44 protein-coding genes, 1 tRNA gene and 1 pseudogene are annotated in these 44,835 nt (G+C 28.6%); 20 read left to right on the top strand and 26 right to left on the bottom strand.

From position 1 onward, the window contains the following. Positions 1-128: 128 nt before the first annotated feature. The 3 genes from CAMP5053_RS05860 to CAMP5053_RS05850 form a co-directional block, all read right to left on the bottom strand. Complete coding sequence (locus CAMP5053_RS05860) at positions 129-704, bottom strand: lytic transglycosylase domain-containing protein (protein ID WP_214100510.1); 576 nt, start codon at positions 702-704, stop codon at positions 129-131. A 68-nt stretch (positions 705-772) separates the two neighbouring features. After that, on the bottom strand, positions 773-2,344 hold the full coding sequence (gene recJ / locus CAMP5053_RS05855; RefSeq protein ID WP_214100509.1) for a single-stranded-DNA-specific exonuclease RecJ: 1,572 nt from the start codon (positions 2,342-2,344) through the stop codon (positions 773-775). Further along, complete coding sequence (locus CAMP5053_RS05850; RefSeq protein WP_087699096.1) at positions 2,334-3,971, bottom strand: CTP synthase; 1,638 nt, start codon at positions 3,969-3,971, stop codon at positions 2,334-2,336. Before CAMP5053_RS05850 ends, recJ begins: the two co-directional genes overlap by 11 nt. 99 nt (positions 3,972-4,070) lie before the next feature. Here CAMP5053_RS05850 and thyX point away from each other — a divergent pair, with 99 nt between their 5' ends. Next, positions 4,071-4,703 (top strand): FAD-dependent thymidylate synthase, encoded by a 633-nt coding sequence (thyX, locus tag CAMP5053_RS05845; RefSeq protein WP_087699097.1) that lies wholly within the window; start codon positions 4,071-4,073, stop codon positions 4,701-4,703. Between the two features lie 14 nt (positions 4,704-4,717). On the opposite strand, the gene CAMP5053_RS05840 is transcribed toward thyX, so the two are convergent. The 13 genes from CAMP5053_RS05840 to dnaA form a co-directional block, all read right to left on the bottom strand. Then, positions 4,718-4,927 (bottom strand): alkylphosphonate utilization protein, encoded by a 210-nt coding sequence (locus CAMP5053_RS05840; RefSeq protein ID WP_039617052.1) that lies wholly within the window; start codon positions 4,925-4,927, stop codon positions 4,718-4,720. Between the two features lie 9 nt (positions 4,928-4,936). Next, the gene (locus tag CAMP5053_RS05835; RefSeq protein WP_214100508.1) at positions 4,937-5,578 is read right to left on the bottom strand and encodes an outer membrane beta-barrel protein; all 642 of its coding nucleotides are present in this window, start codon (positions 5,576-5,578) and stop codon (positions 4,937-4,939) included. A gap of 52 nt (positions 5,579-5,630) precedes the next feature. Continuing rightward, positions 5,631-6,017: a preQ(1) synthase gene (queF, locus tag CAMP5053_RS05830; RefSeq protein WP_214136369.1), complete on the bottom strand. Its 387-nt coding sequence runs from the start codon at positions 6,015-6,017 to the stop codon at positions 5,631-5,633. Between the two features lie 46 nt (positions 6,018-6,063). Next, positions 6,064-6,816, bottom strand: a complete 753-nt coding sequence (locus CAMP5053_RS05825) for an urease accessory protein UreD (protein ID WP_337217472.1) — start codon at positions 6,814-6,816, stop codon at positions 6,064-6,066. 1 nt (position 6,817) lies between these two features. After that, positions 6,818-7,417 carry an urease accessory protein UreG gene (ureG, locus tag CAMP5053_RS05820; protein WP_214100506.1) on the bottom strand — a complete coding sequence of 200 codons (600 nt, stop codon included), beginning with the start codon at positions 7,415-7,417 and terminating at the stop codon, positions 6,818-6,820. Positions 7,418-7,427: 10 nt separating this feature from the next. Then, a complete protein-coding gene (locus tag CAMP5053_RS05815) occupies positions 7,428-8,096 on the bottom strand; it encodes an urease accessory protein UreF (protein WP_337217471.1) in 669 nt (222 codons plus the stop codon). 2 nt (positions 8,097-8,098) lie between these two features. Then, entirely contained in the window at positions 8,099-8,566 is a 468-nt protein-coding gene (locus tag CAMP5053_RS05810; RefSeq protein WP_052243344.1) for an urease accessory protein UreE, read from the bottom strand. Beyond that, positions 8,566-10,263, bottom strand: coding sequence for an urease subunit alpha (gene ureC / locus CAMP5053_RS05805; RefSeq protein WP_337217470.1), 1,698 nt, complete (start codon positions 10,261-10,263; stop codon positions 8,566-8,568). The genes CAMP5053_RS05810 and ureC overlap by 1 nt, the downstream gene beginning before the upstream one ends. Beyond that, complete coding sequence (ureB, locus tag CAMP5053_RS05800) at positions 10,260-10,931, bottom strand: urease subunit beta (RefSeq protein ID WP_337217469.1); 672 nt, start codon at positions 10,929-10,931, stop codon at positions 10,260-10,262. The genes ureC and ureB overlap by 4 nt, the downstream gene beginning before the upstream one ends. A gap of 47 nt (positions 10,932-10,978) precedes the next feature. Further along, positions 10,979-11,506 (bottom strand): zeta toxin family protein, encoded by a 528-nt coding sequence (locus CAMP5053_RS05795; protein WP_337217468.1) that lies wholly within the window; start codon positions 11,504-11,506, stop codon positions 10,979-10,981. A 7-nt stretch (positions 11,507-11,513) separates the two neighbouring features. Continuing rightward, complete coding sequence (gyrB, locus tag CAMP5053_RS05790) at positions 11,514-13,832, bottom strand: DNA topoisomerase (ATP-hydrolyzing) subunit B (protein WP_337217467.1); 2,319 nt, start codon at positions 13,830-13,832, stop codon at positions 11,514-11,516. Between the two features lie 9 nt (positions 13,833-13,841). Continuing rightward, complete coding sequence (gene dnaN, locus CAMP5053_RS05785; RefSeq protein ID WP_039617031.1) at positions 13,842-14,909, bottom strand: DNA polymerase III subunit beta; 1,068 nt, start codon at positions 14,907-14,909, stop codon at positions 13,842-13,844. Positions 14,910-15,041: 132 nt separating this feature from the next. Continuing rightward, a complete protein-coding gene (gene dnaA, locus CAMP5053_RS05780) occupies positions 15,042-16,370 on the bottom strand; it encodes a chromosomal replication initiator protein DnaA (protein ID WP_214125671.1) in 1,329 nt (442 codons plus the stop codon). A gap of 122 nt (positions 16,371-16,492) precedes the next feature. On the opposite strand from dnaA, the gene ruvC reads away from it, so the two are divergent. Continuing rightward, positions 16,493-16,969: a crossover junction endodeoxyribonuclease RuvC gene (gene ruvC / locus CAMP5053_RS05775; RefSeq protein ID WP_039627288.1), complete on the top strand. Its 477-nt coding sequence runs from the start codon at positions 16,493-16,495 to the stop codon at positions 16,967-16,969. A 2-nt stretch (positions 16,970-16,971) separates the two neighbouring features. Here the strand turns inward: ruvC and CAMP5053_RS05770 are convergent, their stop codons facing one another. Further along, positions 16,972-17,604, bottom strand: a complete 633-nt coding sequence (locus CAMP5053_RS05770) for a hypothetical protein (protein WP_039619509.1) — start codon at positions 17,602-17,604, stop codon at positions 16,972-16,974. Between the two features lie 119 nt (positions 17,605-17,723). Between CAMP5053_RS05770 and CAMP5053_RS05765 the strand changes: the two genes are divergently transcribed. The 5 genes and pseudogenes from CAMP5053_RS05765 to CAMP5053_RS05745 all read left to right on the top strand — a co-directional run bounded on the left by CAMP5053_RS05765 (position 17,724) and on the right by CAMP5053_RS05745 (position 23,376). After that, entirely contained in the window at positions 17,724-18,344 is a 621-nt protein-coding gene (locus tag CAMP5053_RS05765; protein WP_337217466.1) for a DUF305 domain-containing protein, read from the top strand. A 435-nt stretch (positions 18,345-18,779) separates the two neighbouring features. Continuing rightward, on the top strand, positions 18,780-20,042 hold the full coding sequence (locus tag CAMP5053_RS05760; RefSeq protein ID WP_263724152.1) for a DNA cytosine methyltransferase: 1,263 nt from the start codon (positions 18,780-18,782) through the stop codon (positions 20,040-20,042). Further along, a pseudogene (locus tag CAMP5053_RS05755) lies at positions 20,029-20,797 on the top strand (hypothetical protein). The gene CAMP5053_RS05760 and the pseudogene CAMP5053_RS05755 overlap by 14 nt, the downstream one beginning before the upstream one ends. Further along, on the top strand, positions 20,769-22,178 hold the full coding sequence (locus CAMP5053_RS05750) for an McrB family protein (RefSeq protein WP_337217465.1): 1,410 nt from the start codon (positions 20,769-20,771) through the stop codon (positions 22,176-22,178). Before CAMP5053_RS05755 ends, CAMP5053_RS05750 begins: the two are co-directional and overlap by 29 nt. Then, positions 22,171-23,376: an LlaJI family restriction endonuclease gene (locus tag CAMP5053_RS05745; protein WP_337217464.1), complete on the top strand. Its 1,206-nt coding sequence runs from the start codon at positions 22,171-22,173 to the stop codon at positions 23,374-23,376. Before CAMP5053_RS05750 ends, CAMP5053_RS05745 begins: the two co-directional genes overlap by 8 nt. Positions 23,377-23,566: 190 nt before the next feature. Here CAMP5053_RS05745 and CAMP5053_RS05740 read toward each other — a convergent pair. The 3 genes from CAMP5053_RS05740 to CAMP5053_RS05730 form a co-directional block, all read right to left on the bottom strand. After that, a tRNA-Val gene (locus CAMP5053_RS05740) sits at positions 23,567-23,642 on the bottom strand. 48 nt (positions 23,643-23,690) lie between these two features. Further along, positions 23,691-24,881, bottom strand: a complete 1,191-nt coding sequence (locus CAMP5053_RS05735) for a replication-associated recombination protein A (protein ID WP_337217463.1) — start codon at positions 24,879-24,881, stop codon at positions 23,691-23,693. Further along, on the bottom strand, positions 24,878-26,053 hold the full coding sequence (locus CAMP5053_RS05730; protein ID WP_337217462.1) for a DUF945 family protein: 1,176 nt from the start codon (positions 26,051-26,053) through the stop codon (positions 24,878-24,880). The genes CAMP5053_RS05735 and CAMP5053_RS05730 overlap by 4 nt, the downstream gene beginning before the upstream one ends. Positions 26,054-26,184: 131 nt before the next feature. On the opposite strand from CAMP5053_RS05730, the gene glmM reads away from it, so the two are divergent. The 3 genes from glmM to hemJ are packed head-to-tail and all read left to right on the top strand — an operon-like array spanning position 26,185 to position 28,413. Further along, positions 26,185-27,522, top strand: coding sequence for a phosphoglucosamine mutase (gene glmM / locus CAMP5053_RS05725; protein WP_039629248.1), 1,338 nt, complete (start codon positions 26,185-26,187; stop codon positions 27,520-27,522). After that, positions 27,515-27,970: a signal peptidase II gene (gene lspA / locus CAMP5053_RS05720; protein WP_214100498.1), complete on the top strand. Its 456-nt coding sequence runs from the start codon at positions 27,515-27,517 to the stop codon at positions 27,968-27,970. Before glmM ends, lspA begins: the two co-directional genes overlap by 8 nt. Continuing rightward, on the top strand, positions 27,964-28,413 hold the full coding sequence (hemJ, locus tag CAMP5053_RS05715) for a protoporphyrinogen oxidase HemJ (RefSeq protein ID WP_039619499.1): 450 nt from the start codon (positions 27,964-27,966) through the stop codon (positions 28,411-28,413). The genes lspA and hemJ overlap by 7 nt, the downstream gene beginning before the upstream one ends. 25 nt (positions 28,414-28,438) lie before the next feature. Here the strand turns inward: hemJ and CAMP5053_RS05710 are convergent, their stop codons facing one another. Beyond that, positions 28,439-29,776 carry a coproporphyrinogen III oxidase family protein gene (locus tag CAMP5053_RS05710; protein ID WP_337217461.1) on the bottom strand — a complete coding sequence of 446 codons (1,338 nt, stop codon included), beginning with the start codon at positions 29,774-29,776 and terminating at the stop codon, positions 28,439-28,441. Positions 29,777-29,850: 74 nt separating this feature from the next. Between CAMP5053_RS05710 and CAMP5053_RS05705 the strand changes: the two genes are divergently transcribed. Then, positions 29,851-30,042, top strand: a complete 192-nt coding sequence (locus CAMP5053_RS05705; protein ID WP_039619495.1) for a mini-MOMP protein — start codon at positions 29,851-29,853, stop codon at positions 30,040-30,042. An 18-nt stretch (positions 30,043-30,060) separates the two neighbouring features. Here CAMP5053_RS05705 and CAMP5053_RS05700 read toward each other — a convergent pair whose 3' ends face one another. The 5 genes from CAMP5053_RS05700 to ccoG all read right to left on the bottom strand — a co-directional run bounded on the left by CAMP5053_RS05700 (position 30,061) and on the right by ccoG (position 37,802). Then, the gene (locus CAMP5053_RS05700) at positions 30,061-31,503 is read right to left on the bottom strand and encodes an efflux transporter outer membrane subunit (RefSeq protein WP_087699113.1); all 1,443 of its coding nucleotides are present in this window, start codon (positions 31,501-31,503) and stop codon (positions 30,061-30,063) included. Continuing rightward, entirely contained in the window at positions 31,496-34,618 is a 3,123-nt protein-coding gene (locus CAMP5053_RS05695; protein ID WP_087699114.1) for an efflux RND transporter permease subunit, read from the bottom strand. Before CAMP5053_RS05695 ends, CAMP5053_RS05700 begins: the two co-directional genes overlap by 8 nt. Beyond that, complete coding sequence (locus CAMP5053_RS05690) at positions 34,618-35,715, bottom strand: efflux RND transporter periplasmic adaptor subunit (RefSeq protein WP_087699116.1); 1,098 nt, start codon at positions 35,713-35,715, stop codon at positions 34,618-34,620. Before CAMP5053_RS05690 ends, CAMP5053_RS05695 begins: the two co-directional genes overlap by 1 nt. 88 nt (positions 35,716-35,803) lie before the next feature. Then, entirely contained in the window at positions 35,804-36,427 is a 624-nt protein-coding gene (locus CAMP5053_RS05685; RefSeq protein ID WP_337217460.1) for a TetR/AcrR family transcriptional regulator, read from the bottom strand. Position 36,428: 1 nt separating this feature from the next. Then, complete coding sequence (gene ccoG, locus CAMP5053_RS05680; protein WP_337217459.1) at positions 36,429-37,802, bottom strand: cytochrome c oxidase accessory protein CcoG; 1,374 nt, start codon at positions 37,800-37,802, stop codon at positions 36,429-36,431. A gap of 185 nt (positions 37,803-37,987) precedes the next feature. On the opposite strand from ccoG, the gene rpsU reads away from it, so the two are divergent. The 9 genes from rpsU to CAMP5053_RS05635 all read left to right on the top strand — a co-directional run bounded on the left by rpsU (position 37,988) and on the right by CAMP5053_RS05635 (position 44,813). After that, entirely contained in the window at positions 37,988-38,200 is a 213-nt protein-coding gene (gene rpsU, locus CAMP5053_RS05675; protein ID WP_002780697.1) for a 30S ribosomal protein S21, read from the top strand. A 43-nt stretch (positions 38,201-38,243) separates the two neighbouring features. Beyond that, positions 38,244-38,849, top strand: a complete 606-nt coding sequence (locus CAMP5053_RS05670; protein ID WP_337217458.1) for a LysE family transporter — start codon at positions 38,244-38,246, stop codon at positions 38,847-38,849. A 72-nt stretch (positions 38,850-38,921) separates the two neighbouring features. After that, complete coding sequence (locus CAMP5053_RS05665; protein WP_039619476.1) at positions 38,922-39,539, top strand: UPF0323 family lipoprotein; 618 nt, start codon at positions 38,922-38,924, stop codon at positions 39,537-39,539. Between the two features lie 9 nt (positions 39,540-39,548). Further along, positions 39,549-40,721, top strand: a complete 1,173-nt coding sequence (locus CAMP5053_RS05660) for a glutathionylspermidine synthase family protein (protein ID WP_337217457.1) — start codon at positions 39,549-39,551, stop codon at positions 40,719-40,721. Then, positions 40,721-41,653, top strand: a complete 933-nt coding sequence (locus CAMP5053_RS05655; protein ID WP_337217456.1) for a D-2-hydroxyacid dehydrogenase — start codon at positions 40,721-40,723, stop codon at positions 41,651-41,653. The genes CAMP5053_RS05660 and CAMP5053_RS05655 overlap by 1 nt, the downstream gene beginning before the upstream one ends. Beyond that, positions 41,643-42,134: a YajQ family cyclic di-GMP-binding protein gene (locus CAMP5053_RS05650; RefSeq protein WP_087699127.1), complete on the top strand. Its 492-nt coding sequence runs from the start codon at positions 41,643-41,645 to the stop codon at positions 42,132-42,134. The genes CAMP5053_RS05655 and CAMP5053_RS05650 overlap by 11 nt, the downstream gene beginning before the upstream one ends. Then, on the top strand, positions 42,131-42,610 hold the full coding sequence (locus CAMP5053_RS05645; RefSeq protein ID WP_337217455.1) for a hypothetical protein: 480 nt from the start codon (positions 42,131-42,133) through the stop codon (positions 42,608-42,610). The genes CAMP5053_RS05650 and CAMP5053_RS05645 overlap by 4 nt, the downstream gene beginning before the upstream one ends. Before the next feature lie 8 nt (positions 42,611-42,618). After that, complete coding sequence (locus CAMP5053_RS05640) at positions 42,619-44,331, top strand: ATP-binding protein (RefSeq protein ID WP_337217454.1); 1,713 nt, start codon at positions 42,619-42,621, stop codon at positions 44,329-44,331. A gap of 62 nt (positions 44,332-44,393) precedes the next feature. Continuing rightward, positions 44,394-44,813 (top strand): PepSY-like domain-containing protein, encoded by a 420-nt coding sequence (locus tag CAMP5053_RS05635; protein WP_087699133.1) that lies wholly within the window; start codon positions 44,394-44,396, stop codon positions 44,811-44,813. Positions 44,814-44,835 lie beyond the last annotated feature (22 nt).

The following is a 44,835-nucleotide window of genomic DNA, read 5'->3' as shown; positions in this document are numbered from 1 at the left end:
TTTAAAGAGGTATTATTTAATTGGGAATTATCAAATCCCCCCCCCCGTAAAGTAAGACATTAAAACTCCTTGATTGTTAAATAAAAATAGGCGTAATTATAAAAAGAATTTATTTAAAATTAGTTTAATTAATTTTTTGCTAATAAAACTCTATATTGTTCTTTATCTACATTTATCAAAAGAGAAGCAAGCTTAAAGGCTCTAAATTTTTCCATTACAAAAAGATCTTTACTATCCTTTAAAACTATAGCAACTAAATTTTTCATTACTTTATCAAGCCAAATATTTTTATATTTATCATTTGCTGAATGGTATCTTCCAATGGCATTCCAACTAAAACCATGCTTTTGTATAATCTCATGAAGCAATCTTGCTGCTGTATCAATATTTACACTAGATTTTACAATCTCTTTTTCACCAATTCCATAGCGTTTTAAATGAATACTATTAATTTGCATTAAACCATAATCTCTTGTTTGATTTTTATTTTTACCGATGATATTATGCTTATATGCAGCATTTTCTGTTAAAGCTATAGCCTTAAGTAAAGCCATGGGTATATTATATTTTCTAGCTGCAGCTTTAAAATCCCTGTCGTATTTATAAAAATTTTCAGGTATATAAGTATCGCCTATAAAAATTTTTGTATCAAAAGCAAAAGTAAAATTAAAAAACACTGCTAATAATAAAATCTTTTTTAACATTTTACTCCTTTGTAGTATTTATGCTATAGCAAATTTATAAATAAAAAATATGTGAATAAGTTAATAAATTATCTAAGAATTTCTTTAATAGTAAGTTGAGGAGTAATTAAACCTCTAAAGTTATTTTTTGAAACACTAGCTATAAAATCGATGTTTTCTCCAATTTCTGGCTCATAGTCAAAGTTAAAAAATAAAGCCTCTAAAGTTTTATTTCCTTGTGTTAAAATAAGCTTCATATGATTTTCCTCTTTACCAAGTCTTCTTTTATTTTTTACAAAAAGCTTATCAAATTTAAAATAAGGTCTTGGGTTTTTATGTCCAAAAGGTTCAAAAAAATCTAATATTTCTAAAAGCTCAAAATCAACTTCATTTGGATCAATACTACCCAAAACTTCATCTGTATTGTAAAAATCATCTTTAGGAATATTTTGACAAATTTCATAAAGCTTATTTTTAAAAACACTAAATTTTTCAAGCTCAACTAAAACTCCAGCTGCACCTTTATGTCCACCATAGCTTAAAACAAATTCTTTAGCTTGCTCTATAACATTTAAAATATCTATCCTACCTACGCTTCTAACGCTAGCTTTAGCCTTTTGTTCACATTCTGAAAAAACAAAGGCTGGCTTATTAAAATGCTTTGCTAAACGACTTGCAACTATACCCAAAACACCCTCATGCCAGTTTTGTCCATTAACAATAATCACAGGATCATTTTCATCAACTTGTTCTAAACACTGCTTAAAAAGCTCGCGTTCTTCATCTTTACGGCTATTATTATAAGTAATGATTTGCTCTAAATAACCCATAACCTCATCGATATTTTTAGAATGCAAAAATTTATAAGAAATAATCGCATCATCCATTCTACCTGCACTATTAATCAAAGGTGCAATTAAAAAACTGATATTATCAAGTTCAAATTTATCCTTACCAAAATACTGCTTAATCGCTTTAAATGCCACTCGTTTTGAATCATTAATGCACTCTATGCCTTTCCTAACTAAGGCTCTATTTAAGTCTCTAAGCTCCATCATATCTGCGATAATTGCGATAGATAAAAGCTCTATAAATTTACACATATTATAATTAATCTTACACACTTCTTTTATCGCAGCGACTAAATACCAAGCCACTTGAGCCCCACAAATTTCAATATCAGGAAATTCACAATCTTGTTGTTTAGGATTGATAATCGCATAAGCTTTTGGTAAAGTAGCTGGAGGCATATGATGATCAGTAATGATTAAATCAATTCCTTTTTGTAAACAAAGCTCTGCTGCATCAAATGCTGCTATACCATTATCTACAGTGATGATTAAATCTACCCCATCAAGTTCATTGATAATTTCTTCATTTAGACCATATCCATCTTTAAAACGATTTGGAATTTTTACTACATAATCAAAACCAATATCATCAAAAAATTCAGATAAAATCACACAAGAAATCACCCCATCTACATCATAATCCCCAACAATAGCAAGCTTTTGATTTTTTTCAATCGCTTCTTTAATACGTAAAGCACCCTTATAGACATCTTTCAAACAAGATGGCATAGGTAAATCACAAAGCTTTACATGCGTATCGTTAATAAAACGCTGATGTAAAATTTCTTTTATTTTGGCTTTATTTAGCATGATTTGTTAAAGATGCCTTGATAAAAGAAAAAATAGCTGGATTAACTCTAACTAAGCGTGAAGTGAATTCAGGATGAAACTGCACTGCCAAGAAAAATGGATGATCTTTAAGCTCCACAGCCTCAACCAAACCTTCATTTTCCCCACTTATAATAAGCCCATTTTTCTCAAACATTTCTTTGTATTTTGGATTAGCTTCATAGCGGTGGCGGTGGCGTTCTTTTACGCTTTTTTGATTATCATAAACCTTACTTAAAAGTGTATTTGGCTTAATATGACACTCATAAGCTCCAAGACGCATAGTTCCACCAAGTGGAGTTTTACTTGTTCTAATTTGCTTTTCTCCACTTGCGTCAATAAATTCATCAATCAAAAAGATGATAGGATTTTTACAATTTGGATTAAATTCATGAGAATTTGCATCTTCTAGTTTTAAAACATTGCGTGCAAATTCCACTAAAGAAAGCTGCATACCCAAACAAATTCCTAAAAATGGAATTTTATTTTCTCTTGCATATTGTATGGCTTTGATTTTTCCTTCTACCCCACGATAACCAAAACCACCTGCTACTAAAATTCCACTTACATCTTTAAAGCTTTCTTCGATATTTGCATTTTCTAATTTTTCACTATCGATCCATTTTAAATTTACTCTCGCATCAAGTGCTGCACCTGCATGGATAATGGCCTCTGTTAAACTTTTATAGCTTTCTTTTAAATCTACATATTTTCCTACAAAAGCAATGCTAAGTTCATTACTTGGAGCGATGACTCTTTTTACTAAAGAATCCCATTCGTTCATATTTGGCTTTAAATTTTGAAGATCTAATAAACTTGCAATAGAGTTTAAAATATCTTGTTTTAAGAAATTTAGTGGAATTTGATAAATACTAGCTGCGTCCACACTTTCTATAACACAGTTTTTTTCAACTCCACATGAAATTGCGATTTTATCTTTTAACTCTCTATCTAAAGATTTTTCACTTCTACAAATAATCATATCAGGGCTTATACCTATACGGCGTAATTCTCCCACGCTATGTTGAGTTGGTTTTGTTTTAAGCTCTCCTGCTGCTTTGATAAATGGCACTAAAGTCAAATGAATATTAATAGCATTGTATTTACCCACTTCAAGCTTTAAAGCTCTAATAGCTTCTAAAAATGGTAAGCCTTCTATATCTCCTACTGTACCACCTATTTCAACAATTAAAATATCTTTATCAACTCCAGCCTTTTTAATGCGATCTTTTATCTCATCAACTATATGAGGAATTACTTGTATGGTTTTTCCTAAGTAATCTCCTCTTCTTTCTTTTTCTATAACACTTTGATAAACTCTTCCTGTTGTGAAGTTATTATCCTGAGATAAACTCTCATTTAAAAACCTCTCATAATGTCCTAAGTCTAAATCTGTCTCAGCTCCATCATCTGTAACAAACACTTCCCCATGCTCTAAAGGACTCATCGTACCAGGATCTACATTAATATAAGGATCTGCTTTTAAAATACTTACTTTTAAACCTGAATTTTTTAAAATAGTAGCTATAGAAGCTGCTGCTATACCTTTTCCTAATGAGCTTAAAACACCGCCGGTTACAAAAATATACTTAGTTTGTTTTAATTTCATAAAATAGCCTTATTTCTTTTTTTGAAATTATAACGAATAAAAAATTTTATTTTTATAAACATTTGTGTAAAATTCAATTATTTTTGAAGGAATTTTTCGATGAAAGTCACATTATTAAATCATACTCCACTTTCTGTATGCTCTCATGCAACAAGAACATGTTGGCAAAGTTTTGACAAAGGCGATTGTGGTGGCGAAAAAGATAAAGAATTAATCGATCGAGTGGGAAATAAATTCAAACATGCTTCAACCTTAGAGCATTTAAACTATACTTTTTATATACAAGGTATTTCAAGAGCATGCTTACAAGAAGTCGCAAGACACCGCCACACCAGTCCTAGTGTCAAAAGCACAAGATATACTTTAAAAGAACTAAGAAATGAAAGTGAATTTAAAGAAAATGACTTTGAAAATGCTAAAAGATACTTGGTATTAACCGGAAATGAAGTGGTAGATAATGCAAGTATCAAAGCTTTAGAAAATCTGCGTTTGATTTTGCAAAATAGTATTAGTTTAGACATAGCAAAATACTGCTTACCAGAAAGCTATAAAACAGAATTAACTTTAACTATTAATGCAAGAAGTTTGCAAAATTTTATTACTCTAAGAAGCTCAAAATCAGCCCTTTGGGAGATAAGACAACTCGCAAATGCTTTATTTGAAAACTTACCTGAGGAACATCAATTTATTTTTAAACATTGTGTTTATCAAGAAGAAAATTCCCAAGATTGATTGGGAATTTTTACTTATATTTTTTTAAGAAATTCAGTTTTTAAAACAATCACACCAAATTTATCTACCTTAGCTTCAATTTCAGTGTCTTTGTTTGTAAGCTTAATATTTTTTATAGTCGTGCCACGCTTTAAAGTAGTACTTGCGCCTTTAACCTTTAAATCTTTAACAACACTTACACTATCACCTGCATTAAGTTCAGTTCCATTTGCATCTTTTGGCATATATTCTCCTTAGAATTTATAAGTATATCCTAGATATAAACCATAATTTGTTTGTTTAGGATCATAAAAATTTGATGAATTAGCAGTGCTGAAATTTCTTGTATCATAATGAGTTTGTTCAGCTTTAAAACCAAACTCAATTTCATTTGCTTGATTTAACTCATACAAAGCACCGATTTTTGCCCCATACGTATAACCATCAAAGTCTTGAGATAAAGATAAGAAACTTGTTTTTAAAGTCATATCCGTTCTTGCATAACCACCATATACACCTAAAACCGCTCTTATTTTTTCAAAGATTTTTGGAGTAAAATCATAACCAAGCAAAAACTTATGTGTAGTAAATTCTCCATCAATTTTTAATCTTGTAGTGTTGATTACATCACTAAATTCACTTGAATAATTATAAGCACCATAAAGTCTATGATTTTCACTAAAACGATAACCTACTCTTAAACCAAAAACAGGAACATCGCCTTCTAAATCACCATTGATTTTTTTATTATTTTTAGTATGTTCAAGATCAGATTTTACCTTAGTATGAAACCATCCTGCATCAATACCTAAAAGCAAACCTGAATTTTCATCTGCTAAAGCCAAATTTGAAATCAAAGCCACACTTGCAACTAAAGAAAATAATTTTAATTTCATATTTTACTCCTTAAAATAAGACTTAATATATCTTTTTATTTTTAATAAAAATTTAATTTTGTGGCACTACTAAATCAGATCTGCATTCAATCACAGTATGCACATTACCACGAGGATTAAAATCGCCTACTACTTTTATCCATTTTGGATCAAGTTTTTCTTTTAAAGTATTATAAATTTCATTAATACTTACTTCATGCGAAACATTTCTATACATAAAGGTATTGATATAAAGTTTGATTGCTTTAAGTTCTACTACTAATTTATTTGGAATGTATTCTAAGTAAATTGTAGCAAAATCAGGATATCCACTACGCGGACAACAACACATAAATTCAGGCAAAGTGATTTTAATCACATAATCATTTTTAGCATCATTTGGCCAAACTTCCATATTTTCTACACTAAATTCTTTGATTTCTTTTTCACCATATCGCATTTATAATCCTTAGTTTGTTTTTAAAACTTTATAATACCACAATATTTTATATTTTATTTTGACAAAATTTAAAAAGCTTATCTTGAAGTAAAAGTAATTTTTCACTTTCATTACTAAGAATTTTTATACACAAACCCTCATAAAAAAGTTGATTTATATCGTCAAATGAAGCTTTTAATTCTTCATAAAACTCATCATATCCAAAAAGATAAATACTCAAATAATGCGTATGATTTGCAAAAAAATTTAATTCATTTTCTTTCATATAGGAAGGATTGATTTTAATTTTATCATTTAAAATTAAAGTATCATTTCTATAAATTTGAGTTAAACTCTCATAATTTTTAAAAGCAAATTTTTCATCCATAGCCACTCTACCAAAAATGACAAAATCAACATAAACTAATCTTGAAAAAGAAGCTAGATTGACCTTTGTATTTTGTATAAAATTTGCATTTTCTTGAAGCAAAAGTGGCTTTGGCATATAAAAAAAGCTTGCATTTTCTTCAAGAGTAAAATCAATATTTTTACTTGCAAAAGAATCTTTAGTATCATATACCTTTTCATAACTTTGTGTGAGTATAGTGGTGTTTGTACTTTTCTTACATATGATTTCAAAACTTAAATGATCCTCTTTGAAAATTCCAGCACTAGAATTTAAAACATATATACTAGTTAATTTTTTATCATAAAAATTCCTCATAAGCTTAAAAGGAGGTGTGAAAAAAGAATTTTTTATGATAGTTTTTTCATTGATAGTATCTAATGTAAGTTGAAAAACACTCTTTTGAGCAAACAAATCAATCCTTTAAAAGTGTGTATTTTTTAATCCAAGTAATGATTTCATCTAAACCTTCTTTAGTTTGAAGATTACTCATGATAAAAGGTCTATCTCCACGCATTTTTAAAGTATCTTCTTGCATGATTTTTAAAGAAGCATTTACATAAGGAGCTAAGTCTATTTTATTGATAATCATTAAATCAGACCTACAAATAGCAGGACCACCTTTGCGTGGAATTTTTTCTCCTTGAGCAACATCTATAACAAAGATAAAAAAATCCACAAGTTCAGGTGAAAAAGTCATCGATAAATTATCTCCGCCACTTTCTATAAAAATAAGATCTAAATCACTAAAGCGTTCTTGTAAAAGTTCAACGGCTTCAAGATTACAAGAAGCATCTTCTCTAATGGCTGTATGAGGACAACCTCCAGTTTGTACTCCAATGATTCTTTCTTTTTCAAGAATACCTTGTTTGATTAAAAAATTTGCATCTTCATTTGTATAAATATCATTTGTAATCACAGCCAAAGAAAGCTCATCTTTTAAAGCTTGACATAAATTTAATACTAAAGCTGTTTTACCACTACCTACAGGACCACCTATGCCTATTTTAACCATTAGAATCCTTTTAAGAAATATAAATTTTAAATGCTAAATTTTGGTGTTTTATACCCAAATAATCATTTAAGATATTGTGATTTTCACACCAATCTTTTAAAGTTAAATTTTGTAATTTAGAAAGAACCTTTTGAAAATCTTGCTGTAATTGAAAAAGTAAAATCTGCCCTTCATTTTGTGATAAAGGTATGATTTTTACAAGAATATTAATAAAATTACTCATTAAAGCAAATAAAAAACTTTCATACATAAAATCAAGTTCATTATCTTTACAAAATAAAGCATACACAAAAGGATAAATAGGAGTTTGATTTCCTTTAATGTATTGATTTAATAAAGGATTTGATAATCCATAAAGACTGACATTTTTTACAAAGCGTTTAGCTAAAAAAACATAAGCTTGACTTTGTTCTTTTGCAACTATACTTGATAAAAATTTTCTTTGAAAGACTAGTAAATTTTTTACATCATTTGCATTTTCATAAGCTATTTTCAAAGCTAAAAGCTCAAAATACAAAATATTAGAATAAAGCTGAGTTTTTAAAACTTTTTTTGCATCTTCTATATTTTTTATATAAGCAAAATTCACATAAGATTCTAAACCAAAAGAATGTGAAAAAGCTCCTATAGGAAAAGAAGAATCACTAATTTGTAAAAGTAAAAAATTTAATTTATTCATCTTTATTCTTTAATAAGTTTAAAATTTGGATCAACTTGGATAAAACTTGGCATATCAAGCATATATTTTGGCTCTAAAATTTCCTCACATTTTTCGTATTTTATATTAAATTTTTCTAAAAACCTTATGATAGAGTTTTGTTCTAAAGTAAGAAGTTTATGATCTTTATAAAATAAATTTAAATGCATATTACCCACTTGATAACTTATTAAAGCAAGGTTGTATTCATTTTCTATGTGAATTTTTAAAACCTTTTCAGGTTTGATTTTCACTAAAATCAAAAAATCCTCATCATATAAACAATCATTATGATTTAAACCTTTATTATCAGGCATTTTTATAGCGACATCTAGTCCTTTTAAAGTCGTTGTTCTTAATATCTTTTTAAAAGTATCAAACCAACTAAGCTCTAAAAAATCGCATTCTTTATTTAAATCATAATGCGTTATTTTATTTTGAAGTAAAATCATCAAATCATAAAATATTTTCTAGCTAAAGCTAAAGAATCAACACTCTTAGAGCTAATAAGCTCACCATTTATTTTTACTTCATAAGTTTGTGGATTTACTTCTATATCTTGAACTTTATCATTAAATTTCAAATCTTTTTTAGTGATATTTCTACAATTTTTTACTGCAACACATTTTCTTTTTAAGCTTAATTTTTCAGGTATATTAGCTTCTAAAGAAGCTTTAGAAACAAAATGTAAAGCATTTTCATTTAAATTTGCTCCAAACATTTTTTCATAGATAATAGGCTCAGGTGTTGGGATAGAAGCATTAGCATCGCCTATTTTTGCACCTACTATCAAGCCACCTTTTAAAATAAGCTTTGGTTTTACTCCAAAAAATTTAGGTTGCCAAAGCACTAAATCAGCAAATTTTCCTACTTCAATAGAACCAATATAACTATCAATCCCATGTGCAATAGCAGGATTTATAGTGTATTTTGCTATATAGCGTTTAATACGGAAATTATCATCTAAATCATTATCTTCTTTCAAAGCACCAAATTCTTTTTTGCATTTATCAGCACTTTGCCATGTTCTTAAAATCACCTCACCTACACGTCCCATAGCTTGAGAATCACTACTCATAATACTAAAAACACCCATATCATGAAGTTTATCTTCTGCTGCTATAGTTTCAGGACGAATTCTACTATCTGCAAATTCAACATCTTCTTTGATTTTATTATCTAAATGATGACAAACCATAAGCATATCTAAATGCTCATCAATGGTATTTTTAGTAAAAGGCATAGTAGGATTAGTACTTGCAGGTAAAACATTTTCAAAACCTGCCATTTTAATAATATCAGGAGCATGGCCACCACCTGCACCTTCAGTGTGAAAAGTATGGATAACTCTACCATTAATAGCTTTAATCGTATCTTCTACAAAACCTGCTTCATTTAAAGTATCTGTATGGATAGCTACTTGTATATCCATTTCATCAGCTATATTTAAACTAGCATCAATCACACTAGAAGTAGCACCCCAATCTTCATGAATTTTTAAGCCACATGCACCAGCTATAATTTGCTCTTTTAAAGCATTTTTATTACTTGAATTTCCTTTACCTAAAAAGCCAAAATTCATAGGGTAATTTTGCGTAGCTTTTAACATAGAATGTATATGATAAGCCCCACTTGTGCAAGTTGTAGCATTTGTTCCCTCACTTGGTCCTATACCACCTCCTATCATAGTAGTAACACCACTATATAAGGCACATTCAATTTGAGTTGGAGAAATAAAATGTATATGAGTATCAATACCACCTGCAGTTACTATTAAACCTTCTGCACCAATAATATCTGTATTTGTGCCTATAATTAAGCTAGGATCAACTCCATCTTGTATATCAGGATTACCTGCTTTTCCTATACCTACTATATAGCCATTTTTTATCCCAATATCTGCTTTATAAATACCGGTATAATCAACAATCAAAGCATTAGTTAAAACTAAATCCGGAAAGTCTCCCTCACTCACACTTTGAGCCATACCATCTCTGATATTTTTACCACCACCAAATTTAACTTCTTCGCCATATAAAGTATAATCTTTTTCTACTCTTAAAATTAAATCTGTATCTGCTAATCTTACTCTATCATTAGTTGTTGGACCATACATATTTACATAGTCTTTTTTGCTAATCTTAATCAAAGAAATCCTTTCTCTTTTGCTTTTGATAAAGCTTTAGTTTTATTTTCATCATTGATAAAATCATCACAAAGATTATTAAAACCTAAAACCTTTTTTAAACCACCAAATTCTATTAAACTTACTGTTTTTTCTTCACCTGGCTCAAATCTCACACTTGTTCCTGAAGCGATATTTAACCTTTTTCCATAAGCTTTTTCTCTATCAAAAGATAAAAAGCGATTAACTTCAAAGAAATGAAAATGCGAGCCAACTTGTATGGGACGATCACCTTTATTGCTTACTTTGATTTCTATAGAAGTTTTATTTTCATTAAGCACAATAAATTCTGATGATAAAAATATCTCTCCAGCTTTTATTTTATCATCATTTGATATAGGTTCATGTATAGTAACTAATTTTGTGCCATCTTCAAAAGGAAGTTCTATTTGAATTTCATCAAGCATACTTGCAACACCATCAATCACATCTTCACTTGTAAGTAAAGTTTTTCCTATGCTCATCAATTCACTTACACTTAAATTTTTCCTTGCAAGTTCCATTAATTCATAACATATATAAGCTAAAGCTTCATTGTAATTTAATTTTATTTTTTGCTCTTTTCTATCTTTAGCTATTTTTCCTGCGTAATGAAGCATTAATCGTTGCAATTGCTGCTGAGTAAAATGCATTTTAATCCTTATAATTTTTTAGATATTATATAACTATTTACTTACTTTTAGGCAAAAAATTCTATTGCATTTTTTAATTCAGCTTCATAGTCTTTTTGAATTTCAATAAAAGAAAGATTTAAATTTTCACATTGAGTTTTAAGTTTTTGATGATTTAAAATAAGAGTGTTTATTTCTTCTTTTTCACTAAATAAACGCTTTTCTATAATATTTTCATTTTGATAGATTAATGCATAATTTTGCAAAATATATTCTTTTGAAAAAATGATATAAAATATTTTAATATCAGAATGATTTTGAAATTTTTTTAGCTTTTTTGGAATAAGATAAATTCCTTCAATGATTAAATTTTGTCCATTTTCTATACAAGTTTGAATTATACCATCTACAATAGGAAATAAAAACTCAGCTATTTTTTCATCCTCATCTACTTTAAAAGGAAAATCTTTCATTCCTTTAATTAAGCCCATTTTTAGATGATCTAAACTCAAATAAGGATAATAAAATTTTTCAAGAAGTTTTTGAGCAAGCAAGGTCTTTCCACTATGACCTTGCCCTCCAATTAAAAAAATCATTTAAAGATTAAACATCCAAATGTTTAACATCTTTAGCATGAGCTTGTATATACTCACGGCGTGGTTCTACATCATCGCCCATGAAAAGGTTGAAAGTATCATTTGCTCTTTGAGCATCTTCTATGGTGATTTTTAACAAACGACGATTACTTGGATCCATAGTTGTTTCCCAAAGTTGTTCAGGATTCATCTCACCAAGACCTTTATAGCGTTGTATATAAGCACCTTTTTTAGCATTTTTTTCAACTTCATCTAAAATTTCTAAAATATCTTTATCAAATTTTAAATCTCTATCTTTAATTTTTTGATAAATATAATTTGCCTCTTCATATAAAGGATTAGCAAATAAATCATCATTGATGATAAGCTCTTCTAAACCATTTTCAGTTTGCACATAAACACGAATTTCATTTTCATTGATATATGAATTTAAGATATTGTGATTTTGTTTTTCTAAAAATTCTTTTATAATTTTAAATAATTCTTCATTAGAAGCTTTTATTAAATCAGGATTTTCTATCAAATATCTAATCACTGAAATTACATTAAATCTTTTTTCTAATTCTTTTAAAACACTTCTATAAGCTGCAACGATTTTTAAAAAATCTTTTAAATCATTTAATCCTATACCTTCATAAGTAGAGCTTTCTATACCTGTTTCGATCAAATAATCATTTAAAGCTTTTTCATCTTTTAGATAAATTTCTTTTTTCTGACCTTTTTTATAGCGGTATAAAGGTGGTTGAGCTAAATAAATATGTCCATTTGTTACAAGATCATTCATAAAGCGGAAGAAAAATGTCAAAAGCAAAGTTTGTATGTGAGAACCATCCACATCAGCATCAGTCATGATGATGATTTTATGATATCTTAATTTTTCTATATCAAACTCATCACCGATTCCACAACCAAAAGCTGTGATCATATTTTGAATTTGCTCACTTTTTAAAATTTTATCTAGCCTTGCTTTTTCAACATTGAGTATTTTACCTCTTAAAGGTAAAATCGCTTGGAAAGTTCTTTCTCTACCTTGTTTTGCAGAACCTCCCGCACTATCACCCTCAACTAAATAAATTTCACTTTCACTTGGATCTTTACTTTGACAATCAGCTAATTTTCCTGGTAAAGTCCCTACACTTGAACTTTCTTTTTTTCTTGTTAATTCTCTAGCTTTTTTAGCTGCTTCTCTACCACGAGCTGCCATTAAAGCTTTATTCATAATAGCTTTTGCTTCGATAGGATTTTCTTCAAAGTATTTTGTCAAATACTCAAAAGAAGCCTTAGAAACTATAGGTCTAACATAGCTTGAACCTAATTTTCCTTTAGTTTGTCCTTCAAATTGCGGTTCAGGTACTTTAACACTTACAACTGCTATTAAACCTTCTCTTACATCATCACCTGTGATTTTAGAATCTTTCTCTCTAGCACTAGCATTAGCTTCAATATAATTACTTATAACACGAGTTAAACCCATTCTAAAACCTGCTTCGTGCGTTCCACCATCTGGAGTTTTAATATTATTTACAAAAGAAAGTAAATTTTCACTATAACTATCATTATAAAGCAATGCTACTTCAACATTTACATCTTCTTCATCTACATTGAAAAATATAGCCTTAGTTAGAGTTTGTTTTTTATTTAAATCTGTAACAAACTGACTTATACCACCTTCAAAATGAAAACTTTCTGCTTTACCTACGCGATTATCTTTAAAATTTATAGTAATTTTTGGATTTAAATATGCAAGTTCACGAAATCTTTTAGCTAAAATTTCATAATCAAAATCAGTCACTTCAAAAATTTGATTATCTGGCCAAAATTCTATAATCGTTCCTGTTTTTTTACTTTTACCTATGGTTTCAAAATTACTTGTAACTTTACCTTCTGAAAATTCTTGTCTGTAAATTTCTCCATCTCTATGCACTGTAGCAACTAACTTTTTTGATAAAGCATTTACAACGCTCACACCAACCCCGTGTAAACCACCTGAAACTTTATAAGTATCTTTATCAAATTTCCCACCTGCATGAAGCACGGTTAAAACTACAGTTAAAGTAGGGATATTTTCAGTAGGGTGAATTCCCACAGGAATCCCTCTACCATTATCACTTACTATACAAGAGCCTTCTGTGGTAATTTCTACATTAATCGTATCACAAAAACCTGCCATAGCTTCATCGATGGAATTATCCACTACTTCATAAATCATATGATGAAGACCGCCTATGTTGGTATCACCTATGTACATACCAGGGCGTTTTCTAACAGCTTCTAAGCCTTTTAAAACTTTAATATTTCCTGCGCCGTAATTTTGATTTTCTTGCATTTATTTTCCTTATAAAATAACTGGCATAATTACAGTTTGTAATTCTTCACTTGAAACTAAAAACGCCATATGAGGTTCATTTATGCTAAGTTTAAATGTTTCACTTTCAATAGAATTTAAAAAGTCAGTGATGAATTTATTTTTTATACAAAGATTAAATTCCTCATCTATATTAAGTTCCATTTCAAGTTCAGTTTTTGCTTCCATATTATCTAAACTAATACCTTCAAATACAAGTTTATCTTTATGGAAATTTAATTTCATTTTTTCAGTGATTACATTGATTTTTTTCAATGCATCCATAAATTCCTCAGTTTTAAAAATAAATTCTTTTGTGATATTTTTTGGAATTACTCTTTCATAATCAGGGAATTTATCATTAATAAGTTTTGTAAAAAACTCAAAATTATCATTTTTTGCAATCAATATATTTTCATCATAATAAATTTCAATTTTTTCAAAAAAGATTTTTTGCATTTCTAAAATAGCTTTTTTAGGAATGCAAAGGTTAAATTCTTTTTCATTTGTTTTATTTAGTGTAAAAACTGCTAAGCGTTTTGTATCTGTTCCTACAAAGCTGATGTGAGTAGTTTTTATATCAAGTAAAGCACCATTTAAAGAATACTTTGGATTATTTGTATCAACTGCAGGTAGGATTTTTTTCAAAGATCTACTTAAATCACTTGAATCAATATCGAATTTATCTTTTCCTTCAGTGCTTGGAAAATTTGGAAAATCTTCATAATTAAACATAGGAAGTTTATATTTAGTTCCTTTTTGTCTAATAAAAAGGAAATTTTCTATGGTTTCTAAAACTACATCTTCGTTATTTAAACTTTTAATAATATCTAAAATACTTTTAGCATTAGCAGTTGCAAAACCTGCACTTTCAACTTTGATTTTTTTGATTTTATAATTAATACCTATTTCATAATCACTTGCTCTTATGATTAGTTTATCTTCAACTACTTCAAAAAGTAAGTGAGAAGCGATGTTGCTTGAGTCTTTTTTATCTACATAAGAGTTAGTTAAAACTATGGCAGATTCTAGAGTGTTTTTATTAATGCTAATTTTCATTTTTACTTCCTTTGTTTTTTAAATTTATTTTATCATAATAATAAGCAATGTGAAAATGTGAAATGCTTTTTAAAAGTCTTTTTTTATAGAAATTTTACTCGTAGAATAAAATTTTTTGTTTTTCACTTTTATTCACAGGGTGCTCTTTATTTTTGTCAAAATTTTATTTCTTAATTCTTCTACTATGGCTTTTAAATTTTCATTTTCACTCATTAGTTCTTGAATTTTTTTAATATTATGTGAAATGGCGGTGTGATCTTTCATATTAAAAAATCTAGCAAGTTGAGGCATAGACATAGTTGTAAGTTCTCTTGCTAAATATATCACAACCCTTCTTGCCATAACGATATTTTGTGTTTTTTTGTTTGATTTTATATCATTTGGCTTAAGATTATAGCTTTTTGAAACATCAGCAAGTATATCTTCAACACTGATATTTTCTTTTGTTTCTTTGATGTGGTCTTTCATAAAGCTTTTAACGACTTCTAAAGTGATTTCTTGGTTAAAAAGTCTTGCTTGAGCATTTAAATTTGTAATCATTCCTTCTATTTCTCGGATATTATCTCCCATTGAAGTAGCGATGTAGCTTATGACTTCAGACTTGAGATAAATAGCATTAAATTCGCATTTTTTCTTAATAATTGCGATTTTTGTATCAAGCTGAGGTGGAGTGATATCTGCGATGATCCCATTTGCAAAGCGACTTTTTAAGCGTTCTGTTATGCCTTTTAGCATATTTGGAGGATTGTCACTTGTCATGATGATTTGTCCGAATTTTTCTTTGATTTCATTAAAAGTAAAGAAAAATTCTTCTTGAATTTTGTCTGTTTTACCTAAAAACTGCACATCATCAATGAGTAAAACATCGCAATTTTTGTATTTTTCATGAAATTTACTCATGGTTTTATTATTTAAATGCATGGTAAAATCATTGATAAAATTATCACTTGTAGCATAAATAACCTTATATCCATTATCCAAACACACATTTCCTACAGCTTGAAGCAAGTGAGTTTTTCCAAGTCCTGTAGGGCCATAGATAAAGATAGGATTGTATAATTTTCCAAGTTTGCTTTTATCGGTAATGGCTTTGCAGGTCGCATAGGCAAATTGATTAGAATCCCCTACAACAAAGCTTTCAAAAGTAAAAGAAGGATTTAAAATAGTGCTTTGAAATTTAATCTGTGAAATATCTGTAGAAAAATGTTTTTTCTCTACCTTTTGATCATTTGTGATGATTTTAATTTGAGGGTTAATTCCTGTTTTTACTTCATAAAAATAAGCTAGTTTTTGTGCGTATTTTGTTTGTATAAATTTAGCTAAAAAATGATTTGGTGCGATAAATACTAAGATATTATTTTTACTTAACTTTTCACTAAATTGTAAGTGAGAAATGTAAGTATTGTATTCGTTATTGCTAATTTCAGTTTTAAATTCAAGTAAAAAATCTTTTATATTCATTATTTTTCTTATAAATTATGATGTAAAACTTAAAATTCTAGCTTATTTTTTATAAAAAATGGTTAAAATTATTCACATAAAAATTTAAATTTCACATCTATGTGAATAAAAAGGTGAAAAGTTTGAAAGTTTTAGGGATAGATCCTGGTTCTAGGTATTGTGGATATGCTATTGTAGAAAGGATTAATAATAAAAATCAACTCATAGAAGCAGGGCTTATCAAAATCAAACCTAATGATTTGCAGTATCAAATCACAGAATTATGTGAAGGGCTTGATCTAATCTTTAAAAATCATCAATTTGATGAGGTAGCTATAGAAGATATATTTTTTGCTTATAATCCAAAAACGGTTTTAAAATTAGCACAATTTCGTGGAGCTTTGAGTTTAAAAATTTTACAAATTCATGGAGAATTTGCAGAATACACACCTTTACAAGTGAAAAAAACGGTAACAGGTAAAGCAAAAGCTACTAAAGAGCAAGTAGCTTTTATGGTGAAAAGATTGCTTGGAATTTCAAAAGATATTAAGCCACTTGATATCACAGATGCTATTGCGGTGGCTTTGACACATTTAGCAAATTTGAGAGTAAAAAAGTGATTTTATTTTCCACTACCTATGAAATAAATTTCAACATCATGTAAAAGTTTTTCACATATAGCTGAATCAGTATTTTTTTCTACTACTAGGTTGATGTGATTTTTAGTATCTCTAAAGCTACCTGCAGATTTTGAATTTTTTAATTCTAATTTTTGATTATCTTTTAAATATTTGATAGTTATTACAAACTTATGTGCTGCACTTGCTTCGCCTAGGTTAGTTTCTATTAAAACATTCATATTTGATGCTTTTGCTAGAGTTGCTTGGGTTTTATTGATCACTTCTTTCATTCTTCTATTGAGTTCTAAAATTCTTGAAATGAATTTATTATCTATACTTTCAAATGCGATTTTTAGTTTATTCATTATTTCTTGATTAGTTGGTTTATCGGGAGCTACATACACCATATAAAGGCCGTTTTTAATATCTACTTTAGTGCTTTTTGTATCACGCCCACTACCAAAAATTTTAATATAAATGGCATTATCAAGATATACTCTATCTATCATAGGTCCATAAATTTCATATTCTCTTTTTCTTACGATTACTTCTCTTGCGGCTACTTGAATTTTTACTGAACAATCATGAATTATAGGTTCCATTTCTTTTTTTATCTCAAGTAGTTCTCTAAGCATTTTCCATCCTTGTGTATTTTTAAATAAATTATAACAAAAAAAAATTGAATTTTTTTGTTAATTTTAGTTTGTGATATTTTTATATATTTTTGATTTTAAATTAAAAGTCAAGGAAAAAAATGAAAATAAAAATTATAGTTTCAAGTTTAGTTTTAGCAAGTGCTTTATTTGCTGCAAATTCTCATCATGCTCATCATGGAGCTTCTGGAAGTATTTCATCACAAATCATGATGAGTATGCATGAACCTATGATGAAAAATCCTTTAGTACAAAGCAATGATATAGAAAGAGATTTTTTAGCTAATATGATTCCACATCATCAAGGTGCTATTGATTCATCTAAGCTTTTATTAGAACATACTAAAAGTGAAGAGATGAAAAAAATCGCTCAAAATATCATCAAAGCTCAAGAAAAAGAAATTCAAGAATTTCAAGAAATTTTAGATAAAAATCTTTATACAAAAACTCAAATTGATGAAGAAACTTATAAAAAATTCGTTCAAGAAGAAAAAGAGTTAATGCAAAAAATGATGATTTTAATGAGTTCGGTTAAAGAAAGCAAAAACATCAATAAAGACTTTTTAGAAGCGATGATAGCACACCATCAAGGCGCGGTTGATGCTTCAAAACAAATTTTATTTTATTCTAAAGACAAAACTATCACCGATATAGCGAAAAAAATTATTTTAGATCAAGAAAAAGAAATTCAAGATTTTACGAATTTGTTAAAGTATATGTAAAAATAGGTAGTTTGGTAAAACTACCTAGATATCATTTTACATTTTCATAGATCATATTAAACATTGTATTTGCTATTTTGTCTTTAAAATTATTAATTTAAATAACTTTATAATAGTTTTTAATTAATTGATAATTACAAAATGAATAAGTTATAAAATTTATATAACATACTAATATTTATATAATTTATGTTTTTTTATAATTTGTAATGTATAATCACAAAATTATAAAATATAAAATTTAGTACAAATTATTCATAAAATTCATTAAGTATATGAAAATAAGAGAATTAAAAATATTATAAAAAAGAATTTTAAAAAGTTTATATAAGAGTATTTGTAGAAACTAACAAATCACTTGTTATAAAATTAGTATTAAGTATGTTATTGTAATAAAAAATGATAATTATTATTAAATATGAGAGAGCATAAATAGTGGAAAAGCAAAATGAAAAATATACTTGTATCGACTTATTTGCTGGTGCTGGTGGATTATCATTAGGTTTTAAACAAACAAATAGGTTTGATATATTAGCCCACATTGAATGGGAAAAGCCTATGGTTGAAACTCTTAGAAATGATTTAGTAAAGCGTTTTAATTTTACTTTAAAAGAAGCTAAAAAAAGAGTTATTAGATTTGACATTCAAAAGGTTGATGAATTAATAAATGGCTCATGGAGTGAAGAATCATTAAAAAATTATATTAATGATAATGATGAAAATATTGCAAAATATGGATTAAATGGTTTATTAAATGGTAAAAACATTGATATAATCATTGGAGGTCCACCTTGTCAAGCTTATTCTATTGCAGGTCGAGCTCAAGATAAAAATTCTATGAAAAATGATTACAGAAATTATCTTTTTGAGAGTTTTGCAAAAATTGTAGATTATTATAAGCCAAAGTGCTTTGTTTTTGAAAATGTGCCTGGTATGTTAAGTGCTAAACCTGGTAATAAATTTATAACACATAGAATTTATAGTGCTTTTGCTAAAATTGGCTATGATATAAAAAATCCAAATCAAATGAAAGATATAATTTACAATAGTAATGATTATGATGTACCACAAATTAGAAATCGTGTAATAATTTTTGGTGTTAAAAAAAATAATGAAAAAAAACAAAAACTGACAGATTTTTACACAATACTCAATAATCTAAAATCAAAAAATCCACCACTTATGCTAAAAGATGTGTTAAAAAATCTTCCTAAATTTAAACCATTAAAAATACCAATTAAAATAGATGGTAAAAATATATCTCATGAATTAGTTAGTAATTTTAATTTAACTCAAAATTTTCCTCGATTTAATAACCAGCGTGATTTAAAAGCTATGAAATTTTGGGTAGAAAATAGTATGAATAATGCTACTACAAAAGAAAAACTTGATTTTTATACTAAAATTACAGGGAAAATCTCAAAACATAATAAATATCGAAATTTAGAATGGGATAAACCAAGTCCTACACTTGTATCACATTTACAAAAAGATGGTTTTATGTTTATTCATCCTAGTCCAAAACAAAATCGTTCTATTACGATAAGAGAAGCTGCTATTTTACAAACTTTTCCAAATGATTTTGAGTTTATAGGTTCACAAGGATCTTGTTTTAAAATGATAGGTAATGCAGTCCCTGTGAATTTTGCAAAACATATAGCACTAGCAGTGGCAAAGGTTTTAGATGAGAGAAATTAATATAATAGTGGCTTGTGAAGAGAGTCAAAGGGTATGTATCGAATTTCGTAAACTTGGTTTTAATGCTTATAGTTGTGACCTTTTAGAGTGCAGTGGTAATCATCCAGAATGGCATTTTAATCATGATATTTTTAGTATTATAAAAAATAAAGGTGGCATAACACAAAGTGGAATAAATATTAATGTAAAAAAGTGGGATATGATGATAGCACATCCACCTTGTACTTTTTTAGCAGTTAGTGGTGCAAAATGGTATTATCATCCTGATGATAAAGATTTACCGATAGCAAAGCGCAGACCACATCCAAAATTTCCAAATAGAGCAAAAGATAGAGAAATAGCAGTTAAATTTTTCATTGACTTAACAAAGGTGGAAATCCCATATATTGCTATAGAAAATCCTATAGGTATTATGAATACTCGTTACCGTAAAGCAGACCAAATAGTTCAACCATATCACTTTGGTGACAGTGCAAGTAAAAAGACTTGTCTTTGGCTAAAAAATCTACCACTGCTTAAATATACAAATATAGTTGAACCAGGTGAATTTATAGAGTTTAAAAGTGGTAAACGTATAGCCAAATGGTATAGTGATGGATTAACTAAAACAAAATCAGCCAAAGAAAGACAAATTTGGCGAAGTAAAACTTTTCCTGGATTTGCTAAGGCAATAGCTGAACAATGGGGCAAATTTATAAAAAATGAATTAAATAAAAAGGATAAAAAGTGAAAATTTATTTAAGAAAAGTAGATAAACAGTGTATTGAAAAACAAATCAGTATAAAGCAATATATATTACATAGTTTTTTTGGTAGTGCAAAAGATCAAGAAATAATATCAATGAAAGGTACTTTATCAAACGAAAGTGGTGAGGTAAAAATACTAACATCAACAGATCCACGACTTGGCGGGGATATTAAAAAGATTATAAATGCAGAAGTTGCTGAAATTGTCCAAACTGAGCCTAGTTATCAACTTAGTATTAATGATATATTACTGTTTGCATATATTGGATCAAAAAAATATATGCTTGAAATTATTACAAAAAATGATGCAAGATATCAAGTTTTATTAGATTTGGTAAATAATCCACAATTTAAGACTAGAAACAGATGGGATAATTTACACTTACTCGCTTATAGTGATAATGAAGAGCCAAATTTTCTTAACAATACTAGCAATAACAACAGTGTAGAAATTGATGAAAATTTAAGAGAAAAAGGTGGAGAAAATATCATCTTGTATGGTGTGCCAGGTAGTGGTAAAAGTCATACTATAAAAATAAAGTATCCACAAAATGAATATATCTTTGAAAAATTAGTTTTTCATCCTGACTATTCATATAGTGATTTTGTAGGACAAATAATGCCTATTGTAAAAGATGAAATCGTAAGTTATGATTTTATACCTGGACCTTTTACAAATATTTTAAAAAAAGCATACAATAACCCAAGTGGTAAATATATTTTAGTTATTGATGAAATAAATCGTGGCAATGCTCCTGCAATATTTGGTGAAGTTTTTCAACTACTTGATAGAGATGAAGATGGAAATAGTAATTATGCTATAAATAATGATAATATAGCAAAAATAGTTTATAAAGGTAATACACAAAGACATATAAAGATTCCATCAAACTTATGGATAATTGCCACAATGAATACAAGTGATCAAAATGTCTTTACACTTGATACTGCTTTTCAGCGTAGATTTTCTATGCAACTTATTAGAAATTCTTTTGATAAAAATAAAAAAGAGTTTGAAAGTGAAGAAAAATACAATGAATATAAAAATTTTATAGATAAGAAAATTTTAAATACCGATGTTACTTGGCAAAAATTTTGTAAAACTATAAATTCGATCATATCCAAAAGCGATAATGATGTTAACTCCATGGAAGATAAAAGACTTGGTGTATTTTTTGTAAGAAATGATGACCTAGAAAGTAAAGAAAAATTTGCTCACAAAGTTTTAAAATATCTTTGGGATGATGTTTTTAAATTTGACAAAGATAAACTTTTTAATAAAAATAAATACCACACACTAGAAGAAGTCATTGAAAGATTTGTTAATGAAGATGGAAAATCTCAATTTGATATTTTTATCGATGATGTTAAGGCTATGTTATATGTTTAATTTAAGGGAGCATTGCTTTATGGACAATGAATTAGACGATAATTTTGTTGGTATTAGAAGTAAAGAAAATAAGCTTCAAATTTGCTTTCCACTAGGGATTAACTTAGATTGTGATGACAAGAATATAAGAACAGATATTAGAAAACTAATATCTGTACTTTTAAAATTTAACAAATCTCATACAAAATCTTATTTTGTAGATAATAAAAACGAACAGATCGAGCAATCATTTCCACTTATTGCGTATAAAAATATCATAGAATATTTTCTTTCTCACGGTTACTATACCGAGCGAGAAAATATCTATCAAACCACTACAAAAGGTAAGATAAACTTTGCTAGAACGATTAATAAAAATCGCCCTAACATCCAAAATAATAATTCTGTAATTTATATGCAGTTTCAAGCTAAAAAAAATCAAGCCAATAAAAATGGGTTAATTACAGCTATAAATAGATATTGTGTTTATGAGGCATTTTGCAAATTTGGTTTTGCTTACAATTCATTTATGCCACCAAAATACAACTTACCAATAAATAAAAATCAATGTCTTTATGTTTTGCAAAGTAAATTAGATAATACATTTGATGATAAAAAACGATTACTTTTTAGTTCTATGAGAGATATGCTTTTACAAAGTGATAAATCTTTAAAAGAGAGCGAGTTTAAATTTGGAACAACGGCTTTTCATACTATTTGGGAAAAGATGATAGATAGAGCATTTGGTACTACAGATAAGGATGAATATTTTCCAAAAACTCAGTGGAAATTAAAATATACAGATAATAAAGATAATAGCTCATTACAACCTGATACTATTATGATTGATGATGGCAAAATCTATATATTAGATGCAAAATACTACAAATATGGTGTAAAATTAAAAGGATTGCCACAAAGTAGTGATATAATTAAACAGGTAGCTTATGGCGAATATGCAGAATATCGAACAAAAAATAAGAAGATATATAATGTTTTTTTGATGCCGTATAACAAACAAAATAATAATTTTGAAGTTAAAATAAATGGTATTTTTGAAAATATTGGAAAAGCTACTATTGAATGGAAAAACAGCAAAAGCTACACGGAAATTCAAGGCCTCTTAGTAGATACTAGATTTTTAATTTATAATTATGATAAGATTGGTTCTACACATAAAGAACAATTAATTACAGCAATTAGCGATATTGATCACTAGGATATACAAAAATATAAAGCTCTTTTAAAGAACCCTATTAGGTTTTAAGAACCCTAATAATGACCTTAATTAATTGAAAATAATTATAACACAAAAGAAATTAATTGAAATCAAAGATCATTTAGTTTGTTTATATATAGCATTTTGAAAGCATTTTTTGGAAATTAAAGAAATCGAAAGAAATAAAAAATGGTGGCTCCGATTGGACTTGAACCAACGACCACCACCATGTCAAGGTGGTGCTCTACCAACTGAGCTACGGAACCTTAAAAAAACAAAAATTATATAAAAATATTTTTACATTGTGCTTAAAATCACTTTTTAATTTTTTTCATATCATTTAGCCATAAATCTAGCTGTGCTTCAAAACCTATACCTTTACTATGATAAAATTTCAAGTCTTTTTCTAGATATTTTTGCTTAACCCAGCCTCCAAAATCATGTGGATAAAGGTAGTTTTTTCTTTGTGGGTTGTTATTATCAAGATAAGGAAGTATTTTTAATGCGGGGTTGTTTTGCACATAATTTAGTGCTTCATTTATAGCAAGATAGCTTGAGTTTGACTTGGGTGAACTTGCTAAAAATACCACACATTGAGCTAAGATGATCCTAGCTTCAGGATAGCCTATGTTTTTTACTGCTATGAGTGTGCTTGTGGCTAGATTAAGTGCTTGTGGGTTTGCATTTGAGATATCTTCACTTGCAAATATCACTAATCTTCTAGCGATGAAATCCGCACTTTCGCCCCCATCAATCAACCTCGCAAGATAATACAAACTCGCATCTACATCACTTCCTCTTAAGCTCTTTATCATAGAACTAGCTAGTCTATAGTGTGTATCTTTACTTGAAGTGCCATCGCTTAAAACATTTGCTCTTAATTTTTTCAAAGTTTCAAGTGTGATATGAGTACTATCTAAAGCCAAAGCAAACTCGCATAAATTTAAAAAGCTTCTTGCATCATTTGCACTAGAAGTGATTAAAAAGTCTTTGGCATCATCATCGATTTTACATTGGAGTTTTTCTTGTACCTTTGTGACAAGTTTTTCTAAGTCTTTATATTCTAAACCTTTAAATTCAAAAAGCATACTTCTGCTTCTTATGCCTGAAGTTAAAGTAAAATAAGGGTTTTCAGTGCTTGCACCTATGAAAAGGCATTTTTGATTTTCCAAAGGGATTAAAAGCATTTCTTGCTGGGTTTTTGAAAGTCTATGCACCTCATCGATAAATATCAAAGGTTTATATAAAGAATTTTCATAATTACTTAGTATTTTTCTAAGCTCTTCAAGTTTAAAATTCCCTCCATCAAACTCATAAAAGTCTAGTTTATACTCATACGCTATAGCCCTTGCAAAAGAAGTCTTCCCACAACCTGCTGGACCAAAAAATACACTATGAGGGAGTTTTGAAACTTGTATGAATTTTTTAAAAATTTCTACTAAATTCTCTTGTCCTAAAACCTCATCTAAAGTTTTAGGACGAAAAGTTAAGCTTAAATTTGTCATTGTGGATTTATGGTAAGTCTTTCACCATTAATGATAGTTGTAACATCACTTTTATTAGAATCATCATAGATAAAATCAAGCACATAAGAGCCATTATTATCTACAAAATAAGTATCAAAATTTGCAAAATCAGGCCAAATTTGACTAGGAAGAATTTCAGTGTTTGCATGTAATTGTGATTTTATATTATTTTCAGTGAAAATAGTTTGTCCATTTGCGTCAAATTTTTTACCTTCTTTTTCAAAACTTAGATTATTTAAGATGATTTGTGGGTTTGCTTTTAAAAACTGACTTGCTAAAAGCATCATAGAAAAAATATCAGTGTTTGAGTTTTGCACTAAACTATCATAAGCTTTTTTAGAAAGATTATTAAAATTCATATCTAAATTAATATTATTTAACATAAAGTTTTCATTTGCAAGATTAAATTTAGCTAAATCTAGTTTTAAAACACTATCATAATCATTTTGAGCATTTTGAGCTGTTTTTGCAAAAATTTTTAATTTATCAAAGTCAAAAGCAATAGAACTTATAAAATTAACATTATCAATGCTTATATTTTGCTCACTATTTCTACTAGGGCTAAAAATATCATTAAAACTTAATTTTTGTATAGGAAATTCAGAAATTTTGATATTTTTTGCTTCTAATTTTTCCTCATGAGATAGTTGTTCTAATAAAACATAACCTAGATTAAGCTCCATATTTTTTACAAATTCCTCAGAACCTGTAATCTTAAAAGATGTATTATTTAAAACTAAATTTGTATTATTGCGGGTAAAATTGATATCATTTATTTTTGCATTGATATTAATGTCTCCACCTTTTGCACTAACTAAGATTTTAAAGATTTCTTCATTTGGGAAAATGCCTTTTAAGTCTTCATTTTCATTTAAAATAGAAACGATGGCATTATTACTTGCAAAAAAATTATTAGAAAAATCCACATTCACTTTAAAACTATAAGGCAAGTCATTTAGTGTAGCTATAAAACTTCCTTTGGAGTTTAAAAGTCCTTTGGTATAGTTAGCATCTTCAACACTATAATATGCTGTATCTTGGCTCATTTGAGCAAATATTTTTCCATTGATAGAGTTAATGTAAGAAGCTGAGGTAAAAAACCCTATAGCTAGTAAAACTACTACTACAACCCCTGCGATGATTTTTTTCATTCATTTTCCTTAAGTGAAATTTTAAAAATTATATATTTTTATTACTAACTAATGCTTATAAAATTCTCATATTTATACATTACTTAACTTTTTTTCTTATAATTGCACTATTTAAAATCAAAGGTAAAAAAATGAAACTTTTTGGAACAGATGGAGTACGCGGTAAAGCGGGGGAGTTTTTGGATTCATTTTTAGCCATGCGTTTGGCTATGGCTGCTGGAATTTATTTTAAAGACAAAGCTCTTACAAACAATATCTTAGTAGGAAAAGATACAAGAAGAAGCGGTTATATGATAGAAAATGCTATCGTTTCAGGGCTTACTTCTATAGGTTATAATGTTATAGAAATAGGCCCTATGCCAACACCTGCTATTGCGTTTTTAACTGAAGATATGCGTTGTGATGCAGGGATTATGATATCAGCTTCACACAATCCTTACTATGATAATGGTATTAAATTTTTTGATGCCCATGGAAATAAACTTGATGAGCAAGCAGAAGCAAAAATAGAAGAAATTTATTTTAACGATAAACTCATAGAAGAAGCAAGAACAACAAAATCACAAATTGGTCAGGCAAAAAGAATTGATGATGTGATAGGAAGATATATTGTTTCTATAAAAAATTCTTTTCCTAAAGAGCTGACTTTAAAGTCTTTGCGCGTTGTGTTAGATGTGGCTCATGGAGCTTCTTATAAGGTAGCACCTACGGTTTTTAAAGAACTAGGTGCAGATGTGATTGTGATCAATGATAAGCCAAATGGTTTAAATATCAATGAAAATTGCGGGGCTTTACATCCTTTAAATTTAGCTTTAGAAGTAAAGAAATTTAGAGCAGATGTGGGTTTTGCTTTTGATGGGGATGCGGATCGTTTGGTTGTTGTGGATGAAAAAGGCGAAGTAGCTCATGGAGATAGTCTTTTGGGTGTTTTAGCTTTATTTTTGAAAAAACAAGGCAAGTTAAAATCAAGTGTAGTTAGCACTATAATGAGTAATGGTGCTTTAAAAGAGTTTTTAACTAAACATAAAATCACACATGAAACTTGCAATGTAGGCGATAAATATGTACTTGAAAAACTCAAAGAATGCGGTGGAAATTTTGGCGGGGAGCAGAGTGGGCATATTATTTTTAGTGACTATGCAAAAACTGGAGATGGTTTGGTAGCTGCTTTACAATTTAGTGCTTTAATGCTAAGTGAAGCAAAAAGCGCAAGTGAAATTTTAAATCAAGTTAAACCTTACCCACAGCTTTTGCATAATCTTAAAATTTCAGAAAAAAAAGACCTAAGCAAGCTTGCAGGCTTAGAAGAATTGAAAAAAGATTTAGAAAAAAAAGGAATTGCTAGTTTGTTTAGGTATTCAGGTACAGAAAATTTAATACGCTTATTACTTGAAGCAAAAGACATTAAGCTTTTAGAAAAAGAAATGAAAGCTGTTGAAAGCTTTTTTATGAAAGCATTGAATGCTTAAAATTTTATCTTTAAAATTTTGGCTTGTTTTTGCTTTAGTTTTTATACTAGATCAAGTAAGTAAGTATTTGTTTTTGCAAGGGCTTGAGTATAAGGGTGAATTTTTTGATTTAGTTTTAACCTATAATACCGGTGTAGCCTTTTCAATGTTTGCATTTTTAGGAGAGTATTTAAAATACATACAACTTGTTTTTATTTTGGCTTTGTTTGTGTATTTGCTTTATCAAAAAGAATTTTTTAGAACACATTTGATCGCTTTTGCTATTATGCTATCTGCTGGGTGTTCAAATTTACTTGATCGATTTGTGCATATAGGTGTGGTGGATTTTGTATTTTGGCATAAGTGGTTTGAATTTGCTGTGTTTAATTTAGCTGATGTGATGATAAACATTAGCGTAGCTTTGATTTTAATAAAAGAAATTTTTAATAAAAAAGGAGAAAAATGTTAGATTTTTTAACTGACTGGTATTTATGGATTAAAATGGTGCATTATTTAGCTTTTGTTTCTTGGATGGCTGGATTGTTTTATTTACCAAGACTTTTTGTATATCATACAGAACATAAAGACAATAAAGGCTTTGTGGAAGTGGTAAAAATTCAAGAAAGAAAATTGTATTTTTATATCCAAACACCTGCTATGATTGTAACTTTAATAAGTGGTAGTTTAATGCTTCATGCTAATAAAGCTTTAATGGTTGGATCAGGATTTATGCATGCTAAATTAACCTGTGCTTTGCTTTTAATTATTTATCATTTGCAAAATTATTATTATTTAAAACAACTTCAAAATGATACTTGCAAAAAAAGTGGGAAATTCTTTAGAGCTTATAATGAAATTCCAACGATATTATTTATAATCATCGCTATTATGATGGTGGTAAGACCATTTTAGTAAAAAGCCTTAAAAAAAAGGCTTTTTATCCTTTAAACTTCATGCTTTTAAAATCAAGTGGATCAACATTTTCTTGCATGATATTTATGCGTTCTTTATCTTGTAAGCGTTTATCATCTCTAAATACAGCACGCACTAAATCCATACCCGTATAAAAATCTTTCATCAAGACCATAAACAAATAACGCCCAAAATCGCTTGTGTATAAAGTATTATTTTCTTTTTTTATAGCTTTACTTAGTTTAAGGCCTAAAAGTTCTATGAAAAGATCTTTTTCTAAATTGCATTCTAAAGTTTTATTAAATTTATCAATCTCTATTTTACCTGCAAACATTTCGGTTAAAAAGACATATTTGATGATTTCTTTTTTGCCAAAATTAGCTTTAGCAATATTTGCATTTTGTTTTTCTTTGATGAGCTTAGAATAATCATTTAAATTAAAAGCATTGATTAAAAGTTCTCCATCTAAAAAACTAAAAGCCCCGCTTCCCACTCCTAAATACTCATGATGGCTACTTACATACTCATCATTAAAGCTACTTTTTTCTAAAGAAAATGACCATGCATTATTTCTTTCATAATCTTTGAAAAAATCTATAATGATTTTATAAAATTCAAATTCATTATCTTTAAAACTTACTCCTAGAGTTTTTGCAATATTATCTTTTGTGAGGTTTGATTTCATCAAAGGATAAGTTGTGATTTGTTGAGGTTTTAAACTTTTGGCTATTTCTAAATCATTGAGTAATTGTTCTTTAGTTTGAGAAGGAAAATTAAAAATCAAATCAATACTCATAATAGGAAGTACACCTATGGCTTTAGAGAGCTTTTCTTGAAGTTCTTTGCTAGAGCCAAATTTATGGTATCTTGCTACTTTTTTTAAAGTATCATCATCAAAGCTTTGTATACCACAGCTTAAGCGATCTATTAGCCCTTTAAATATTTCTAATTTTTTAGGTTCGATATGATTAGGGTCAGTTTCGCAAGAAATTTCTTTGATGTTAAATAATTTTTTGCAAAGTTCTAAAGTTTTAGCAAGCTCTTCTTCATTGATTAAAGTAGTGCCGCCACCCACATACATAGAAGTAAAATCAAATCCTTTGTCTTTGATTTGTTTGATTTCTTCTCTTAAACTTTCAAAATATCTTTTTGCTAAATCTTCATTGTAATAATACTTATGAAAACTACAATATGGGCAAAAAGTATGACAAAATGGTATGTGAGCATAAAGCATATAAGATTTTTTTGGATTAACTTTTTTTTCTTGTCCTTCTTTTAAAAGTTTCACATCAAAACCATTCTCTAAAGATTTTTGCATAGCCTTGTGTGAGTAAGAAAGAGCTAAGTTTTGTAAAAAATTCATATTTTTCCTAAAATTTCATTTTGTAGTTATTTAAAAAGACTATAATTGTATCATATTTTTACAAAGGCTTTATAATGAAAAAGATTTTTATAGCATTTTTTGTATTTTTGTTAGGATTTATAAGTGTGTCAAATTCTGCACCTTTAGATGAAATTTTTCAAGATGTTAATGTTTCAGGTAGTATGCGTTATCGTTTTGAGCATAATAGCCCAAAAGATAGAGGAAATAATAATTTTAATCAAAGAATTCAAATTCAAATGCATTAACAACTAAGCCTTAAAGACTTAGTTGTTATAAAAGTTTTCCTTTAAGTTTTCTTCCATAGCTTTGATGTTTTCTTTTGATTCTTCTTTAGCGTTAAATCCTCCACCAAAAGCTTTCATAACATCTACAATAGAATTTGCAAGCTCATAAGATGAGTTAGTATAAGAAAGTTTAGCATTTAAATAATTTCTTTGATCTTGTAAAAAATCAGCCAAGTTAATCACGCCATTTTCATATCTTAAGGTAGAAATTTCATAAATTTTACTTTGGGCTAGAAATAAATTTTTATAATTTTGCTCATTTTCATAATAGCTTTGGCGGTTAAATAAAGCAAGTCTTATCTCTCCAAAAGCTGTTTTTAAGGTGTTTTCATATTGTAAAAATGCTTCATCTTTGGTAAGCTTTGCAATATTAACATTATTCATAATTTCACCCCAATGAAAAATCGGCATCGCAAAATTTCCAGCTACATTCCAAGTATTGCTTCCATGTTTGACTAAAAGATCTAAATCATTACTTTGAAAACCCAAAAGTCCTGTTAAAGAAAGGTTTGGTAAAAATGCAGTTCTAGCTACTCCAACAAGATAATTTTTTTCTTCTAAAATTTTTAAACTAGCTTGCACATCAGGTCTTTGAAGCAAAATTTCACTGCCAATGCCCTCGGGTATGCTAAGCTCGTATTGTCCTATTTTTTTATACTCTATGCTATTATAAAGTATATCATCAATATCATTTGAAGTTAGGATTTTTAAGGCTTTGGTATTAGCTTCTTTTTGAATCTTAGCGTTTGTGAGTAAAACTCTTGAATTTTCAAGCTCAGCTTTAAATTTGTTAAGCTCATACTCACTAATTACTCCAAGTTTAAAATGCTCTAATTTTAACTCATAAGTTTTTTGATAACTTTGGGTTGTTTCTTCTAAAATTTTTACTTGCTCGCTTAAGCTTGCTAGGTTAAAATAAGTTTTTACTACATTAGAAATTAAGCTCAATCTTGCGCTTTCATAGTCAAACTCACTAGCTTGTAATTTTGCTTTTGAAGCACCATAAGTATCTCTGTATTTACCCCATAAATCTACTTCATAGCTTAAATTTAAACCCATGTTAAAATCATTACCATAAGCAAATTCATTGCTTTTGTTACTTGGAGCATTAATGCTAGTTTTTGCTCTTGCTCCGCTAGCACTTCCATCAAGTTTAGGAAGTAAATCACTTCTTGCTATACCTAAAGTTTCATAAGCCTTTTGTAAATTTATATATGCAATTTGCAAGTCGTTATTGTTTTTTAAAGCTTGATCGACTAAGGTATTTAAATATTTATCATCAAAAGCTTTCCACCATTGTTTGTTAATGCTAATATTTTGGTCTAAACTTTTAGTGTAATTTACATCTTTGATTTCTAAATTTGGTTTTAAACTGCAAGCTGTTATTAAAAAACAACTTGCAAAAATTATTAATTTACGCATTGATTTTACCTCTTTTTTTATCAAGCCATTTATTAAAGCTTTCTAATAAATAGAAAAATAAAGGTACAAAGAAAATGGCTATAGTAGAAGCTGCTATCATACCTCCTATAACACCCGTGCCTATTGCATGGCGACTTGCACTTCCTGCTCCATAAGCAAAGTACAAAGGTAAAATACCACAAATAAATGCTAATGAAGTCATTACAATAGGTCTAAATCTTAATTTTGCTGCACTAATAGAAGCTTCAAAAATACTTTTTCCTTTTTTAAGATGTTCTTCCATAGCAAACTCGACAATCAAAATTGCATTTTTAGCCGAAAGTCCTATTAAAAGTAAAAGTCCTGTTTGAAAATATATATCATTTTCTAAGCCTCTAAGCCATACAAGAAGTAAAGAGCCAAACACCGCAAAAGGCACAGCAGTGATTACTGCTAAAGGCATAAGCCATCTTTCATACTGAGCTGCTAGGATTAAAAATACAAATAAAAGCCCTAGTATAAAAGCTACTTGACCTGCACCACTACTTGTAACTTCTTGATAAGCAGAACCTGACCAAGCAATAGAATAATCCTCTCCTAAAGTTTCTTTGGCAACTTGAGCAATAGCATCAATAGACTGTCCTGAAGTATAACCAGGTGCAGGATCACCTTGTACTAGTGCTGATGGGAACATATTAAAACGTTTTACATCATCAGGCCCAACGCCTCTATGAAGTGTTAAAACACTATCTAGAGCTATCATAGAACCATCTTTTGATCTAACAAAAATATTTTTTAAAGCATTTTGTGTATTTCTAAAATCTCCAATTGCACTAATATTTACACGATAATTTTTTCCAAGCATAGAAAAATCATTTACATAGTAAGTTCCTATCGTGGCATTTAGTGTGCTAAATACATCTGCTAAATTTAAACCATAAAGCTTTACTTTATCACGATCAATTTCCAATTTTAATTGTGGAAAATTAGTATCAAGTGTAGTTCTTACATTTGCAAGCTCAGGACGTTTATTTGCTGCTTCAACTAATCTATTTACATCAACTTGAATTTCTTCATAACTTTTACCTCCACGATTTTGTACATACATTTCAAAACCACCAGTTAAACTTAAACCTTGAATTGGAGGTGGATTAACAAAGAAAGTTTGAAAATTTGGATTTAAAAAATATTGCTTATTATACATACTAGTTAGATCAAAACTACTTGTATCTCTATCATTCCAATTTTTTAGATTAATAAACATTGCACCAGCATTTTCTTTTAAAGAACCTGTGAAAAGATCATAACCTATAAGACCTACAATATCAGTAATATTTTCATTTTTACCGATTTCTTCACCCATTGCATCCATAGCTTGGGTTGTTCTATTGAGAGATGAAGCTGCTGGTAAGTTCACAACAGATAAAAAACTACCTTGATCTTCAGGTGGTACAAGTGAATTTGGTACTATTTTGAATAATCCATATAATCCGATTAAGAATATGAAAAAAATCAAGACAAAGCGTATGGTTCTTTTTAATATATAAGCAACTCCTGCGCCAAAAACTTCAGTTGACCAATCAAATATATCATTGAATTTTTTTACTAAGTAAAATGGCTCCCCTTCATTTCTTTTTAAGAAAATTGCACATAAAGATGGAGTTAGTGTTAATGCTACAAAACCTGAGATTGCAACTGAAATAGCTAAAGTGATGGCAAATTGTCTTTGAATTTCTCCCACAAAACCGGATATAAATGAAACAGGTATAAACACCGCACAAAGCACAAGAACGATAGAAACAACAGGTGCAGCAACTTCATCCATTGCTTTAATGGCTGCTTCTTTTATACTTATATTTGGATCTTCATGCATGATTCTATCGATATTTTCAACTACTATAATTGCATCATCAACAACAATACCAATAGCTAATACCAAAGCAAAAAGTGTAAGAAGGTTGATACTAAAACCTAAGACATATAATCCCGCAAAAGTTCCCAAAATAGAAACAGGAACAGCAATCATAGGTATGATAGTCGAACGGAAATTCTTCAAGAACAAGTACATTACAATCACAACTAAAATGAGTGCTTCAAAAAATGTTTTTACAACTTCTTTGATAGAAGCTTTAATAAATATAGTTGTATCATAAGGTACTTTATAGGCTAAACCTTCTGGAAAGCTTTTTGAAAGCTCTTCAAACTTTTTCTGTACTAACTCAGCTGTACTTACTGCATTTGCTCCAGTTTGTAAGAAAATTAATATAGGAGTAGCATCGCTTCCATTTAATCTACCTTTAAATGTATATTCTCTTGAACCTAAAGAAACTTCTGCAACATCTTTAAGTCTTAAAAAAGAGCCATCGCTATTTGCTCTTATAATAATATTTTCAAATTCTTTTGTGTTTTTTAACCTTCCTTGCATAGTTACTGAGTATACATAAGGTGATCTTTCTACCACAGGTTCTTGACCTATCTTACCAGTAGCATATTGAGCGTTTTGTTCATTTACTGCAGCAATAACATCTGTTGCGGTCACTTGATATTTATTTAATAAATCGGGATTAAGCCAAATTCTCATAGAATAATTTCTTGAGCCGATTGCTACGGCATTACCTACACCAGGAACCCTAGCAAGATCATCTAAGATATTTAACGCAGCATAATTATATACTTCAAGTGAATCCATAGAACCATCAGGAGAATATAAAGTAGCAACTTCTAATATACTTGAACCAGTTTTTCTTACACTAACACCAGTTTTTTTAACATCTTCAGGTAATTTTGCTGTAGCAGCTGAAATTCTATTATTAACATCAACTGTCGCTTGGTCAGGATCTGTACCTATATTAAAATATACACTTAAACTCATATCTCCTGAAGAACTTGAAGTTGATTCCATATAAATCATATTTTCAACCCCATTGATTGCATCTTCAAGAGGAATGGCTACTGTTTGAGCTACTGTTTGAGCATCAGCTCCTGAGTAATTTGCACTTACTTTTACAACAGGTGGGGTTAAAGAAGGGTATTGCTCTACAGGTAAAGAATATAGTCCTATAATGCCCGCTAAAGAAATAATAATAGCTACAACGGAAGCAAATACAGGTCTTTCTATAAAAAATTTAGAAAACATTATTTATTCTCCATTACGCTAACACTTGCACCAGGACGGATTTTTTTAAAATTATTTAAAATGACTTTATCGCCATTTTTTAAGCCCTTATCAATGATTGCTTTATCAGAAGTTTGATAAATAACATTCACATTAGTTTTAACTACTTTTCCATCTACTAGAGTATAAACATAAGTAGTACTATCATCTTGTAAAAGCGCAACTTGAGGAATTTCAAACCCATCTTTTTGAACAAAGCCTTCAACATGAACATTTGCAAAAGAACCAGGCATTAAGCTTGAGTTGTTGTTATCAAAAACAGCTTTTGCTTTTACTCCACCACTATGTGTATCTATAACACTATCTATAAAATATAATTTTCCATTAAAAAGCTCACCGCCAACATTAGCTTGTACTTGGATATTTTCTAATTGCCAATTGCCACTTTGTAGATTTTTATTCATATTGATCTTATCTACATCAGAAATATAAAAGTCTGCAAAGATAGGATTAATGTTTGTAATACGTACAAGTTCGGTTGATGAAGCATTTACATAATCACCTATATCCATTAGTGTATCACCTACAACTCCATCAAATGGAGCGCTTACTACAGTGTATTTTAAGTCTAATCTTGCATTAGCAAGTTTTGCTCTAGCACTTTCTAAATTAGCTTTGGTAGAATTAAATTTAGCCAAACTTGCGTCAAATTCTTTTTGTGAAATAGCATTTTTTTCTATTAAAATTTGATCTCTTTTGAAATTTTTTTCAGCATCATCAAAATTAGCTCTTGCTACTAAAGCTTCCCCATAAGCCATATTTACACTTGCTTGGTATTTATCAGGCTCTATGAGAAAAAGTTTATCACCTTTTTTAACGGCTTGGCCGCTTTTGAAGTATTTTGCTTTGATTTCGCCACTTACTTTAGGTTTAATTACTACATCTAATTCAGTGCTTAATCTTGCAGGATAGGTAAATTCTAAAGGTAAATTAGAACTTTGCATAGTCATAATACTTACAGGTTGGGGAGGGAGTTGTTTAACTTGTGCATTCTTATCATTTGAGCATGCTACAAAGATAAGTGAAGCGCAAGCTAGAGTTAAAAGTTTTGTTTTCATTGGTTTCCTTAAAATTATTTATTTAGCTAAACGAAAAAAGTAATTTATATTACAAAATTATATGCATAATTATTCTATCAATATATAGTTAATTAAAGTTAATAATCCCACTAATAAAAAGTTTTACGATTTTTGATGCATGTTCTTCTTGTTCTTTTTTGTCCATTAGTACTTTGTTTCCAAAAATACTTTGCATAAAAAAAGTTCCTCTTAGCATGGCACAAAATGTAACACTTAAAAATTCAGCATTACTAGCTAAATGCTCATTTTCTATTTCAAATCTTTTTCGTAAAACATTTTCAACCTCTTTACGATTATTACCTTTAAACCATGAAGAAAAATCAAATTTATCATTATAAATTTGAGAATACAGAAGTCTTACTATAGAAATAGTTTTTTTATTATTGAAAATTTTTAAATAAGCTAAGGAATATTGATATAAATATTCTTCTAAGCTTAATTCATTTGTGATTTTCATATTTTTTTTTAAAGTAGCTAAAAAATGATTTTCAGCAAAATCATTTAGTATATCTTCAAATAAACCTTCTTTACTTTTAAAATGTTCATATACACAAGAAAAAGATCCACCAGCTTGTTTGATGATATCTTTAAGATTAGTTGCTTCGTAGCCGTTTTCTAAAAACGACTCCGCAGCAATTTGTTTGATTTTTTCAAGCCTTGCTTGAGATTTTGAAGAAAGTCTTTTTTCCATTTTAGTGTTTTTTATGCTCTATAATTGAGTTTTTAGGATACACAAAATTACTTTCTCTTGTGATTATGATGTTTTTATCATCAAGTGCATAAGCTTTGATAGTTAAAGGTATTACTGTATCTTTTCTATCATTATCAGCTAGTTTTTTAGTAGCTTTTAAAACAACTATATGTTTATCTTTTTCACCAGCTTTTAGTTTAAAAGGTTTTTTTGGTCTAATGATTTCTAAACCATCTTCAATACCTTGTAATTTCACATCAAAATAATACTCATGAGTTTTATTGTCTGTATTTTGAAATAAAAATACATAAGCATTGCTAATGATTAATTCTCCATCATGGGCTTTTCTAATTTGATAAAGCTCGCTAGAACGATTGATATTTAAAAGCATATTTTCTTTTTTGCTTCCCATTAAAACTAAGGCTGCAAAAACACCACATAAAACTACTAAATATCCGATGGTTCTAAATCTAAAATATTTTACTTTTTTCCTTGTTTCAATAGCTTTTGCACTAGTCCAGTTAATCAAACTAGGGCGATCAAATTTGGCTTGAATTTTTGAACAAGCATCAGCACATTCAAGACAGTTAATACACTCAAGTTGCATTCCTTGACGTATATCTATATGTGTAGGACAAATTTTTACACAGGCTTCACATCCTATACATTCACCTTGTGGTGGTTTTTGATAAAGTTTGGTATGCCCATCATAAATCACACCACCTCTTTTATCATCATAGATTACTTGAATAGTATTATTATCAAACATTACAGATTGAATTCTTGCATAAGGACATACATAAACACAAAATTTTTCACCCAAATACACTATATCAAAAGTAAAGGCTAAAGAAGCACAAAATAAAATCCCCAAAAGCAATAAATGATCAGCAGGATTTTGAATATATACAAAAAAATCTTCAGGCGGTACAAAATACCATAAAAATGCACTCATCATTAATAATGAAAAAAGATAGAAAATCACAATACTTAAAACTTTTTGGACAAAAAATCCATCTACTTGTTTTTGTTTATTTGCTGTGCTTTTATGAATTTTAAAGATTTTTGTTTGCAATAAATCTCTATAAATAACTCTAGCAATAGTTTGAGGACAGCTCCAAGCACACCAAATTCTTCCTGCTAGAGTGGTGATAAAAAGTATAGTTAAAAACATGCCCATGATAACAAATGGCATTAAGTAAAGCTCTTGGGTATCAAAAGCAATAAAAAACAAATTAAGCTTTTTATGATCAAAACTTAATAAAAAGAAATGATTGTCATTAATTTTTATAAAAGGTAGTATTATAAAAATAATCATAGAAATGATATAGGCTATATACCTTTTTTTAGTATAATTGGTGATACAAGCACTCATTTTTATTTTCCTTAAAAAATGTTTTTTAAATTGTAGTACTAGAAAAATTAAACCAAACTTTGTCTTATATTAAGAATTTATGTTTAATTTTTATTTATGTAATTATTACAAAAATAAAAATTAATTTCAAGTAAAATTATGATATAATACATTTTTAATTTTATTTAAGAAAGGTGGTGAGGGTCGTGCCAGGAATTAAGGTACATCCTAACGAGTCTTTTGATGAAGCGTATAGAAAATTCAAAAAACAAGTAGATAGAAATCTAGTTGTTACTGAAGTTCGCGCTAGAAGATTTTTTGAGCCTATGACTGAAATTCGTAAAAAACAAAAAATTTCAGCACGCAAAAAAATGCTTAAAAGACTTTATATGCTTAGACGCTACGAGTCAAGACTCTAATACCAAAAAAGCCGAGAAATCGGCTTTTATTCATTGATTATTTATGTTTCTTTGGATTTTAATCATTCATTTTTTTGGACTTATTTTACCAGGACCTGATTTTTTCTTAGTAAGTTCATATGCATTAAGAGAAGGAGTTAAAAGTGCTTTAAAGGCAAGCTTGGGGATAAGTTTAGCCGTTAGTGTATGGATTATACTTTCTATACTTGGTTTGAGTGCGATTTTCCATCAATTTCCATTTTTGCAAATTGTTTTATCAAGTTTTGGGGCTTGTTATCTTTTATATTTAGCTTATGGAATTTACAAAAATGCAAAAATAGGTAATATAAAAGTTCAAAAAACTCATATATCTGCATTTTTAAGTGGAATGATTACAAATTTATCTAATCCTAAAGCAATTTTTTATTTTGCTAGCGTTTTTGCAAGTTTTGATTTTACCCAAATGCGGTGGATGTTGATAGTTTTAATTTTTGTTTTGATTTTAGAAACTATAATTTATTTTTCTTTGATTTCTTTATTATTTTCTAAACCTTTCATGGTAAGAATTTATCAAAAGAACTTAAAGCATATTGATTATTTAAGTGCTTTTATATTTTTTGCTTTTGCTGTGTTTATTTTGAGTAATAATTTAATGGCTATGATAAATTAAGGCAATTAATTTTTATTAATACTTTTTTTGTTAAAATCTTATTAAGTTAAACTTATAAATTTAGGAAAGATTATGAAACATATAAAAACTATACTTAAGCTTAGTATGATAAGTGGTATTGCTGCTATAAGCGCAGGTGCTTTAAGTGCATGTAGTAGCAATGCAAGTGATTCTAATAATGCGTTAAGCCAAGCAGCAAATACTCAAGGTGCTTTTGTTATCATCGAAGAAACTGCTCCAAATCAATACAAAATCAAAGATCAATTTCCAAGTGATGAAACTAGGGTGGTTTTAAAACAACTTGATGGAACTGAAAGAGTTTTAAGTAAAGAAGAAATGGATAAGCTAATCCAAGAAGAAGCTGCTAAAATAGACAATGGTACTTCAAATTTAACAAATCCAAATAACGCTCAAATGAGTAGCGGAGGACTTTCTTTAGGTGAGACATTGCTTGCAAGTGCAGCTGGTGCTATACTTGGTAGTTGGATAGGCTCTAAGCTTTTTAATAATCAAAATTTTGCAAATCAACAAAGGGGAGCATTTTCAAATCAAAGTGCTTACCAAAGAAGTGTAAATAGTTTTAATAAAGCAAGCACAAGTGCCACTTCAGGCTCAAGTGCGAAAAAATCAGGCTTTTTTGGCGGTGGTTCTAAAGCTACTTCAAGTTCTTCTAGCTCTTTTGGCTCTTAAGGGTGTAAAATGAATTTTTTAAAAGTAAATCCTTTAGAAAAATCTTACTTAGATCAAATTGGCTTTTCATGGCATACGGATAATGATGGAAGTGATTATTTAGATTCTAACTTAGTTTGTGTGAGGGAAAATGAAGCAAATGCATATTATGAAGCAGTGAATGAGCTTTATGATATGTTTGTAGCTGCTGCGCAAGAAGTGATTGATAATGATCGTTTTGATGAGCTTGGAATTCCTTTTAATTTAGTTGATGCAATTAAGATGAGTTGGGAAAATGATGTGCATTGGCATTTATATGGAAGGTTTGACTTAGCAGGTGGGCTTGATGGTAAGCCTATAAAGCTAATAGAATTTAATGCTGATACTCCAACATCTTTATTTGAAAGTGCTATTTTACAATGGGCTATTTTAAAGCAAAATAACCTAGATGAAAGCTCACAATTTAATAATATATATGAAGCCTTAAAAGATAACTTTAAAAGACTCATCACTTTAGAAGAAGATGTAAGTGAATTTGAAAAATATTATGAAGGTTGGAAGATATTATTTTCTTCAATTGCAGGTAGCGATGAGGATATGATCACAACCAAACTTTTAGCACACATTGCTCGTGAAGCAGGTTTTGAGAGTGAGTTTTCTTTTATAGATGAGGTGGAATTTTCGCCTGAGGGTATTTTTAAAAATGATGTAAATTTTGAGTATTTTTTCAAGCTCATTCCTTGGGAGAGCATAGCCATAGAAGAGGGTGAGCTTGCTATGCTTTTAACTCAAATCATGCAAAATCAAAAAGCAATCATTTTAAATCCTGCTTACACTTTATTGTTTCAAAGTAAGGGTATAATGAAAATTTTATGGGAGCTTTATCCAAATCATCCTTTATTGCTTGAAACAAGCGATCAACCTTTAGTGGGTAAAAAATGTGTTAAAAAGCCTGTTTTTGGTAGAGAAGGAGCCAATGTTTCTATTATAGAAGCTAATGGAGATGTAAGTTTTGAAACAAGCGGAGATTATCAAAACAATTGCTTTGTGTATCAAGAATTTGCTGAGTTTAATCAAAATGAAAGTAATTATTACCAAGCAGGGGTTTTCTTTGCTTATGAGGGTTGTGGATTAGGTTTTAGAAAAGGCGGATTAGTGCTTGATAATTATTCTAAATTTGTAGGACATATAGTAAAAGATTAATGAAAATAGTATGCTTAGATACTGCAACTTTAGGTGGAGCGGATTTAACGGTTTTTGAAAGTCTTGGCGAGTTTGTGAGTTATGATTTAACTTCTAAAGATGAGGTTATTGCAAGAATAGCTAATGCGCAAGTTGTAATGATAAATAAAATCATCATTGACAAAGAAGTAATAGATAATACTAACTTAAAACTTATTTTACAACTTGGTACAGGGGTAAATAATATAGATGTAGCTTATGCAAATTCTAAAGGTATAGTGGTAAAAAATGCCGCTAGTTATTCCACAAAAAGTGTTTTAAGCCATACCTTTGCTTTGCTTTTTGCTTTTTTAAATCAAATTCCATATTATGATAAATGGAGTAAAGAAGGCAAATGGTGTGAGAGTAAAATGTTTTGTGATTTTAGTAAGACTTTGCATACTTTAACCGGTAAAAAACATGGCATTATAGGACTTGGAGCTATAGGTAAGGAAGTGGCTAAGGTTTCTCAAATGTTTGGTTCTAAAATTTGTTATTATTCTACCTCAGGGGCTAATAATAATGATGAGTATGAAAAAGTAAGTCTCGAAGAGCTTTTAAAAACTTGTGACGTAATTAGCATACATGCGCCTTTAAATGATAAGACAAAAAATTTATTAAGTAGAAAAGAATTAATGCTTTTAAAAAATGAGGCTATTTTGATCAATGTAGGACGCGGTGGAATCATCAATGAAGCAGATTTAGCTCAAGTTATGAATGAGAAAAATATCAAAGTAGGACTTGATGTGCTTGAAATAGAACCTATGATTAAAAATCATCCTTTGCTTGGTATAAAAAATAAAGAAAATTTAATCATCACTCCACATGTTGCATGGGCAAGTGAAGAATCCATACAAAATTTAGTCCAAATTGTATTTAATAATCTTAAGGAGTTTATAGAAAATGGCAAGTGAACATAGTTTTGATATTAGTGGGGAAATTGACAAACAAGAGCTAAAAAATGCTTTAGAGCAAGCTAAAAAAGAGCTTGATAGTAGATATGATTTAAAAGGCATTAAAAGTGAAATAGAGTTAAATGAAAAAGAAAGTGTTTATAAGCTTATTTGCTCTAGTGAAACAAAGCTTGAAGTGTTAAAAGATATTGTTATTTCAAAGCTTATTAAAAGAGGGATAAACCCTAATGGTATTAAAGAGCTAAGTAGGGAAAGCGGAGCAAATTTTAGACTGAACTTAAAAGTTAATGATGCTATTGATGCTGATAGTGCTAAGAAGATTAACAAAGCTATAAAAGATAGTAAGCTAAAGGTAACTTCAAGTATTAGAGGTAATGAAATTCGCGTAGTTGGCAAGCAAATTGATGATTTGCAAAGCGTGATGAAAATAGTAAAAGAACTCAATTTAGAACTTAATATTAGTTTTAAAAATCTTAAATGAAAACTTTACTTCAAATAGTTTTTTTGTGTTTTGTGTGCGTTTTTTTAAGCTCTTGTGCTTTAAAAAGCAAAACACAATCACAAAGTGCTTATATTATTTTAAAAACCCCAGAGTTTAAATTTGCTGATTATGGTTTTTTATATGAGGGAAAAAATTTTACAAGTTTAGAGCTTTACAGTGCTTCTAAAGCCTTGCTTGAATTAAAAATTAGCGATAAAATTTGCGTTAATGGTGTATGTTATGCAAAAACTTTTTTTAATAAAAGATTTTTTAATAATGAATATTATGATGATTTTTTACAAGATCTAATCTATAAAAAACCTATTTTTTATGGAAAAAATAAACAAACTACCTCTTGTGGTTTTACTCAAAAGATTATAAGTAACAATTATGATATTTTTTATGAGGTTTGTGATAAAAATATGAGTTTTAATGATAAAAAATCCAAAATCAAATTTAGCATAAGGTTAATATAAAGGAAAATATGAAAGATTTGAAACTTTTTCTTAATGATACTTTTAAAAGCAATATTTATAAAAACTTACAATGTAGCGAAGATGAAATTTTAATTTTAAAGCATTTATGCAAAAATTATTTGCAGGCAAATGCAAGCATTAATGCTTATAATCTTCTTAGCGAAGTTTTTAAAAATGATGAGTATGAGTATTTAGATCATTTAAAAGATCTTAAAAATCTTATAGAAAAAGGTTTTATTGTTCAAATTTTTTCTGATTTTAAATCGAGCAAAAATTCAAGCTTGCTTTTAAATTTATTACAATGTGAGTTAAGTTTAAGCGAAGTTTTCTTGCAAGTTTTAGAAAATAAAAGCATACAAGATTATATGCAAGATCAAATTTATGAAGATCATATTGCGTATTTAAAAGATGAATTTTTTAAAATCGAGCTTTATCAAAGATTGCGTTTTTTTGCTAAAAGCTCTCAAAGTAAGAATATTAAAAAAGATATAGCTATATTTGAAGCATACATTAAAGAGCGTATAAAGAAAAGTAAAATTTCTAATGTTTTAGCAGAGATTTTTAAAGAATATGCTTTAAATGATAAAGAATGTTTGATATTTATTAGTTTGTTAAAAGAAGAGTATTTGTTAAATACTGAAAATTCTTATAGTAGAGATTTTAATTTTTTACTTCATTTAATCAGTGAAGATGAGGCTCAAAAACAAGAAAATAAAGCCTTATTAGAAGAAGATTCTAAGTTGCTTAGTTTAAATCTTTTAGAATACGATGAATTTGTTAATTCTTTGGGTGATATCACTAAGATTTTTTATTTAAGTGATGATATTTTACAAAGAATTATTAACTTTAAAGAACCAAAGAAAAATAAAAAAATTAAACTTCAAAATTTAGTTAAAGAACAAGATATTTTTGAGCTAATCGAGCCAAATATCAATATAAATGATGTTATTATGCCCCAAAGCACTAAAGATCTATTAGAAAGCATATTAAAACAACAAGATAAAAAGGTTTTAGAAAGATTAAATAAATGGGGTATAAAAACTAATAAAAATATAGAAGCTAAGATAATTTTTTATGGTCCTGCTGGTACTGGTAAGACTATGAGTGCATTAAGTATGGCAAAAGCTATGAAAAAATCCATTTTGAGTTTTGATTGCTCGAAAATTTTAAGTAAATATGTGGGTGAGAGTGAGCAAAATGTAAGAAAAATTTTTGATACTTACAAAGAACTTTGTCAAACAAGCAAGCAAAGTCCTATTTTGCTTTTAAATGAAGCTGATCAATTTTTAAGTACTAGGGTAGAAAGCAGCGCTGGTGCTGATAAAATGCATAATCAAATGCAAAATATTTTTTTAGAACAAATTGAACGTTTTAGTGGAGTTATCATAGCTACAACAAACTTTTTAGAAAGTTTAGACGTGGCTTTTTCAAGAAGATTTGAGTATAAAATCGAATTTAAAAAGCCAAATTATGAACAACGCTTAATGATATGGCAAAAAGCTTTGCCTAAAAATGCTAAATTTGATGATAGTTTTGATTTAAAAAATTTAGCTTCATATGAATTAAGCGGAGCTCAAATTGTAATGGTGGTTAAAAATACAGCTTTAAAAGCGGCTATTTCTAAAGATGGTATTTTTAAAATGGATGATTTTTTGCACACTATAGAAAAAGAAATAGAATCTTCATTTGATAAAAATAAGATAGTTGGTTTTAAAAATTAAATTCACATAAATTTCACAAGTAAACAATATCATTCTTTCAACTTTTATTTAAAGGAGAAAAAATGAAAATGAAATTAATGTTAGCTGGCTTAGTTTGTGCAAGTTCTATGTTCGCAGATATGGTTGTTAGTCCAAGTGCTTTGCCTCAAAAGGCTCAAGAGTTTTTAAACACTCATTTTAAAGGTGTAAATATAGGCTATGTAAAACAAGATGTAGATTCTTATGAAGTAAATTTAGTTGATGGAACTGAAATTGATTTTATCATTAATGGCGACTGGAAAGAAGTTGATGGTAAATACAAAGGTATTCCAACAGGATTTATCCCAAAAGAAGTTATTGCTAAAGTACAAGCAGCACAACCAAATGCAACTATTGTAGAAGTAGATAAAAAAATCAATGGTTATAAATTTAGAACAAACAATATGATGGAGATTTATACAGATTATAAAGGTAATATTTTAGGTCAAAAATTTGATGATTAATCACCTAAAATCTCATATTACT

Origin of the sequence: Campylobacter sp. S4:11 (genome assembly GCF_024723695.1) — a bacterium.
GTDB classification, from domain to species: Bacteria; Campylobacterota; Campylobacteria; order Campylobacterales; family Campylobacteraceae; genus Campylobacter_D; species Campylobacter_D jejuni_C.
This window is presented reverse-complemented; position numbering and strand designations above follow the sequence as displayed.

Bases quoted from the DNA above. Each gene is read 5' to 3' on its own strand.
- CAMP5053_RS05690 (WP_087699116.1), bottom strand. From the start codon at position 35,715: ATGAAAACAAAACTTTTAACTCTAGCTTGCGCTTCACTTATCTTTGTA.
- CAMP5053_RS05770 (WP_039619509.1), bottom strand. From the start codon at position 17,604: ATGCTTAGAGAACTACTTGAGATAAAAAAAGAAATGGAACCTATAATT.
- CAMP5053_RS05735 (WP_337217463.1), bottom strand. From the start codon at position 24,881: ATGACAAATTTAAGCTTAACTTTTCGTCCTAAAACTTTAGATGAGGTT.
- CAMP5053_RS05645 (WP_337217455.1), top strand. From the start codon at position 42,131: ATGAAAACTTTACTTCAAATAGTTTTTTTGTGTTTTGTGTGCGTTTTT.
- hemJ (WP_039619499.1), top strand. From the start codon at position 27,964: ATGTTAGATTTTTTAACTGACTGGTATTTATGGATTAAAATGGTGCAT.
- CAMP5053_RS05840 (WP_039617052.1), bottom strand. From the start codon at position 4,927: ATGCCAAAAGATGCAAATGGAACTGAACTTAATGCAGGTGATAGTGTA.
- CAMP5053_RS05795 (WP_337217468.1), bottom strand. From the start codon at position 11,506: ATGATTTTTTTAATTGGAGGGCAAGGTCATAGTGGAAAGACCTTGCTT.
- CAMP5053_RS05860 (WP_214100510.1), bottom strand. From the start codon at position 704: ATGTTAAAAAAGATTTTATTATTAGCAGTGTTTTTTAATTTTACTTTT.
- CAMP5053_RS05745 (WP_337217464.1), top strand. From the start codon at position 22,171: ATGTTTAATTTAAGGGAGCATTGCTTTATGGACAATGAATTAGACGAT.
- CAMP5053_RS05850 (WP_087699096.1), bottom strand. From the start codon at position 3,971: ATGAAATTAAAACAAACTAAGTATATTTTTGTAACCGGCGGTGTTTTA.
- CAMP5053_RS05685 (WP_337217460.1), bottom strand. From the start codon at position 36,427: ATGGAAAAAAGACTTTCTTCAAAATCTCAAGCAAGGCTTGAAAAAATC.
- ureG (WP_214100506.1), bottom strand. From the start codon at position 7,417: ATGGTTAAAATAGGCATAGGTGGTCCTGTAGGTAGTGGTAAAACAGCT.
- CAMP5053_RS05700 (WP_087699113.1), bottom strand. From the start codon at position 31,503: ATGCGTAAATTAATAATTTTTGCAAGTTGTTTTTTAATAACAGCTTGC.
- CAMP5053_RS05765 (WP_337217466.1), top strand. From the start codon at position 17,724: ATGAAAATAAAAATTATAGTTTCAAGTTTAGTTTTAGCAAGTGCTTTA.
- CAMP5053_RS05710 (WP_337217461.1), bottom strand. From the start codon at position 29,776: ATGAATTTTTTACAAAACTTAGCTCTTTCTTACTCACACAAGGCTATG.
- CAMP5053_RS05635 (WP_087699133.1), top strand. From the start codon at position 44,394: ATGAAAATGAAATTAATGTTAGCTGGCTTAGTTTGTGCAAGTTCTATG.
- CAMP5053_RS05810 (WP_052243344.1), bottom strand. From the start codon at position 8,566: ATGATTTTACTTCAAAATAAAATAACGCATTATGATTTAAATAAAGAA.
- CAMP5053_RS05650 (WP_087699127.1), top strand. From the start codon at position 41,643: ATGGCAAGTGAACATAGTTTTGATATTAGTGGGGAAATTGACAAACAA.
- dnaA (WP_214125671.1), bottom strand. From the start codon at position 16,370: ATGAATATAAAAGATTTTTTACTTGAATTTAAAACTGAAATTAGCAAT.
- CAMP5053_RS05730 (WP_337217462.1), bottom strand. From the start codon at position 26,053: ATGAAAAAAATCATCGCAGGGGTTGTAGTAGTAGTTTTACTAGCTATA.
- recJ (WP_214100509.1), bottom strand. From the start codon at position 2,344: ATGCTAAATAAAGCCAAAATAAAAGAAATTTTACATCAGCGTTTTATT.
- CAMP5053_RS05660 (WP_337217457.1), top strand. From the start codon at position 39,549: ATGAATTTTTTAAAAGTAAATCCTTTAGAAAAATCTTACTTAGATCAA.
- queF (WP_214136369.1), bottom strand. From the start codon at position 6,017: ATGCGATATGGTGAAAAAGAAATCAAAGAATTTAGTGTAGAAAATATG.
- CAMP5053_RS05665 (WP_039619476.1), top strand. From the start codon at position 38,922: ATGAAACATATAAAAACTATACTTAAGCTTAGTATGATAAGTGGTATT.
- CAMP5053_RS05815 (WP_337217471.1), bottom strand. From the start codon at position 8,096: ATGAATAAATTAAATTTTTTACTTTTACAAATTAGTGATTCTTCTTTT.
- ureB (WP_337217469.1), bottom strand. From the start codon at position 10,931: ATGCATTTTACTCAGCAGCAATTGCAACGATTAATGCTTCATTACGCA.
- gyrB (WP_337217467.1), bottom strand. From the start codon at position 13,832: ATGCAAGAAAATCAAAATTACGGCGCAGGAAATATTAAAGTTTTAAAA.
- thyX (WP_087699097.1), top strand. From the start codon at position 4,071: ATGAAAGTCACATTATTAAATCATACTCCACTTTCTGTATGCTCTCAT.
- lspA (WP_214100498.1), top strand. From the start codon at position 27,515: ATGCTTAAAATTTTATCTTTAAAATTTTGGCTTGTTTTTGCTTTAGTT.
- ccoG (WP_337217459.1), bottom strand. From the start codon at position 37,802: ATGAGTGCTTGTATCACCAATTATACTAAAAAAAGGTATATAGCCTAT.
- CAMP5053_RS05670 (WP_337217458.1), top strand. From the start codon at position 38,244: ATGTTTCTTTGGATTTTAATCATTCATTTTTTTGGACTTATTTTACCA.
- CAMP5053_RS05705 (WP_039619495.1), top strand. From the start codon at position 29,851: ATGAAAAAGATTTTTATAGCATTTTTTGTATTTTTGTTAGGATTTATA.
- CAMP5053_RS05640 (WP_337217454.1), top strand. From the start codon at position 42,619: ATGAAAGATTTGAAACTTTTTCTTAATGATACTTTTAAAAGCAATATT.
- CAMP5053_RS05835 (WP_214100508.1), bottom strand. From the start codon at position 5,578: ATGAAATTAAAATTATTTTCTTTAGTTGCAAGTGTGGCTTTGATTTCA.
- glmM (WP_039629248.1), top strand. From the start codon at position 26,185: ATGAAACTTTTTGGAACAGATGGAGTACGCGGTAAAGCGGGGGAGTTT.
- CAMP5053_RS05695 (WP_087699114.1), bottom strand. From the start codon at position 34,618: ATGTTTTCTAAATTTTTTATAGAAAGACCTGTATTTGCTTCCGTTGTA.
- CAMP5053_RS05655 (WP_337217456.1), top strand. From the start codon at position 40,721: ATGAAAATAGTATGCTTAGATACTGCAACTTTAGGTGGAGCGGATTTA.
- dnaN (WP_039617031.1), bottom strand. From the start codon at position 14,909: ATGAAAATTAGCATTAATAAAAACACTCTAGAATCTGCCATAGTTTTA.